The sequence below is a fragment of the Specibacter cremeus genome (assembly GCF_003946885.1).
Classification (GTDB): Bacteria; Actinomycetota; Actinomycetes; order Actinomycetales; family Micrococcaceae; genus Specibacter; species Specibacter cremeus.
Map to the genome: position 1 here is coordinate 1 of NZ_RWKQ01000038.1, position 47461 is coordinate 47461.

Consider the following 47461-nt stretch of genomic DNA (forward strand, 5'->3'; position numbering starts at 1 on the left):
TCTCTTCCATAGCACGAGACTACCGAAAATTCACGGCAAAACAGACCTAATTTCTATGCGAGCCCTTAACGAAGTAGTCGCTGCTGTTTGGTGCAGCCGCCTTCTGAAAGTGACGATTGACCGCCGCGACTGGCCCGGGGCAGCGTCGGTCAGCCGGTGGGGACGCGCAGGCTGAACCGGCACCCGCCGTCGACGTTGGCCACCTCCACGCTCCCCTGGTGCGCCCGCACGATCCCGGCCACCAGGCTCAGGCCGACGCCCGCCCCGCTGAATCGCGACCCGGTCCGGCCCGAGTCCTTTTGCCAGCCCGGCGTGAACATCCTGGCCCTGTCCGCCTCGGCGATGCCGCCGCAGCCGTCCTGCACATCCACCGTGGCCCACCCCGCACCCGACCGGACGGAGATGCCCACGGTGCTTCCGGGCGGGCTGTACAGGATGCCGTTGAGGATCACGTTGCGGATGGCGCGGCCCAGGGAGGCCCCGTCGACGGCAACAAGGGTGGACTGCACGCCGTCGCCGTTGATGCCGATGCCACGGCCGGCGGCCAGCGGGACAAGATCGGCTATGGCATCGCTGACCAGGTCGTTCAGGTCTAGCTGCTGGCGGTTGAGCACCATCGTCCCGGCCTGGATCCTGGACAGTTCCAACAGGTCATTGACCAGCACGGCCATCCGGTCCGCCTGGGCGATGATGCGCCGGTGGTAGCCGGAGACGTCATCGGCCACGCCGTCCTCCAGCGCCTCCGCCATGGCGCGCATGCTGGCCAGCGGGGTGCGCAGGTCGTGGGAGACCCAGGCCACCAGTTCGCGCCGCGCCTGCTCGACGGCCAACTCGCGCCGGCGGGATTCCTCAAGCTTCTCGCTGGTCGCCTTGAGCTCGGCGGCGAGCGCCGCCAGCTCCGAACTCATCGTCCCGGCCGGCGCCACCGTCTCGCCCCGCCCGATCCGTGCCGCCGCACCGACCAGCCGGTTCGTGTTCCGGGCCACGCCAATGCCCAGGGCCAGGGCCACCGCCACAGCCACCACGGAGGCGATGGCCAGGATGTACCACATGACCTGGACGTCATGGGCGGAGAGGAACATGGCGTTGAACGCGCCCACCATTCCGGCGACCAACACGCCCAGGGTGCCCACGACCACAAGGAGGATCTGCACCACGATGGACGTCCGGCGCAGCAGGCGCTGCAACACCACGGTCACCAGGCCGATGATCACGGCCCACATGAGCACCACCCGGATGATGGTGAAAAGGTCGCTAGCGCTCACCGGCACCCGCCTGCGTGCCGTCGTCGAACCTGTACCCCACGCCCCACACGGTTTTCAGCAGCACGGGTGCCGTGGGCACGTCCTCGATCTTCTCCCGCAGCCGGCGCACGTGCACGGTGACGGTGGACAGGTCCCCGAAATCCCACCCCCAGACGGCCTTGATGAGCACATCCCGGCTGAAAACCTGGTTGGGGCGGCGGAGAAAAAACGCGAGCAGATCAAATTCGCGGGCCGTCAGGGACAACGGCACGCCCCGGTGCCGCACCTCGCGGGACGCCGGGTTGAGCTCGAAGCCGGCCAGCTCCACGGGTTGCTCCGGGGCATAGTCCCTGAGACTGCGGCGCAGCACGGACTTCACCCGGAGCACCAGCTCGCGGGGCGAGAACGGCTTGGTCACATAGTCGTCCGCCCCCATTTCCAGGCCCAGGATCCGGTCCTCCTCGGTGCCCAGGGCGGTGAGCATGATGATGGGCATGGTCTGCGTCTGGCGGATGCGCCGGCACACCTCCGCCCCGTCCAGCCCGGGCAGCAGGCGATCAAGGATGATCAAGTCGGGGGTGCGGGTCAACGCCAGGTGCAGGGCCGTGAATCCGTCGGCCGCCAAGTCCACCTGCAGGCCGGCCTGGACCAGGTAGTCGCGCACCACATGGGCGATGGTTGCCTCGTCCTCGACCAGCAGGACGCGCCTGTTGCCGATCTCCCGGTCCTGGGCCGCCATGTTCACCCTCCCAGCATAGGTTTCAAGACCGGCGGGCGGCTGGGAATCCGGCCACCGGACGCATTTGTCCCGGTTCCGTAAGGATTTGGCCCGGCCAGGCGCCGGTGCAGACTCTACCGTCGAAGCATGAAGGAAACGACCGGCGGCACCGCCCCTCTGGTGGACGTGGTGCTGCCCTGCCTGGACGAGGCCGGCGCCCTCCCCCGAGTGCTGGCCGCCCTGCCTGCGGGCTTCCGCGCCATCGTGGTGGACAACGGCTCGACGGACGGATCGGGTGAGCTGGCCGCGCAACTCGGGGCCGTCGTCGTGCGTGAGCCCCGCCGCGGCTTCGGCGCCGCCGCCCATGCCGGCCTGCTCGCGGCGACCGCCGACTACGTGGCCTTCTGCGATTGCGACGGTTCGCTGGACCCGGCCGGGCTGGTGCCGATGCTGGCCTTGGTGGAATCCGGGCGGGCGGACCTGGTGCTCGGGGCCCGGAAGCCGCGGCGCGGGGCGTGGCCCGCCCATGCCCGTGTGGCGAACGCCTGGCTGGCCTGGCGGCTGCGCAGAATGACGGGGGTGCCGTTGACCGACCTGGGGCCGCTGCGGCTGGCCCGCCGCGGCGCACTGCTGTCCCTGGACCTGCGGGACAGGCGCAGCGGCTACCCGCTGGAAATGTTCCTGGCGGCACACCGGGCCGGCTGGCGGGTCACCGAAATCCCCGTCCCCTATCTGCCCCGGACGGGCCGGTCCAAGGTGACCGGAACGGTTCGCGGGACGCTGACCGCGGTGAAGGACATGTCGGCACAGCTGGCGGCCGCCCGGTCGCGCACGCCCGCCGGCTCCCCGCCGGCCGCGCCGGGGGCCGGGCCATGAACCTGAGCATCGCGGTGATTGCCAAGGAGTGCCGGCCGGGCAGGGTGAAGACGCGGCTCACCCCACCGCTCACCGCGGTCCAGGCGGCAACGCTGGCCCAGGCCAGCCTCAGCCAGACCCTGAGGACGGTGCGCGCCGTGGACGCCGACCGCCGACTGCTGGTGTTCGAGGGGATGCCGCGGCCGTGCGACGCGGAGGGTTTTGAGGTGTTCGCCCAGGCCGGCGGCGGGCTGGATGAACGGCTGGCCGCGGTGTGCCGGCTGACCGCGGGGCCGCTGCTCATCCTGGGCATGGACACCCCGCAGTTCACGCCCGGACTCCTGGCCGAGCTGGTCGCCGATTGGCGGCAACCCCGGCCACGGTTTCCCGCCTGGCTGGGCCCCGCGCGCGACGGCGGCTTCTGGGCCCTGGGCCTGCACCGCCCGGATGGCGCACTGATCCGCGGTGTCCCCATGTCCACGGCCGGCACCGGCGATGAGCAGGGGCGCCGGCTGGCCGCCGCCGGTCTTGCCGTGGGGAGGCTGCCGGCGCTGACCGATGTGGACACCTTCGACGACGCCCTCCGGGTGGCCGCCGCGTGTCCGGGCAGCGAGTTCGGCAGGGCGGTCCGGGCGTTGTCACTGCCCGCCCGCCGGGGCACGGCGGTGCCACTATGAGCGCCCCGGCAGTGTCAACCGTGGCGGTGTCAACCGTGGCCGGGTCCGGGGCGCACGGGCGCACGGGGTTTTTCGGCCAAGGCGGCCTGGAACCCTATGAGCGCACGCTGTTGCGGGGCCTGGGCCGCATCACCCTTCATGCCGTGGACGGCGGCATCGCCCCGGACTCCGACGCCACATATTTCAGCGTCCGGGACTGGTGCGCGCCCGCCACGGCGTGCGAATTCGACCTGCTCGCCACCCTGGCCGGGCCGCTGCTTGATGTGGGCTGCGGCCCGGGCCGGATGCTGGTCGCCGCCGCCCGGGCCGGGATCGCGGCGGTGGGTGTGGATCCAAGCGCGGTGGCCGTGGGGCTGGCCCGGGCCCGGGGCGCCAGGGCATTGCGGCAGTCGGTCTTTGCGCCCCTGCCCCATGAGGGCGGATGGGGTGCGGCATTGTTGCTGGACGGCAACATCGGCATCGGCGGCAACGCCACCGTGCTGCTGGCCAGGCTGGCCGCGCTGCTGGCACCTGCCGGCCGCGTCGTCGTGGAGGCCGATCCGCTGCCCACCCTCGACGTGAGCTTTTCCGCCGTGCTCGAGGACGCCCCCGGCCATGCCAGCGAGCCGTTCCCGTGGGCGCTGGTGGGCGCCGACGCCCTGGCCGGCCACGCGGGCAGGGCGGGTCTGGCGGTTGCCGGAACCAGGCACGTTCAGGGGCGCGTCTTCGTCACCTTGCGCCGGCCGTGAAGTCCGACGGCGGCCACCCCGGCGGCCGCCGCGAGCGCCAGTCCCAGCCACATCAGGAGCAGGGAGGCGCCATAGGCGCCCTGCAGGATGGTGCGGTTGACCGCGCTGGCCGGACCCTCCGGTTGCAGGACCGCCCGGGCGCCAAGCAGCGGTGCCACGATCAGGGTCATGACGCAACCGCACACAAGTGCCCCGCGAATGATGGCCTGTTGCAGCGCGCCGAGGCCATGGGTGATCCTCTTCAGTCCACGACCGGCGACGGTCGTCAACGGCACCAGCACGCCGTCGTGGAGCAGCAGCGCGACGCCGAGCCAGGCAATAAGGCCGGCCAACTGGTCCGCCGGAAGGTGGGTGACCAGCTCCCACAATCCGTAGCCGATGCCCACCGTGCCGAGCAGTCCCAGCGCCAGCCGGGCCGCCGTCGTCGTGCGGGGCGATCGTGTGGCGCGCATCAGCCCAGCACCTCGATCCGGCGAACCCATTTCGTCTGCAACACGCCCGGCCGGCCGGGCGCCATGACCCGGGCCGGATAGCCATGGTCCAGGTCCAGCGGGGCCCCGTTGAGTTCCAGTGCGAGCAGGGTCAGGTCGTCCCGGCTGTACGCGGCGGGCAGCGTGGACGCCGCATAGTTGCCGTGCTGTTCCAGGCTGTGGACCCGCGCGTCCGAGTCCGCCGGGGCACCCACGGTGGCCAGCAGGTCACGGATGCGAACACCACGCCAGAGAGCGTCCTGGCTCCAGCCCTCCACGCAGGCGATGGGCAGTTCGCTGGTGTGCTGGGGCAGGGCCCGGAGCCGGGCCAGGGAAAACGTCTCCTGCCGCTGCCGGTAGGTCACGGTCAGCGTCCAGCCGGTCGCGAGCGCCGTCGTGGCCACCCCGGCCTCGGCCGCCGTCCGGGTGACGGGGAGGCGTTGCGGGCCGGTGCCCTGGCGGCGGGGGGCAAACACGTTGAACCCGGCCAGCCCACCGAACGACTGCCCCGCGGTGGTCAGCACGGCGGCGCCGGTGGCGGCGGCCACCGCCGCCAACAGGGCGCGGCGGTTCCAGCCGGGGGACGCGGCACCCGCTGGCTCCGCCGGCATGCCGTTCGGCCGGCCGGCCGGTGCCGGGTCGGCGGATTCCGCCGGGCCCCGACGCCAGTGCGCGGCGATCACCGGTAGTTTGATGGCCACGTGCAATGCCAGTGAGGAGACGATCACCCAGGCCAGCCAGTAGTGGACGGTCTTGAAGGGGAAGGGCCACGGGTACCATTCGAAGGTGTTGACGAGCCCGATGCCCACCTCGACCAGCGACGACGCCACCAGTAGGGCGATCGAGGCCCGCTCCAGTGCGTGGAGGACCGAGCGGATGGGCGGCCAGCGCAGCAACTCGGGGAAAACGGACCACAGCTTGGCCAGCAGGAGCGGGATCGACCCGATTCCGGTGGCCACATGCACGCCCTGGGTGAGCCGGTACAGCCAGACCGGGCGCGGCAGGAGCACCATCCAGGCCGGCGGCTGCTGCAGAAGGTGGCTGTACAGCCCCGTGAGGAAGCAGATGACGAACGCCGCGCCGAGCCAGCGGCCCAGGATCACCGTGAGGCGTCTGCCGCGCAGGGGCGAGGCGGATGCCGCACCGAGCGCATCCATCCGGGCCTGCAGTTTCGTGGTCAATCGGTCCATGGATTCAGCACACCACCGGCAGCGGAACCGCGCCCGCCCCAGACCTTACGAAAGCCGAACGAATTGCGCCCCGGGGGTCCGCCCGGGCGCTGCGGGGGGCAGTATCGACGTGTGAGGAATGCGCCGCACGGCCCCGTGCCGTCCCCCCGTGGCCCGCTGGGGCGCGCACCCGTGACGGCCATCGTGACGACGTCCCTGTTGGTGGTGGGGTTGGCCGGCATCATTTACGTGACGGTCGCCGGGCAGGCACACGGCGGATGGGCGCCGCTGTCCGGCATGCTGGCGGCCTGGGCCGTCTTCGTGGCTGCCGCGCTTGCCGCCCGACGGCTGCCGGCACGGCATGCGGGCACGTTTGTCTTGCTCGGATCCCTGCTCCTGGGCGGCGTCGCGACATCCGCGCCGCCGGTGATCAGCAGCGACTCGGCCCGCTACGCGTGGGACGGGATGGTCCAAAAAGCGGGGATCTCGCCGTACGCGTACGTCCCCGCCGACCAGGCCCTGGAGTCCCTGCGGCCGGGCTGGCTGTTCCACGAACCGGCCCCCGGAGAGAATTGCTACACCCATCCGTTCCCCACGGGAACCGTGATAACCACCAACAGTCCCGACGGCAGTCCCCTGTGCACGGCCATCAACCGGCCGCACGTGCCGACGGTCTACCCGGCCGTGGCCGAATTGTATTTCCTGGCCGTGCGCCTGGCGCCGGGACCGGAGGTCGGGTTCATCGCGTTCCAACTGGCCGGGCTGGCGATCAGCCTGGGTGTCACGGCCATGCTGCTGCGCTTCCTGCGCCGGGCCGGCCGGCCGGCCCACCAGGCCGTCTGGTGGGCGTGGTGCCCGCTGGTGGCCTTTGAGGCGGTCAATGGCGCCCACGTGGATGTCCTGGGCGCCGCCCTGGCGGCCGCCTCGGCGCTGCTGCTGGCCGGGGGGCGCCCCCTGCGCTCCGGGGTGGCCTTCGGCGCCGCGGTGGCGGCCAAGCTCATTCCCGTCATCACCGCCCCGGGCCTGCTGTACCGCAAGCCCGGGCGCTTTGTCCTGGCCGCCGCCGGCACGTTTGCCGCAGCCTACGCCCCCTATGTGCTGGCCGGCGGTCCGGCGGTGCTCGGGTATCTGCCCGGCTACCTCCGGGAGGAGGGGTACGTCGGCGGCGGCACCACGTCCCGGTTCGCCCTGTTGCAGGTGGCATTGCCGGCGCCCTGGGACGTGGTTGCCGGCATCCTGCTGCTGGCCGGGCTGGCCCTGCATGTTTGGCGCCACACCGGCCCGGCCAACCCGTGGGACGGCCAGGTGCTGATGACCGGTGCCACATTGCTGGTGGCCAGCCCCGCCTACGAGTGGTACGCCCTGCTGCTGCTGCCGTTTGTGGTCCTCAGCCGCCGGTACGAATACCTGCTCATACCGCCGGTGCTGACGGTGATGTACCTGACCGGCGGCCAGCCCTACGCCACCTGGCTGGACCGGTTGTTGCTGGCGGCCGCCGCGCTGCTCATCGCGGCGGCCGCCGTGTGGCGGCGACGCAGGGCGCGCACCGACGTCGCCGGTCCGCCACTGGCGATCTAGACGGTGCCGCCCCGCGGACCTGCCAGGCCCGTGGCTGCAAAGACGGGCGGGACGACGGGCCGGCACCGTCGGGCCAGCTTTTCCCGGATCTGCCGGCGCCTTTGCACCGGCGGAGGACTAAAATGGCCCCGGGATCAATCGTGGCATTCGGAGGACGGGTATGTTCGCGAGAGTCAGCTCATTCAAGACCGGGCCCGCAACGGCGGCGAATTCGATCCGTAGTGACCCCAGCCGGGAGCAGGGACTGCAGATCAGCCCTGCCGGGGGATTCGAAGTCACGGCCGGCGCCGCCAAAGACTGACGGCGCGCTTCCGGCGGCGCGGAAGCTCCATTCATATTCCATACGTTCCAAGAGTGAAACCAGAGTGATCAGCATGGCCTGGGAACTAGCAGGCGAATACCTGGAAAACTGCAATTGCGACGTGCTCTGCCCGTGCGTCACATCGTCCCTGCAGGGACCGGCGGACAACGAGCGGTGCTATGTCCCGCTCGCCATTAACATCACCAGCGGCCAGAACGACGGCGTACGCCTCGACGGCCTCGGCGCCGTCCTGGTGGTGGACTCGCCGGCAGTCATGGGTTCGGGCGGCTGGCGGGTCGCCGTCTACGTGGACGAGCGGGCCGACGACGCCCAGCGCCAAGCCCTGGGCGGTATCCTTTCCGGTGCGCTCGGCGGCCCACCGGCCATGCTGGCGGGGCTGATCTCCGAGCAACTGGGGGTCAAGTTTGTCCCGATTGCCTTTGAGTCCCACGACGACACGCGCCGGGTGACGGTGCCGGGCATCATGGACTTCGAGGTCACGGGGATCCGTGCCACGGGGGCGGACACCGTCATGCGGCTGACAAACATCTTCCATCCGATGGGCGCCGATCTGCCGATTGCGCAAAGCAGCATCGGCACCTTCAATGACCCGGACTACGGCTGGTCCTTCGACAACACGGGCAAGAATGGCCACTACAGGGACTTCGCCTGGGCGGCGTAGCGCGCCGGCCGTCTGGTCCACGCTCCTGCTGGCCAGTGCCATGGCGTGGGCCTGGATCGTGGCCTACGCGGCGGCCATGCCGGCGCGCATGGGCGCCGGCATGGCCCCGCAGCCCGGCGTGGGTGCCTTTTTGGGCGTCTGGATGTGCATGATGGCCGCCATGATGCTGCCTGCGGTTGCTCCCGTCGCCACGATCTATGTCCGAACGATAGGTGCCGGTCCGCCCGGTTTGCCGGACGCCGGCCCCGCACCGGCCGGCTCCCGGCCGGCCGGCTCCCGGCCGGCGGGCGTCCGGCCGGGGGGCGTCCGGCCGGCGGGCGCCTTGCCGGCCGGACGGGCCGTCGGTCTGGTTGTGGGCTACCTGCTGGTGTGGGCGGCGTACGGGATCATTGCTTTTGCGGCCACCCGGGCCTTTGGCGTGCTCAGCGGACCGTCTGGGTCGGCCGCGCCCTGGATTGATGCCGCGGCCCTCGCGGTGGCCGGCGTCTACCAGTTCACACCGGCCAAGAACCGTTGCCTCTCGCACTGCCGCTCGCCCCTTGCCGTGCTCCTTCATGTCGGGAACTTCCGGGGCCCGCTCCGTGATGTCCGTGCGGGCTTCTGGCATGGCGGCTACTGTCTGGGCTGTTGTTGGAGCCTGATGCTGGTTCTGGTGGCCGTGGGCATGATGAACATCGTCTGGATGGTCCTGCTGGCCGGCGTCGTCTTTGTGGAAAAGACCTGGCGGTACGGCAGGCAATTCAGCTACGCCGTCGGCGGGCTGCTGCTCATCCTGGCGATCGCCGTGCCGCTGCAGCCTGCTCTCGTCGGGGTGGCCGGGATGTAGGGCCGGCCCCGGCCACCGCTATCCTGTCCCTTGGGTGCGTACCGCCAAGGATGCAATACCCCTAGGCTGGACCCCATGGCGCTCATCCACGATGCCGCATTGCGGCCCACCAAACTGGAACTGCTCGCAACCTGGCTGCCCGGCCAGCCCTGGTTTTCCGGGGACGCGTCCACGCTGGTCCGCGTGGCGTCGTTCCGCTACGACGACCCCGCCGGCGAGGTGGGCATCGAGACCCTGCTGGTGAGGGTCGACGGCGGCCCGGTGCTGCAGGTGCCGCTGACGTATCGCGCCGCGCCGCTGCCCGGTGCGGCCCTGATTGGGACCATGGACCACTCCGTCCTGGGTCAGCGGTGGGCGTACGACGCCTGCACCGATCCGGTCTATGTCGCCGCGCTGGCCGGCGCGCTCCTGGCCGGGGCGCCGCAGGCCGCGCAGGTCAGGGAGATCGACGGCGAGCTGGTCGCCCTTCCCGAATCCGTCGCCGTGACGGGATCCGGCGAACCGGGGACGCCTGTACCGGTCATCGATGCCGTATCCGCCTCGACGGTTGACGGCGTGACAACCGTCAGCGCGGGCGCACTGACCCTGTCCGTGCACCGGCTGCCGCAGGCCGCCGCCGTCGTCGTCCCCCACTCGCTCACCGCGACCACCGGGGAATCCGGCACGCCGCTGTTGCTGGCGACGGTGGGATAGGGCGCCCCGGCGATTAACAGCTGTGTCACAGAACGGCTTTCTATTGTCAAATGGTTGCCGTGGTGATTGGCTGACCGGTGTAGGCCTTGCTGGGGAGGCCGGAGCGGGCCGCTGACACCGGTGGAGCGTGCTTTCCTGTCCCCCGGAAAACTATCCGGCTGATGGAGGCATGACATGAGCGCAGTATCCTCGTCCCAGAATTTCGCCCACGGGTTCCCCACACCCGGACCCCAGGGACCCACGCCGCAGAAAGTGATGGACCACGTGTTCTTCCTGTCCGAAGGGGCGTGGAAAACGGCACGTGAGGAACAGCAATTCGACCACATCGTCATTGGCAGCGGGTTCTGCGCCCACGCCTTCGCCGAACGCACACTGTCGCGGAACCCGCACGCCCGGATCCTGATCATCGAGCGGGGCCCGTTCTTCCTGCCCCAGCACTTCCAGAACCTGCCACTGCCCTACCGGCAGACCTTGGGCGGGCTCTCCGAAACGTTCCCCTGGACCCTCGCGGCGGCCACGGCCAACCAGCCGGCCGGCAAGATTTCCTGGCAACACGGCATGGTCCCGTTTTACGGGGGCCGCAGCATCATGTGGAGCGCCTGGTGCCCCCGCCCCGAGGAGAACGAAATGCGGGGCTGGCCACGGCCCGTCATGGATGCCGCGCGCGCCCACTTCAAGTCGGCGGAGGATCTGCTGAACGTCATTGCCGCGGACCACATCGATGCCGGGCAATCCCCCGACGCGCTGGCATTGATCAGCCAGACCCGGCCGGTCTACGGGATCATGCAAAAAGCCCTGCAACAGCGCCTGGCGGACGGCCTGCACAAGATCGACTCCGCAACACGCACCATGCCGGCCCCGCTGGCCGCGGCGGCCGGCGCCAGCTCGGGCGTGGACTTTGCCAAGTTCTCCACACCGGCCGTGCTGCTGGAACTCGCGGACCGGCAGGCCGCCCTGGCCGCCCAGGGCAATGGTGCGCCGCTGCAGATTGTCACGGACTGCACGGTTGGACGGATCCTGGCGCAGGACGGCCGGGCCACGGCGCTGGAGACGACCCGCGGCGTGGTCAATGTGGGCCAGGCCAACCTGGTGCTGGCGATGGGCACCCTGCCGCCGACCACCCTGGTGCTGAACTCCTTCCCGGACACCCCCGGTGCCGGCGAGACGTTCAGCGCCCATTTCATCACCTCGGTGGTGGCCCGGGTGCCCCGGAAGGACTTCGACTTCGGCGAAAAGCTGGGCGACCTTGAGCTGGCGGCCATCTACCTGGCCGGCAAGAGCCCGGCGGGCATGCAGTACCACGTGCAGCTCTCCGTCCTCTCGGACCGGCATCCGGATGAGAACGCGCAAAAGTCCGAACGTTACGCCCCGGACGTGGTGGCCACCGCCTCCCTCGCCCAGCTGCGGTCCTCGGAGGAGTACTTGGTGTTTGTCTGTGCCGTCCTGGGCGAGCTGGATGAGGCCAACCCGGAGAACCACCTGTTGCCATCCGGGGGCGCGGATCCGACGTGCAATGTCACGCTGCAGGTCCTGGCCAACGGCACGGACGACGCCACGTGGGACACCATGGACGAGGGCACCTTCCAGATGCTGGAGCGCGTGCTATCCCCGGGCGGCGCGGGCCGTGTTGAATACTGGCACGGCGACCCGGACACCGGAAGTTGGGGCGCCGAGCGCCCGAGCATCCCGGAGCGGCGCGTCCCGGGCTTGGTCCATGAAAGTTCGTCGCTGCCGATCGGCGAGGGGGCGGACGCCACGGTCGGCGTGGACTACCGGCTCAACGGCGTCGGCAACGTCTTCGTCACCGGTGGCGGGCTCTGGCCCACCGGCGGCTCCTGGAACCCCACCATGACGATGGTGGCGCTGGCCCAGGACCTTGCCGACAACTTGACGGAGGACGGCTTCGGGTCAGGCGCCGGACCCGGTGATTGAGCCGAAGCCACCGGTGATTGAGCCTGCCGAAATCAGGTCTCGACAAGCTCGACCACCGGTGATTGAGCCTGCCGAAATCAGGTCTCGACAAGCTCGACCACCGGCGATTGAGCCTGCCGAAATCAGGTCTCGACAAGCTCGACCACCGGCGGCTAGATCCCGTTCAGCGCCTCCGCCGTGGCCAACGCAGTGTAACGGGCGGCGTCGGCCATGGCCGCCTCGGGCGACCGGGCCACGTCGGCGGCGCTGGCGGCCGCCACGACGCCGTGCCCGGCCAGCTGCTCGGCCGTCACGGCGATGCGCCCGGCAACGACGACGACGGGCAGTCCCCTCGCGTGCGCGGCGTCGGCCACGCCGATGGGCGCCTTCCCGGACAGTGACTGCTCGTCCATGGAACCCTCGCCGGTGATGACCAGGTCGGCGTCCGCGAGTGCGGCGTCCAGGTCCACGAGCTCGGCCACGAGGTCGAAGCCGCGCTCGATGGCCGCCTTCGCGTAGGCCGTGAACAGGGCGGGGAAGCCACCGGCCGCCCCGGCACCGGGCATGTTGATGTCGACGCCGGTGTCCGCCAACACCAGGGCGGCCAGGTGCTTGAGCCCGGCGTCCAGGCGCTGGACGGCGTCGTCGTCTGCCCCCTTCTGCGGCCCGAACACGTGGGCGGCCCCCGTGATTCCGTACAGCGGGTTGTCCACGTCGACGGCCATGCGGATGCGCACGGCCGCCAGCCGCGGATCCAGTCCGGAGGCGTCAATGGAGGCGACGTCCTGCAGGGACCCGCCGCCGAGCGGGACCAGGTTCCCGGCCGCGTCCAGCAGCTTCAGCCCGAGCGCGCGCAGCGCGCCGGTGCCGGCATCGGTCATGGCCGATCCGCCCAGCCCGATGATCAGCTCCGTGGCGCCGGCCTCCAGCGCCGCGGCGATCAGCTGGCCGGACCCGTACGAGTGGGCGCGCAGGGCGTTCTCCACCGTCGGCTCGCTGAGCAGGTAGCCGCTGGCCTGCGCCGTCTCGATGACGGCCGTGCGTTTGCCATGACGGTCACCCAGCGCCCAGGCGGCCCCGACCGGCTTCACGATCGGCCCGATGACCGAGTTCAACCGCTCCTCGAAGCCCGCCGCGACGGCCGCCTCCAGGGTGCCCTCGCCGCCGTCGGCCACGGGCAGGGCGGTGACGACGGCGTCAGGGTAGACGCGCAGGGCGCCCTCGCTCATGGCCGCCGCGGCCTCGACGCCGGTGAGCGTGCCCTTGAACTTGTCCGGTGCAATCAAGATTCGCATGGGTCCATCCTGCCAGCTGTCCGGGCGGGTCTCGCTCCCCAGCCGCTCCCCGCCCTCGCAAGCTCGGTCGGGGCCCCTCGCGGCCGTGGGCCCTGGCTCGAGCACCGGGGTCTCGACAGGCTCGACCACCGGGTCTCGACAGGCTCGACCACCGGGCGTGGCCGCCATCACCAATAGCCGCGCTCCCGCATGACGTCGGCGAGCAGGTCGGCGCGGTCGGTCATGACACCGTCCACGCCCAGGTCGAACAGCTCGCGCATCTCTTGCGGCACGTTGATGGTCCACACGTGCACGGCCAGCCCGTGCCGGTGCGCCCGGACCACGGAGCGCCGCGTCACCAAGGTGATGCCGAAGCGCCGGCGCGGGATCTGCAACGCGTCGGTGTCCCGCAGGAACCACCGCAGCAGCGGCCGCGGCAGCCACCCGCCGAGCACGAACGCGGCCATCGTGGCAGTCCCCGCGGAACTGGCCACCGGCCGGGACAGCCGGCGCAGCACCGCCCGGCGCCGCTTGTCGGAGAACGACGCCACGAGTACCCGGTCGTGCAGCCCGAACTCCTCGATCGCGGCGGCCAGCGTGGGCACCGAACCGGCGTCCTTCACGTCCAGGTTGAATTTCGTCGCCGGCATGGCCTGGACCAGTTCGGCCAGCGTGACGATCGGTTCGGTGCCGCCGATGCGGGCCTGAAGGACGACGGCGGCGGGCAGGTCCGCGATCCGGCCCGGAACGCCTGTGGTCCGGAGCAGGGTGTCGTCGTGGAACAGGATGGCGACGCCGTCGGCTGTCGTGTGCACGTCCGACTCGAGGTGCGTGTAGCCCAACGCCGCCGCGGCCCGGAACGCGGCCAGGGAGTTCTCCAACCCCTGCGGCGAGAAGCCCCGGTGCGCGAAGGCCAGCGGGATCGGCGAGTCGAGGAACGGCGTGCGGGGCCCGGCCATCCGGCGCTCTTTACCCCAGCGCCGCGAGCCGGGCCTCGATGACCTGGGCGACGCCGTCGTCCGCGAAATGCGGCGCCTGCCGGGCGGCGGCCGCGATCGCGTCCGGGTGGCCGCTGGCCATCGCATAGCCGGTGCCGGCCCACCGCAGCATCTCGATGTCGTTGGGCATGTCGCCGAACGCCACGACGTCCGCGGCGGCGATGCCCCGGGATGCGGCGAACTCGGCCAGCGTGACGGCCTTGTTCACGCCGAGCGGCCCCATCTCCAGCAGTGCGGCGGCCGGCGCGGAATGCGTGATGGACAGCAGGGGCGCCACCTGGGCGTACACCGTGGCGAGGAACTGGTCGGCCGTGCCGTCCCGGGTGACGGCCAGGAACTTCACGATCCCTCCGTCGCCCATGGCCGGCTCCAGCATGGGCGCGACGCGCGCCGCGAGGTCCGGGGCGGCCTGGCCGGGTTCCATGAAGCCCGATTCCAGGTGCAGCCCGTCCAGGCTCTCCAGGGCGAAGTACGGCGCCGGCACCAGCGACCGGATGATGTGCTGTACCCGGTCCACGGTCTCCCACCGCAGCAGGTGGGAGTTGACGACGGTTTCCGTGGCCAGGTCGTACGTGACGGCGCCGTTGGAGCAGATGACGGTGCCGGTGTGGCCCATCTGGGCCCGGATCGGTTCCAGCCAGCGCGGCGGCCGGCCCGTGACGAACACGATCTCCACCCCGGCGTCGGCGGCGCGGCGGAACGCGGCGACCGTGCGGTCGCTGATCTTCCCGTCGTGGCCGAGGATGGTCCCGTCGATGTCACTGGCAATCAAGCGCATCACTCAAGGCTACCCAACCGCGCTGTGCGCCCGGGACGTGCAATCTCCCTGACGGCGCTGGAAATCCCGTCCGCAATTCCGTGGTTGAAACTGGAAGAGCCGGCCATGGCCGGAAAAGTTGCATTTGCCGGACGCATTTCCAGGATGGCGCAACAATCACGGCGCTTTCCGAGAACCGGTTTCTATACGGCCGTGACCGCCTGATCCGAACCGCAATACTTGCATTTGCTCGCCGCCAACGGAAGGTCATCGGAGAGGCAGGCCGGGCAGGTCTTGGACGGCGCCGGGTCCCCGAAGGCGACTATGCCGCGGCGTGCCTGGACGGACTTGTACGGAACCACGATCAGGAAGTACACCACCGCCATGAAGATGATGAAGTAGATGATCGCGGAGATGAACGACCCAATGTCCAGGTAGGTCGTCTTGTTCCCGGCCGCACCGAGCTGCCAGCCCAAGCCGAGCGTTTGACCGCCCGCGATGGCCGCGATCAGCGGGTTGATGACGAAATCGGTGAATGCCTTCACCAAGGTGCTGAAGGCCAGCGCAACGACCAGCCCGACGGCGATCGTGATGACGTCGCCCCGCATCAGAAAGTTCTTGAATCCCCTAATCATCAGATCCTCCGATAATCACCATGCCGACGGCGATGTGCCGCCTATCGTCACGGTAGCCCTGCCCATTGGAAACGGTCAACGGTTGGAAATGAACATTCGGATGACGATAACCGGAATGCGCTTGAATGCGTTCGGTGGAAGAGGCAGCCCGGTTATTTGGCCTCGAAGACGCCGGTCAGCCGGGCCCGGGCCAGCCCATGGAAGTTCAGGTTGAAGCCGAGCACGGCCGGGGTCGCGTCCGCGCGCACGTCCAGGGCGGCCACGTCCACGGCGTGCACCACGACCATGTACCGGTGCGGGCCATCCCCGGCGGGCGGTGCCGAGCCCATGTAACCGGGGTACCCGGCGTCGTTCTTCAGCGTCAGCGCGCCAGCGGGCAGCCCCTTGGACCCCTTGGAATCGCCGGCGCCCTCGGCCAGCGACGTCACGGTCGCGGGGATGTTGGCGACGACCCAGTGCCAGAAGCCGCTCGCGGTGGGCGCGTCGGGGTCGAACATGGTCACGGCGAAGCTGCGTGTCCCGGCCGGGAAGCCGCTCCAGGACAGCTGCGGCGACAGGTCACGGCCGTGCCGGTGGGCGCCGGCGGCCACCTGCGCCGCCGGCATGGTGTCGCCGTCGGCCAGGGACTCGCTGGTGAGCGTGAAGCCGGGCTTCGGTGACAGCAGCGTGTAGGGGTCGTAGTCAAGCATGGGTCGTACCTTCCTGCAGTTCGGATCGGGTGGGCGGGTTGGCGCCGGCACGCGAGACCGTGATGGCGGCGGCGCGCGCGGCGTAGCGGATCATGGCCTCCAGCTTGCCGACGCCCATGGCGCGGAGCTCGGCCCGCCGGTGCGCCCCGTCCAGCTCGGCGTCGACCAGGGCGCCCAGCAGCGCCGCCATGAACGAGTCGCCGGCGCCCACGGTATCGACGACGGCGGTGCGCGGCACCGGGCAGGCGACCTCGCCGGCCGCGCAGACCGCCCACGGGCCGTCGCCGCCGCGGGTGACGACGACGACGGCGGGGCCGGCGTCCGTGGGGCCGGTCGCCAGCCAGCGGCGCGCCGATTCCAGCGGGTCGACGCCGGGGTACAGCCAGGCCAGGTCCTCGTCCGAGGCCTTGACCACGTCGGCGAGCGCCACGAACTTCTCGGCCTGGGCGCGGGCGTGGGCCACGTCGGTGATGATGGACGACCGACAGTTCGGGTCGTACGTGATGGTGGCGCCCGGGTGGGCGGCCAGGACGGCCTGGAACACCTGGTCGGCGCCCGGGGCCAGCATGGTGGCGATGGATCCGGTGTGCAGCAGCGTGGTGGCGGCCAGCATGAAATTGGGCCCGCCACTGGCGTCGGGGGCGATCGAGGGAAGCTGCCAGTCCAGGGCGAACTCATACGCGGCGGCGCCGGATCCGTCCAGCACGGCGCGGGCCACCGAGGTGGGCAGGTGGTCCGGGACGACGGGGACCAGGACGTCGTACTCGCGCAGGTGGGTGGCCACCATGGTCCCGTACGGGTCGGTGCCGTAGCGGCCGAGGAACTGGACGGGGTGGCCGAGCCGGGCCAGCCCGACCGCCACGTTCAGGGGGCTGCCGCCCACGTGCGGCTCCGGCGCCCGCCCCGGCCGGACCACCTCGTCGATGAGCGCCTCTCCAATGACTGTCAGCATTGCACCAGCCTACGACGCCGGCGGGCCCGGGCCCCTGGCATGACGCGGCGTGGCCGGCAAGTGGGTAGGCTCGAAGCCATGAGCAACTGGGACCTCCTGGACGAGTCGTTGCGCCCCGCCGTGGCCGCAAGCGTGGCCGAATACGAACGCATCCGCCCCGCGCTGGAGACAGTGACCGCGGAGATGGAGTCCCGGGTCCGGGCCGTGTTCGACGACGCCGAGGAGAAGCCGCTGTTCGTCACGAGCCGGACCAAGACGGTGGAGTCGTTCCGGGAGAAGGCCGCGCGCATGGTGGAGCAGACCCCGGGCGCGGTCCCGGCGTTGCAGTTCCCGGACCCGCTGCGGAACCTCATCGACCTGGTGGGCGTTCGCGTCATCACGACGCTGCTGGGCGAGAATGCGACCGCGGCCAACCTGATCAAGCGCCAGCGCGCCATCTTCGACTGCCGCGGCGACCGGGAGAAGGACATCGGCTCGATCGAGTCGGGCACGTACGGGTACTCCAGCCGGCACCTGATCCTGCGCAGCATCCAGAACGACGTCGTCAAGGCCTACCAGCAGGTCGTGGACCCGGCGGCGAAGCCGAACGGCAGCTACTTCTTCGAGGTGCAGATCCGCACCGTCTTCGCGCACGCGTGGAGCGAGATCGAGCACGACATCCGCTTCAAGGCGCAGGACCCGCGCGCGTGGAGCCCATACTTCGACCGGCAGTTCACCGCCACGGCCGCCATGCTCGAAACGGTGGAGGCGGCGTTCTCGGAGCTGCATGAGCGGTATGAGGAGGTGACGAGCTTCTGGGACGAGGACGGCGAGGGCGACGTGCCACTGACACCCAACCGCATCAAGGCGATCTGGCAGACCCTCCTGCCGCACGTGGACAGGAAGTCCGACGACGACTGGGGCTGGGCGGCCGAGCTGTTGGCGGCGCACGGACTCAAGCGGACCATCGAGCTGGCCGGCCTGCTGCAGCCGCAGGCCATCAGCAATGTCCGCAAGGCCCTCGACCACAGGTATTCCCCCGGCCCGGACCGGCTGCTCGACGACCTGCTGCTGTGGCGGTTCGGCCAGGCGCACATCGACCTGACCGCCGAGGACGCCGCGGACGAGAACACGCCCCGCCGGGACAGCCTGCACCGCCGGCTGGCCCAGATGCGCCGCTACCGGGAGGCCAACGGTGATTGAGCTTGTCGGTGATTGAGCCTGTCGAAATCCCGGCCTCGCCGAGCTCGACCGCCGGTGATTGAGCTTGTCGAAATCACTGGGCATGCCTGGTCTCGACAAGCTCGACCGCCGACGAGCTCGACCACCGGGTCTCGACGAGCTCGACCACCGGCAGGCTCAACCAGCCGGGGCGTCGTTCACGCGCTGCGGCACGCCCAGCGGGTTCGCGTCCTGCAGGGCGCCGGGCAGCAGGCCCCGCCAGTAGTCGGTGGGGGCATCGTCTTCGACGGCGTCGGGGTCACGGTTGCTCTCGGGATCGGGGATACCGAAGAAGGATCCGATTCGTCACTTACGCCAACGGCCGCTTCATGGACCTTCATGGCGACCCACCTATCACGAGCAGCCTTTTCCTCGTCGGTTTCCTTCGGTGAGCACGCATTGACGATCAGCCCGATGACGCCAAGAGGGACGGCTAAGAGTATCTAGCATCCGCATCCTGCACCTGAATTGTTGTTCGCCGTACATACGATCTCTGTCGTATCCAGCGTCACGGCGGAAGTCGCCCTGCAACCACTGTCGACGATCGGCGTCTGGCAGTCAGAAGTATGAGGCACTGATCCTCAACCTGACCCGGCGAATCAGGGAGCGGGGATCCAGTCGTAACATGGCCAGGACGAAAGCCGTGTTCTCCGTGTGGCACAACGTCTCCGGGGCGATCGTCGCCGCATGGCTGGCCCGCAAGCCGCTGCCGGCCGGGTAGGCATTGCCCGTCGGCCGGCTCGATCAGCGAGGTTTGTACACATCAGCGCGGTGGTCGATGCGGAGGACTTCGACGACCGCCGTCTCATCGTTGATGGAGTAGATGACCCGGTACGGCCCTCGATGAGCCGAATGGTATCCGGCCAGCTCCCGTCTGAGGGCTTTGCCTACACGCCGTGGATTCTTCGAAAGATCGCCGTACATGAACTCAACGATCGCCCGCACAATTCTTGGTGGGACGCGTTGCAGGTCCCGGCGAGCAGCCGGCGAAAGGATTATCCCATACGCCACCGGCGTCAGGAACGGCGTTTGGGAACGCCGAATTCGCGCCGGATTTCCGTCTCCGAGATCCCCCGACCCTCGGCAATGTCCCGGCGCGCTTCGCCCAGATCCTGCCGGATGTTCGGTTGTGAAAGCCAGAAAAGCGTCTCCTGCAAGGATTCCCATTCATCGGTCCCGATGATCACCGCCGCCGGGCGGCCGTTCTTGGTAATCACGACTTCCTCATGAGTCAAGGACGCGGCATCGACAAGCTCCGAGAGCTTGGCCTTCACGGTGGACAACGGAAGTGTCTGCATGCTTCATTCTAGGTCTGAATTATGGTCACACCTGGGTCTGTTGCTCACACCTCACCTGCTCAAACAGCGGATCTCGCTCCCCAGCCGCTCCCCACCCTCGCAAGCTCGGGCGGGGCCCCTCGCGGCCGTGGGCCCAGGCTCGACCACCGACAGGCTCGATCACCGCTGGGTCTCGACAAGCTCGACCACCGACGGGCTCGATCACCGCTGGGTCTCGACAAGCTCGACCACCGACGGGCTCGATCGCCGACAAGCTCAATCGGCGAGGGCGCCGTTCACGCGCTGCGGCACGCCCAGCGGGTTCGCGTCCTGCAGGGCGCCCGGCAGCAGGTGCGCGGGCAGGCCCTGGTAGGCTACCGGGCGCAGGAACCGGCCGATGCTGGCCGTGCCGACCGACGTGCTGGTGGGCGCCGTCGTGGCCGGGTACGGGCCGCCGTGCTGCTGCGCGTACGTGACCGAGACGCCCGTGGGCCACTGGTTCCACAGCACACGCCCGGCCTTGCGGGCCAGCAGCCGGATCAGCTCGGGTGCGATCGCGTCGTCGTCCTCGCCGTGGATGGTCGCCGTCAGCTGGCCGTCGATGACCCGGGCCACGGCGAGCAGCTCGTCCTCGTCGCGGTACGTGGCCACGAGCGCCGTCGGCCCGAAGCACTCCGTGACCAGGCCGTCCGGATCGGCCAGCAGCGCCTCGGCCGTGGTGGCGACGAGCGTCGGGGCGGGCGGGGCGTCCAGGCTGCCGTCCGTGGAGCCCAGCGGCGCCACCGCGTCATGGGCGAGCAGCCCCTGCAGGACCTCCACGTAGCCGGACTGGATCCGGTCGTTGAGCAGCCGGGCCGGGGCGGGTCGGTCACTGGAGGCGAGCGCGTCGACCATGCCGGATGCGGCCGGCACCAGCAGGATGCCCGGCTTGGTGCAGAACTGGCCGGCGCCCAGCGTGTAGGAGCCGATGAATTCATCCACGATCCGCGGGCCGCGGGCCGCGGCGGCCGCCTTCGTCACGAACGTCGGGTTCACGCTGCCGAGCTCGCCGTAGAACGGGATGGGTTCGGGCCGGGACACGGCCAGGTCGAACAGCGCCCGGCCGCCCGGGATGGAGCCGGTGAAGGACCCAGCCTTCACGCGCGGGTCCAGCAGCGCCTCGCGGCCGGCCTGGGTGCCGAACACGAGCTGCAGCAATCCGGCGGGTGCGCCAAAAGCGTCCAGCGCCCCGGCCGCGACCCGGCCCACCAGCGCGGACAGCCGCGGGTGCCCCGAGTGGACCTTCACGATCACGGAGCAGCCGGCGGCGAGCGCGGCGCACGTGTCGCCGCCGGCCACGGAAAACGCGAACGGGAAATTGCTGGCGGCGAAGTTGAGCACCGGGCCCAGCGGCTCCAGCACGCGGCGGATGTCCGGCCGGGCGCCCATGGGCCAGGCATCGTCGGCGTGGTCGATCCGGGCGTCCAGGTAGCCGCCGTCGTCGAGCATCTCGGCGAACAGGCGCAGCTGGAACGTGGTGCGCGTCAGCTCGCCGGCGAGCCGGCCGGGCAGCAGGTGGGACTCCTCGGCGGCGACCGGCAGCAGGTCGGAGGCCGCGGCGTCCAGGGCGTCGGCCACGCCGCGCAGTGCGGCCGCTCGGTCCGCGGCGGGCACCTGCGCCCACGCCGTGGCGGCGGCGTCGGCGCGGGCCAGGATGGCCTCGAGCTCTTCGGGGGTGGTGGGTTCGGTGGTGTTCATGCGGTTCTACCCTTCGTGTACGTCGTCAAAGTCAAGTGCGGCCAGCTGCCCCAGCGTCACGGGCGCCGCCAGCGAACGCTTCGCCATCGAGCGCAGGTCGTCGGCCGACGTCGGCCGGTTCGCGAAGCGCGCGGCGATCTCGGACACGGCGAAGCCGCAGACGCGGCCCTGGCACCAGCCCATGCCGGGGCGGCCGAACGACTTCAGGGTACGCGCGTCCGCCGCGCCGAGCTCCGTGTGCGCGTCGCACAGCGCGCCGTGCGTGACCTCCTCGCAGCGGCACACGAGCGTCTCCGGCGTGAGCCAGTCCTGCCAGTTCGCGGGGACCGGGTTGGCGCGGTGCATGGCGACGGCGAACCTGTGCAGACGCGCCCGGTCACGCTGCAGGGCCCGGATCCGGCCCTCGGAAGCCGGACCGCCCGGCGCCGCCGCGACGCCCAAGGCCTCTGACACGCACAGCGCGGCCAGCTCGCCCTCGAGCACCGCCATGGGCGCCCCGCCCACGCCGGTCGCCTCGCCGGCGACCGTGACGCCGGGCGCGGTGCTGGCCAGCCGGTCGTCGACCACGGCGATCAGCGACCCGTCCACGTCCACGGTGGTCTCGGCGCCGGCGGCGAGCACCAGCTCCAGTTGCGGCGTGAACCCCCAGCCGAGCGCGACGACGTCGCACGCCACGGTCCGCTGCGTGCCGGCGATCGCGGTGCCGTGCGCGTCCACCCTGGAGAGGGTCACGGACTCCACCCGGTCGGTGCCGTGGATGGCCGTCACGGCGGTGCGGATCTTGTACGGGATGCGGTGCCGGGCCAGCGCCGTGGCGTATTCGACGCCCTCGAGCGCCTTCGCCGGGGCACGCACCGCGCCCCCGGCGTTGCGCAGCCAGCCGGTGGGGCTGTTGGCCTCGCAGATCGCGGCGACCTTGACGCCGGCGTGCGCCAGCCCGGTGGCGACGGGCAGCAGGAACGGCCCGGTGCCGGCGACGACGGCGACGCGCCCGGCCGCGGTCCGGTTGCCCTTGAGCAGCGCCTGGACGCCGCCGGCGGCCATGACGCCGGGCAGGTCCCAGCCGGGGATGGGCAGTTGCCGGTCGTAGCCGCCCGGGCACAGGATGACGTGGCGCGCGGTCACGGTGCCGGCGGCCGGAGCCGGATCCGTTGCCGGGGCCAGTCGAAGCACGACGCCGGCGGGCCGGGCTGGTTCGATCAGCCAGACCTGGGTGCCGCGCAGGTATGTCAGGGTGCCGGTGGTCTCATGGGCGTACAGGCGGGAGCGCAGGTCGGTGAACTCGCGCCAGCCGTGGTGGCCCTCGCCCTCATCCGGCACCGGGTGGGATTCGTCCGGGTGCCGCCAGTACTGGCCGCCCGGCTGCGTGCCGGCGTCGACGAGCGCAACGTTCAATCCGGCGTCGGCGGCGTGCACGGCGGCGGACAGGCCCGCCGGCCCGGCCCCGACGATGGCGACGTCGCAGGCCAGCGTGGTCATTCGGGGGCCTCCGTTTCCCGGCCCGACCGCAACTCCATGCCGCCCCGCGCCGGGGTGAGGCAGGCGCGCTGGTTCGCGACGCCGTCGACCATTATCAGGCAGTCGAAGCACACGCCGATGCCGCAGAACAGCCCGCGCGGGCGGCCCGCGTTGCGGGTGGTGCGCCAGGCGACGACGCCGGCGTCGGTGAGCGCGGCGCCGACGGTCTGCCCGGGGCGGGCGGACAACGGCGCGCCGTCGAAGGTCAGGCTGAGCTCAGGCATGGAGGGGCTCCTCGAAACGCTCGGGGACAAACGGGGACAGGTCGAGGGCGGGCTGCGCGCCGGTCAGGGACGCCGCAATGAGCGCCCCGGTGCCGGCGGCCAGGCCGATGCCGGCGCCCTCGTGCCCGCAGGCGTGCCACAGTCCGGGAGCGCGCGGGTCCGGGCCGATGACGGGCAGGTGGTCCGGGCAGTACGGGCGGAAGCCGAAGTAGCTGCGCAGCGCCAACACGTCGGACAGGAATGGGAACAGCGCGATCGCCTTGCCCGCCATCTCGGCGAGTACCCGGGGCGAAAACGTCTTGTCGAAGCCCACGCGTTCGCGGCTGGAGCCGATCAGGATGGTGCCCGAGTCGGTGCCCTCCACGACCGGGGAGGTCTGCAGCCCGGCGTCGGAACTGGCCACGTTGTCCACGTATTCGGCCGCGTACACCTTGTGGTGGACGGTGACGGGCAGCGGTTCGGTGACCATGACGAAGCCGCGGCGCGGCAGCACCGGGACGGTGACCCGTGCGAGCGCGGCCACGGCGCCGCCCCACGTACCGGCGGCGTTGACGACGCGGGGCGCCGCGATGATGCCGCGGGTGGTCTGCACTCCCGTCACGGCGTCGCCGGAGCGGACGAAGCCGGTGACCTGGGTGTCCGGGTGGACGGTGGCGCCAAGCCCGCGGGCCAGCCGGAGCAGGTGCGCCACGACGAGCATGGGTTGCACCTGGGCGTCCTGCGGGTAAAAGGCGCCGCCGGCCATGGCCGGGAACAGGAGCGGCTCAAGACGCAGCAGGTCCGGCCCGTCCACGAGCTCCACGTCGATGCCGGCGGCGCGCTGGCGCTCGGCCAGGGCGGCCAGGTTCTCCTGCGTGCCGGGCCTGGCGGAAACCACCAGGCCGCCCTTGGATTCGAACTCCCACAGCGGCCCGAACTCGGCCAGGTCCGTCCGCCACAGATGCTGCGAGTACTGGGCCAGGGCGAGCTCCGGGCCGGCCTCCTTGTCGGAGACGAGGATGTTGCCCTCGCAGGCGCTGGACGTGCCGCCGGCGATGGCGCCGCGCTCCACGACCGCCACGCGCAACCCGGCCAGCGCGGCGAAGTACGCGCACGCGGCACCCGTGGCACCGGCACCGATGACGACGACGTCCGCGGTCGGGGGAAGACTCATGCTAGTAGTATGTCACATGCTACAGAGGGATGACAGGGGGCATGGGCGCCAGTCACCAGCGGACGTCGATGTGGAGTGGGGAACAGAACTCCGTGAGCCACGTCCGATCCGCCTCCAATTCGAACAGCCTGGCAAATTCCGGGTCGATGGCGAGGTCCTCCTCTGCAACCCGGTCGCCGAAGAACATGTAGGCCCTGTCCGTGTTGCACTTGCCACTCATCCAGGCAACGCCATCGAAGCCGGCTTCATGAGCGGCCACGGCCCATTTCACTGTTTCCGGGTACCGGGTCGCGGTTGTCGTGGTGATGTCGGAGGCCTCGACTCGCAGCGCTTTCAAACCGGTCCCCATGAAAGACGCCAGGACCAGGGCCCGGGAGACCCGGAGTCGTCCCATGACCTTGTCTTGGTAGTCGCGAGGGGTGAGCACGCCGCCATTGGCTGGAATGTCATGCAGCAGCGTCTCGCACACGGCCGCCTCGGGAGTGTCCGCGGCGTAGAGGGCCGGGACCACCGGGGTGCCGAAGAACGCGAACCGTGTCGGACGGCCCACTCCCGGATTGAAACTGTTCACAGCTCGACCCGAGGCGCCGCTCGCGACTCGGTAGATCAAGGCACCCTCCCGCAGGAGGAATTCCATCGGCGTGAAGTCGCCGCGGGGTCCGACTACCACTGCACCCCGTAGTGGTTTTCGGCCGCTTGGACGACGACGTCCTCCTCATCGAGCAGATCGACCGGACGCCGGTCGTCCAGTTGGCCCGTTGGCGCGCACAGCCACTGGGCCAGGTCGGCGCTGGGGACGTCCAGACGGTTGGCCATCCGCAAAAGACGGGGGACCACGGGGCGCACCGCACGGAGTTCGACGTTGAACTGGAATGCCGGGTACAGGTACGCATTGCGTCGCTTGATGCCCAACAACGTTCCGGCGCGACGTCGATCGGTGGCGAAGCTGGACACATTGCCGGACGTTGAGCCGAGCAGGTCACCAACCTCGCGGGCGGAGAGGAACGGGAATTCGGCCTCCATGGCACGCCATGCGTTCTCCGTTGACTGGACCCCACGGGCCATTTCCGGGGTCACGGGTACGGTCACGGCAGCGGCCGCCGCCCGCAGCGCGGCCAACCCCTGATGGAGGCGCACAACAGCGTTCTCCAGGTCGTGTTTGCGGGATGCCGCGACCATGGGATTCTCCTGTCTTTTCTTATGCACTAGCTTAGGCTAAGAACCGTCGGCGCTCCATGGCAGGGGTTTCGACAAGCTCAACCACCGGGGGTCTCGACAAGCTCAACCACCGGGACTCAGTGCTTGGCCCACTCGCCGCGCACGTGGCCGATGTGCCGGCGCATGAGGTCCTCGGCCTCGGCTGCCTTCCCGGCCTGGATCAGGTCCACCAGCTCCACGTGTTCCAGCGCCGTCTCGCGCAGCCGGCCGGTCTTGGCCAGCGGTGCCAGGCCCAGCAGCCGGGTATGCGCGCGCAGCTCGGAGATCAGGGCGACCAGCCGCCTGTTGCCGCTGTATTCGAGGACCGCGATGTGGAACTTCCGGTCGGCCTCCGTGTAGGGGATGAGATCGCCCGTGGCGGCGAAATCCACGATGTCCTGGGCCATCACGCGCAATCGGGCCAGGCCGTCGTCGTCAATCCTCCCGGTCACCTCGCGCACGGTGGGCGGCTCGATGAGCAGGCGCAGCGCGGTGATCTCGTCCAGGTCCTCGTCGGAGACCTCGGTGACGCGGAACCCCTTGTTCGGCAGCGACACGACCAGGCCCTCCTTCGCCAGGTCCAGCATGGCCTCGCGCACGGGCGTGGGCGAGACGCCGAACCGCTTGCCGAGCATGGGCGCCGAGTAAACCTCGCCCGGCTGCATCTCGCCGGAGATGACGGCGGCACGCAGCGCCTGGGTCACGGTCTCGCGCAGGCTGGCGCTCTTCTTGACCACCGTTAAGCTGGACCCGGTCAGGCTGGACCCTGCCAGATTGGACGCCGCCAGATTGGATGCCGCGTTCATTGTGTCTCCATTTCTTGCGGCCCGTGCCCGGCAGCACTGGATCAACCGATGCGTTTACAATATGACATTTTAGTCGTTGCCGGGTTTGCCGCGGAGAAAAAGTTCCCGGCCGGACAATTCATAGGCCCGTCCCGCCACCACGAGGTCCTCCCACGACATGCCCACGCCCGTGTACAGCAGCGGCGCACCGTCCTCGGGCGTGAACCGGCCGTTGACCAGGTCGGCGAGCGTCGCCAGCCCGCGCTCGCGCCACTGGTCCACGGAGCGTGCCGGGATCAGGTCGCCTGCCTCGCGCAGCGCGGATTCGCGGCCCTCGACGACCACGTCGGCGCGGCGGGCGAACCCGGGATCGATCTCCCGCGCGTCGAGCCCGTGCGAGCCGATGGCCGCCACGATCGCGTCGTCGCGGACCAGCGCGCCGTCGAACACCGGCTCGCCGGAGGACGTGGCGCAGACGACGACGTCGGCACCGGTCACGTCGCCCGGCCCACCGACGCGGGCCGCCAGTCCGCGGGCGGCCCAGCGGGCGGCGAACTCGGCGGCCGCCGCCGGCCGGCGGCCGATGACGATGAGGTCCTCGATGCCGCACACCTCGCTGATGGCCGCCACGTGACGCTCGGCCTGCAGGGACGTGCCGAACACGGCCAGCGTGCCGGCGTCGGGCCGGCCGCGCACGGCCAGCAGGTGCTTGAGCGCCAGCGTGGTCACGGCCGGGGTGCGGATCAACGTCAGCTCGGCCCCGTCCATCGCGGCCAGCGGCGTGAGTGTGTCCCCGTCGAACAGCAGATAGGTGCCCTGGATCTTGGGGTGGCCCTTGGCGGGGTTGCCGGGGGCGACCGTGGCGACCTTGATGCCGGCGTACCGGGCCGATTGCGCCGGCATGAGCAGGAATTCCCCCGCGGTGAGCGGGCTGAACAGGCGGGGCGGGTCGAGCTCCGGGTCGAGGCCGCCGCGCAGGGCGTCGTGCAGCGCCTGGACGGCGGCTCGCGGGGACAGCAGCGTGTTGAGGGCTTCCGCGTCGAGGTAGGGCAGGCTCATGGGGCTCCTTCCGTGCCGATGATGGCTGTGCAGATGATGGCTTCGTCCGCCGTCGCCTGGACCGTGGCTGTCGCCGGCGCGGCGGCCCGCAACCGCTCGAGGACCGGGCCGTCCGCGAGCACGATCGGCAGGCGGGTGCCGTACAGTTCGGCGGCGGCGAGTGCGCCCAGGACGATGATGGCGTCCCGGGCGCCCAGCACGATGGCCGCCGGCCCGACGCCGGCGCGCAGCTGCTCGGCCAGCACGGACGATGACGAGCTCGATCCCCGGGACGCGTCCATGACCAGGATGCGGCCCGCCAGCGAGGTGCCGTATTGGGGGTGGTGGGGGTCCGTGATGACGCCCGTCTGCAGGTCCGTGCCGCCCCAGAAGGAGAGCGGCTCGTCCAGCACCAGCAGCGGGCCCGTGCCGGTGCCCGGTGTCAGTGTCCGGGCGGCCAGTGCCTCGCCGCGGACGGTGTTAGGACCAGTGGGTGTCATCGCGGATCACCTCCCCCGCGCACGCGGAGGCCACGCATTCGCCCAGTGTCCCGAACACGACGTCGACGCCGAGGTTCGCCGGCGCATACCAGGCCCACTTGCCCGACGGCGTCATGACGGTGCGCGTGTCCGGGGCCAGGATGGGCGTGATGTAGGTGCACGTGTCGACCACGATCCGGGCGCCGCGCGCCTCGGCCACCTGGACGAAGCCGGCGTCGCGGGCCCGGGCCAGCACCTCACGGGAGGTGGAGATCCACACCGTGCAGTCCGGGTGGAACGCCGGCGCGTCGGCCAGCGCCTGGGCCAGTTTCTCGAACTCGGGCAGCGAGAAGTGCGGCGTGCCCAACGCGACGGCGTCGAGCGCGCGGGCACCGGCCGCCGTCGTCAATTCATCGCGGGCGGCGCGCAGCATCGCGGCGGTGACACGCTCCACCGGCAGCGACTCCGGCGCGGCCGGCGCGTCGGCGAGTGCCTCGGGCGTCACGCCGGCCACGTGGAACAGCGCGACCCCGCCGGCGGAGGCGGCCGTGGCGCCGAGCGCCTTGAGCTTGTCCTCGTCCACCAGGTCCGGGTCGATCCCGGTCAGCAGCGGGACGCCCGTGCCGGAGCGCCGGCCCACGACGTCGCCCAGGGCCGCCCAGGCGGCGTCGTGGGCCAGCAGGCTCGCGGACAGCCCCGAGCAGTCCAGCTCGAGGGTGGGCACCCGGTTGGCCGGCAGGTGCAGCCCGGCCTCGGGCACGCGGCCGGTGATGGCCGCGCAGATGTCGATGAAGTCGCCGTAGCGTTCGGTGCGCGCGCCCAGCACGGAGTTGGCGAACACGATCGCGTTCGACTCGGCCCAGGCGATGTGCTCGCCGGCGCCCGGGCGCTGCACGGACTGGTACGGCGCACAGGTCCAGGTGGGCTTCGCGCCGAGCGCCGTGTAGGCGTCCATGAGCGCGCGGGCGGGCACGGCCTCGGTGGGCGGCAGCCGGACCAGGCCCGGGTGCATCAGGTCCAGCGAACTGACGTTCAGCGTGGTGGGCACGGCCACCGTGGCGCCCAGGTCAACGAGCTTCCGCGCGAAGTCCAGGCCGGCGCGGCCGTGGTACAGGCAGCCGTCGATGTGCGCCCCGGTGATGGGGATGAGCCGGGTCGCGCCGAGCACGCCGGCCAGCCCCGTGACCAGCCGCATGGCCATGGCCGTCCCGGCGCCGCGCGTGCCGGCGAGCATGGCGCTCTCCTCGCCGGTGAGCGCCAGCGCCGGGGTGTTCACAGCAGGAACCCGGCCGGGAACGGGTCGTCCGGGTCCAGGTGGTACTGGGCGGTGCCGGTCACCCAGGCGCGCCCGGTGATGGTCGGTACGACGGCGGGCAGCCCGCCGACGGTGGTTTCCTCGACCAGCCGGCCGATGAACTGGGTGCCGATGTAGGACTCATTGACGAAGTCGGTGTCCAGTGCCAGTTCGCCGCGGGCGTGCAGTTGGGCCATGCGGGCGCTGGTGCCGGTGCCGCACGGGGAGCGGTCGAACCAGCCGGGGTGGATGGCCATGGCGTGGCGGGAATGCTGTGCCGTGGAACCGGGCGCTTTCAGGTAGACGTGGTGGCAGCCGGTGATGTCCGCCCGTTCCGGGTGCACGGGCAGGTTTTGGGCGTTGATGGCGTCCATGATCCTCAGCCCGGCATCCAGCAGCCGGTCCTTCGCGGCCCGCTCGAACGGCAGGCCCAGGTCCTCCAGCGCCACGATCGCGTAGAAGTTGCCACCGAATGCCATGTCGTACCCGACGTCGCCGAACCCGTCGACCCGGACTGTCTGGTCCAGGGCCAGCGCGAACGACGGCACGTTGCGGATGGTGACGGACTTTGCCGCCCCGTCCCGCACGGCGACGTCGGCCACCACCAGCCCGGCCGGGGTGTCCAGCCGGATGGTGGTGACGGGTTCGCGGACCTCCACCATGCCGGTCTCCACCAGCACGGTGGCCACGCCGATGGTGCCGTGCCCGCACATGGGCAGCAGCCCGGAGACCTCGATGAACAGCACGCCGTAGTCGGCGTCCGGCCGGGTGGGCGGTTGCAGGATGGCCCCGCTCATGGACGCGTGCCCGCGTGGTTCGTACATGAGCAGCGTGCGCACGTCGTCGCTGTTGTCTATGAACCACTGGCGCCGCTCGGCCATGGTGGCCCCGGGAATCGTCCCGACGCCGCCGGTGATCACCCGGGTGGGCATCCCCTCGGTATGGGACTCGACGGCATGAAACACACGCTTGGAGCGCATCGTTACTCCTGACCTTGTGTCTGCGAGCTTACTTGTAGCCCTTGGCGAGCACGGCCTCGGTGTCGGCCTTGATGCGCGCGGTCAGCTCCTCGGGCAGCGGCAGGCGCGGCTGGCGGCAGGCGCCGCCCTTGCGCCCGGCGAGGTCCATGGACAGCTTGATGGACTGCACGAACTCCGTCTTGGAGTCCCAGCGCAGCAGCGGGTGCAGGTCGCGGTAGATCGGCAGCGCCGTGGCGATGTCCTCGGCCTTGCCGCTGGTGGCCAGCTCGTACAGTGCCACGGTGCTTTGCGGGATGGCGTTCGGGTAGCCGGCGATCCAGCCGACGGCGCCGGCCAGGCCGAGCTCCAGGAGCACGTCGTCGGAGCCGATGAGGAGGTCAAGTCCCGGGGCCAGTTCGGCGATTTCGTAGGCGCGGCGCACATCGCCGGTGAATTCCTTCACGGCCACGATCAGGCCCTCGTTGTAGAGGCGGGCCAGCAGGGCCGGGCTGAGGTCAACCTTGGTGTCGTACGGGTTGTTGTAGGCGACGACGGGCAGCCCGGCCTTGGCGACCTCGCGGTAGTGGGCCACCACCGTCTCGTCGTCGGCCTTGAACGTGTTCGGCGGCAGCGCCAGCACCGACGCGGCGCCGGCGGCCTTGGCCTGCTCGGCCCAGCGGCGGGCCTCGTCGGCACCGTACGCCGCGACGCCGGGCATGACGGTGAAGCCCTCGGGCGAGGCGGCGACGGCCACCTCGACGACCTTGGCGCGCTCCTCGTCGGTGAGCGTCTGGTACTCGCCAAGGGAACCGTTCGGGCACACGCCGTCGCAGCCGTTGGCGGCCAGCCAGGCCACGTGCTCGGCGAACGCGTCGTAGTCAACGGTCAGGTCGTTGTTGAACGGCAGGGCGGTGGCGACGTGGACGCCGCGCCACGGCTGAGTGCGAGTGGTCATGTCATGCTCCTTTGGATGCGTGTGTGGCGGTCGGGACCGCGGGTATGGGGAAAGTCTACCAGTGCAATGTCACATGTTACTAGGGGTGATTTCGACAGGCTCAATCACCGGGATGCTCAATCACCGGGACGCCATCCAGCGCTCCACGCCGGCCGCATCGATGGGCAACGCGTCGGAGAGCACCTCGGAGCCGGTGGGCGTGACCAGGATGTCGTCCTCCAGTCGCACGCCGATGCCGCGCAGCTCCGGCGGCACCATGAGATCGTGTTCGTGGAAGTACAGGCCCGGCTCCACGGTCAGCACCATGCCGGCGGCCATCTGGGCCCCTTGGTAATGCTCATAGTGCGACTTCGCGCAGTCGTGCACGTCCAGGCCCAGGTGGTGGCCGATCCCGCACACGAGGAACCGGCGGTGGTGCTGTCCCTGCGGGGACAGCGCCTCGTCCACGGAGACCGGCAGCAGGCCCCAGTCGTGCAGCCCGGTGGCGATGACCTCCATGGCGGCTTGGTGGAAGTCGGTGAACGCGCGCCCGGGAGCGACGGCCGCCAGGCCGGCCCGGTGCGCCTTCTCGACGAGGTCGTGGACCTGGCGCTGGACCGGGGAGAACGTGCCCGACGCCGGAAACGTGCGCGTGACGTCGGCCGTGTAAAAGCTGTTCGTCTCCACGCCCATGTCGAGCAGCAGCAGCTCGTCGGCCAGCACGGGCCCGTCGCAGCGCACCCAGTGCAGCGTGGGCGCGTGCTTGCCGCTGCCGACGATCGTCGCGTAGCCCACACCGTTGCCGTGGCTGCGCGCGTGCCGGTCGAACGTGCCCTGCAGCCACCGCTCCCCCGGCCCGGCGATGGCGGTGGGGATCTCGCGGACGACGGCGGCGAAGCCCGCCACGGTGTGGTCCACGGCCTCGCGCAGCTGGGCGATCTCCCAGTCGTCCTTGATCATGCGCAGCGTCGACAGGGCGCTGGCCAACCCGCCGTCGGCGGCCAGCGCGTGCCGGCGGACAAGCTCGGCGTCGGGCCTGCCGGCGACCAGCGCGGGACCTCCGGCCGCGCGCGCGGCGTTCGTCACGCCGTCGTCCAAGCCGGCCAGCGGCTTGACCGCCAGGCCCAGCGCGCCGGCCCAGTCGTCGAAGCCTGGGGCCGAGCCCACCCACAGTTCGCCGTGGGCGGCGTCGGCGAAGAACGCCGGCTCGCCCGGGTAGGCCGGGGCGGGGATGTACAGGACGGCGTCGTGCCCGCCGGACGCCGGGGTCATGACGAGCACGGCACCCTCGATCGCGGCGCCGGTCAGCCAGTAGAAGTCCGAGTCGGGGCGGAAGTCGTAGTAGGTGTCGTTGGCGCGCACGGGCGCGGTGCCGGCGCCGATGACCAGCACCTGGCCGGCGAAGTCCGCCGACAGCCTCGCGCGGTGCGCGGCCGCGGCCGCGGCGGCACCGGCGACGACCGGCGGGGTCCGGTCCGGGATGCCCCAGCCCTGCCCCATGAACTCGTTGAACGCCGGCAGCTGGGCCAGCCGGGGCAGCCGTGGGTCAGGGTTCGCCGGCGCCGGCATGGACGGGGTGGCGGGCGTGAACGTTGTCTCAGTCATTGGTTTTTCCTCCGCCCAATTGGGCAATCGTGTTGTGCAGGCGGGCGAACACCTTGTCATCGCCGATGCCGTCGTGCTCGTATTCGTTGGTGACCCAGGCGTGGGCGTTGCCGACGGCGGCCGCCGTGTCCAGTTGCAGCCCCGCGTCGACGTACATGTCGTCGTAGTAGACGGCGGCGGCCAGCGGCACGTCGTTGGCGGCCAGCCTGTCCGTGTCGTACAGGGGGCTGGCGGTGCCGCGGCGGGCCAGTTCATGGACGGCGCCGGCGAACGGGCGCAGCCCGCGGATCTCCTCGAACATCCACGGGAACATCATCTCCCCGGTGAACAGCAGCGGCCGGGCCGTCTCGGCGAACTGCGGGTGGTTGGCGCGCTCGGCCTGGGCCGCCCAGGCCGTGGGCCCGTTGTCGCCGTGGGCGTAGATGCTCTCCTGCAGCGCGGCGAACAGCGGATTGTCCGCGAAGGAGCTGCGGGCCAGCACCTGGGCCAGGAACGTGTCGGTGGGCTCGTCGCCGGTCTCGTCGAAGGCCTCGTCGAGCAGCCAGTGCATCCGCTCAAAGCCCGGCTTCATGCCGAAGTCGATGCCGAGCGTCTGCAGCCGGCGCACGGTGAGGGTGTCGCCGTCGGGCAGCAGCACGTCCCCGGCGGCGAGCCGGTCCGCCAGCCGGCCAACCAGGTCGACGTCGGCCGGGTACCGGTCGTAGTACAGCTTGTTCTTGCCCTCGGTGCGAGGGAACGTGCGGCGGTACACCTCGGCCGCCTCGGGGCGGATGCTGGCCAGCCCACCGGTCACATAGCAGGCGGACAGCCCCTCCGGCGCCCGGGACAGGTACGTCAGGGTCAGGAACCCGCCGTAGCTTTGGCCCAGCGTGGACCAGCGGCGCCCGCCGTACAGGGTCTTGCGCAGGTGCTCGGCGTCGGCCACGATCGAGTCGGCCCGGAAGTGGGACAGGTAGTCGGCCCCGGCGGCCGCGTCGAAGCGGGAGATCGCGCGGGCGTCGACGCGCGTGCTGCGCCCGGTGCCGCGCTGGTCCAGCAATAGCACCCGGTACGTTTTCAGCGCCTGGCCGACCCAGCCGTCCGGGCCCACCGGGCGCGGGCCCTTGCCTCCCGGACCGCCCTGCAGGAAGACGAGCACCGGCAGGTCCTCGCCGCGCCGCGCCGGGTCCACGAGTTCCCGGGCGAACACGGAAATGGTCTCCGGGTTCGCGTCGTCGAACCAGTCCAGCGGCACCGTGACCCGGTGGTCGGTCACCGCCATCCCGGGAATGATGTATTGGCTCACAATCACGTCAGTGCTGCCCTCTCTCGCTGTTCATTCACGCGCCGGCGCGCTTCCCACTCCGGATTGATGGTGGGGATGGCCGCCAACAAGGACCGAGTATATGGCTGTGTTGGGTTGTCGAAGATCTCGTCCCGGGTGCCCGATTCCACCACGGCGCCACGGTTCATGACCACCACGTCGTGGGCGATCTGCCGGACCACCGCGAGGTCGTGCGCGATGAAGATGATCGAGTACCCGTCCTCGGCCTGCAGGCTCTTGAACAGGTTTATCACCTGCGCCTGAACGGAGACGTCGAGGGCTGACACGGCCTCATCGCAAATGAGCAGCTTCGGCTTGACGGCGAGCGCCCGGGCGATGCCGATGCGCTGCGCCTGGCCGCCGGAGAACTGGGACGGGTAGCGGCCGCTGTGGTCCGGGTTCAGTCCCACCCGTTCCATCAGCCCCTTGACGAGTTGCCGCTTGCCGCCCGGGACGCCCATGCCCTGGTAGTCCAGCGGTGCCGTGATGATGCGGTCCACGGTGTGCCGGGGGTTCAGCGAGGAGAACGGGTCTTGGAACACGACCTGCACCTGGCTGCGGAAGTGCTTGAGCGCCGCGCCGGTGCCGTGCGTGACATCCTCGCCGTCGAGCAGGACGCTGCCGCCGTCGGCGGGCATGAGCCGGGCCACCATGCGCGCGGTGGTCGACTTCCCGGACCCGGATTCGCCGACGACGGCGACGGTGCGGGCGCGCCCGACGGCGAAGCTGACGTCGTCCACGGCCCGGAACGCGCGCTTCTTGCCCGACAGGACACCACCGGTGTTGGTGGTGAATTCCTTGACCAGGTTCCGGGCCTCGAGCAGCGGTTCGCCCGCGCTCATCGGGTGGCCCCCGTCCGGAAGTCGCCGACCATCTTGAGTTCCTCCAGGTCGTCGTCGAGGCGCGGGATGGCGGCCAGTAGCGCCCGCGTGTAGTCGTGTTGTGGGGCCGAGAAGATCTGCTCGGTGCTGCCGGCCTCCACCTGCACGCCGCCGTTCATCACCACCACGTCCTGCGCCACCTGGCTGACCACGGCCAGGTCGTGGGTGATGAAGATCATGCCGGTGCCCGTCTCGGCCTGCAGGTCGGCCATGAGTTCGAGGATCTGCGCCTGGACGGTGACGTCAAGGGCCGTGGTGGGTTCGTCGGCGATGACCAGGTCCGGCTCGCAGCACAGCGCAATCGCAATCATGATGCGCTGGCGCATGCCGCCGGAGAACTGGTGCGGGTAGTGGTCGATCCGCAGGTGCGGGTCTTTGATGCGCACCCGGTCCAGGGCCTCGATCGCCACGGCCCGCGCGGCCTTGCGGCTGACGTTGTGGTGCGCCCGGTACGCCTCGGTGATCTGCAGGCCCACGGTGTAGTAGGGGTTCAGCGAGGACAGCGGGTCCTGGAAGACCATGGCCATGCTGTTGCCGCGCAACTTGCGCAGGGCGGCGTCGGACTTGCCCAGGATTTCCACGCCATCGAGCCGGATGCTGCCGGACGCAGTGGCACCCTTGGGCAGCAGCCCCATGACGGCCAGGCTGGTCATGGACTTGCCCGAGCCGGACTCCCCCACGATGCCCAGCGTCTGGCGCCGGTCCACCGTGAAGGACAGGTCCCTGACCACGTCCACGTCGCCGCGGGGCGTGCCGAACGTGACGGTGAGCCCGCGCACCTCAAGCAGCGCACCGCCGTCGTCCCTTGCTTTCGACTCTGTTCGGTTCATCAGGATTTCACCCTCACTCGCGGGTCGAGCACCGCGTACAACAGGTCGACGACGACGTTCGCCACGACCACGAAGAAGGCGGCCATCAGGGTCACGGCCATGATGACCGGCTGGTCGTTCTTGCCGATCGAATCGGCGGCCAGCTTGCCGACACCGTTGAGGCCGAACACCGTCTCGGTGATCAGCGCCCCGCCGAGCAGCCCGGCGAAGTCCATGCCGAACAGCGTCACGATGGGCGTCAGGGACGGGCGCAGGGCGTGCCGGCGCAGGACCAGCAAACTCGGCAGGCCCTTGGCTCGGGCCGTGCGCATGAAGTTCTCGCCCAGCGTGTCCAGCACATTCGCCCGGGTCAGCCGGGCGTACATGGACGCGTAGCCGAACGCGAGTACCGTCCACGGCATGATGTAGGACTGGAACCAGAAGAGCGGGTCCTCGCCGAAGTCCGGCGTGGACGGGAACGGCAGGACCTGCAGCTGGACCACCAGTACGTACTGCAGCACCAGGGCGATGAAGTAGTTGGGCAGCGAGATGCCGCCCAGGGCGAACATCATGGCGCCCTTGTCCCACCAGGTGCCCGCCTTGATGGCGCTGACCAGACCCGCGGAGATGCCTATCAACAACCACAGCACGGCGGCGCCTACGGCCACGGTGACGCTGACCGGGAGCCGGGCGGTGATCATGTCCACCACGGACTGGTTGGTCTGGAAGCTGAAGCCCAGGCACGGGGCGGCGCAGTGGATGGCGGCGGCACCCTCACCGTAGGTCCGGCCGGCGAAGATCCCGGACAGGAACTGCCAGAACTGGGCCAGGAAGGGCTGGTTCACGCCCAGCTGTTCGCGGATCTGGTCGATCCGTGCCGGGTTGCACGTCTTGCCGCAGATCATCACGGCCGGGTCCGGGGAGAGCAGGAAGAAGATGCAGAACGTCAGGAAGCTGACAAGGAACAGGATGACGGCGACGCCGAGCAGCCGCCGGAGAATGTAGCCGGGCATCAGCGCGCCTCACCGGTGTCAATGGCCTTGCTCAGGTGATCCCCGAACACGGTGAACGAGAGCACCGTGAGGAACAGGAACAGGCCGGGTACGAAGAAATACATGGGATCGGTGGCGTACCAGGGCACGGCCGAGGCGATCATCTGGCCCCACGAGGCCGTGGGCGGGGTGACGCCGACGCCCAGGAAAGACAGCCCCGCCTCCGTGCCGATGTAGCCGGGCACCGACAGCGTGGCCATGACGATGATGGTGCCGGTCAGGTTGGGCAGCACCTCGCGGAACACGATGCGCACCCTGGAGGCCCCTGACGCGTAGGCGGCCTCGACGAACTCACGGTTCTTGAGGGACATCGTTTGGCCGCGCACCACGCGGGCCATGTACGGCCAGCCGAAGACGCTCAACACCACGACCAGCAGGAACGGACGGTTCCCGGCCGGCAGTGCGGAGAGCAGGGCGATCATGAAGATCAGTGACGGGAAGGCCATGAGGAAATCCATCAGGCGTGAGATCACCTGGTCCACCCAGCCACCGTAGAACCCGGCCAGCGTGCCCAGGACGACGCCGATGAAGGTGGTCAGCAGCGTGGCGCTGACGGAGATCAGCAAGGAGACCTGGGCGCCGAAGGCGATGCGGGCAAAAATGTCGCGCCCGCTTTGCGGCTCCACCCCGAACCAGTGGGTGGGGCCGATGCCGCCGAGCGGGCCGTTGGGAATGCCGCCCAGGTCCGCGTTGACTGCGGAGGGGTCGTATTCGTACGGTCCCCAGCCGGAGAGGTGCGTCAGCAGGGGCGCGGCGATCGCCATGATCGTGATCAGGGCGATGAAGCCGGCGCTGAACAGCACCGCCGGTGATTTCCGCATGGTTCGGATGACGCGGCGGGCCGAGGAAGGGCCGCCGCCAGAGAACGGCGACCCCTTTTCCTCGGTCTCGACGGCCAATTGTGTTGGCATCGTGGTCATGTGGGGAACTACTTGGCCGCGTTGGCCAGTCCGACGGTGACAAGGTCGACGCCGCCGTTGAAACCGATAACGCTCTTGCCGATGTTGCTACCGGTCAGCTGCAGGCCGTTTTGGTAGACCAGCGGGACCAAGGGGGCGAGCTTCATAATCTGTTCGTCCAAGTCGCCGTACGCCTTGTTGGCGGCGTCGACGTCAGTCATGGCGGCGATGGTGGCCATCTGCTTGTTGACGGCCGGGTCGTTGAGCTGGGCCAGGTTGGAGTTGCCCTTGTCGGTGATGTTTTTGCCCTCGAGAATTGGCGGCAGGAACGTGGCTCCCGAGGCCCAGTCCGGGCACCAACCCGTGATGGCGGCGTCATGTTGCTGCGAGCGGGTGCCGATGACCTCGTAGAACGTGGACGAGTCGATGACGTTCAGCTTCACGGTGATGCCGATCTTGGCCAGCGACTGCTGGATGGCCTGGGACTGTGCCTGGATCATCGGCGTCCCGCGCGTATCCAGGGTCATGTCGAAGCCGTTGGACAGACCGGCCTCCGCCAAGAGGGCCTTGGCCTTTTCAATGTCGCCCTTGTTGCCGGTGCTCGGGTACAGGTCGAAGTCCTTGCGGCCCAGCAGCGACGGCACCATGATGGTGTTCGCGATCGTGGCCAGCTGGCTGCCGCCGCTGGCGGTCTGCACGGAGGACTTGTCGATGGCGTAGTTGATGGCCTGGCGGACCCGGACGTCGGACATGTGCGGCTTGGTGGTGTTCATGCCCATGTACGTGGTGCAGATGGCCGTGGTCTTCACGGCCCGGTCCTGGATCTGCGGGGTCTGCACGCGGGAGACGTTGGCCGGTTGCAGCGAGCCGCCGGAGATGGCGTCCTTGTCGCCGGACTGGTCGGCCAGCATGCGCTCGTCGATCGTGGCCCCGTCCAGGCCGAACGTGAAATCAAGGTTGTCCGGGTAGGCCTTGCGGACGGTGTCAGTAGCGGCGCTCCAGTTCGTGTTCCTGGCGAGCTTCAGCTCGCTGCCCCGGTTGTAGCTGACCACCTTGTACGGGCCGGAGGCGATCGGCTTGGCGTCGAAGGCGGTCCCGGCGCCACTGCCCACGGGGAACGGCACAAAGGAGTTCTGCCCCACCACGGAGCCGAAGTCGGCGAACGGCTGGTTCAGGTGGAAGACGATCGTCTTGTCGTCGGGTGTCTGGATCGGGGCAAAGTCCTTGCCCTTGTCCGCGTACGGGCCCTTGTAGCCGGACCCGTCATCGAGCAGCGTGCGGGCGTACGGGGAGCCGATGCCCAGGGCCGGGTCGAAGGAACGCTCAACACCGAACTTCACGTCCTTGCTGGTGATGGGCGTGCCGTCCTCGAACTTCACGCCGTCCTTGAGCGTGAACGTCCACGTCTTGCCGCCGTCGGAGGATTTCCCCATGTCGGTGGCGAGGTCGGGCACCATCTCGGAGGTTTTGCCGGCCACCGTGGAGTTGGTGGTGAGCGTGCGATAGATCAGGCGGTAGAAGTTGTTCACGCCGCCGTCAAAGCCCATGGCCGGGTCCAGGTGGGAGTAGTCGGCGTTCAGCAGGACGCTGACGGTGCCGCCCTTCTGCGGTTCACCGGTTTTGGCGCCGGCGCCGACCTTGGCCCCGCCGCCACAGGCGGTGAGTGCAAGCGACGCGGACAGCACCACGCCAAGAACAATGTGTTTCGTCTTCATCTGCATTCGCTTTCGTTGCTGGAACTTCACGGATCTGGCGGGAAATTCGGTTTAGGCCGTGCGCAGCCACACGCGCATGGTTTCGGCCCGGCGGTTGCCCCACAGGAAGTAGGGCACAAGCGTTGCCGTTTGGGCCTCGGTCACCTCCCGGACGGTCTCGGTCCACAGCGGGTACAGCTCGGCGGCCGGTGCGGCGGCCGCGCGCACCGGCAGGGAGAGGACGACGACGTCGCCCGTCCCGGGCACGATGCCCCGGGTTTGTTCGTGGGCCAGCGCCGGCGCCCCGGGCTCGAGGATGAGGTCGTCGACGCCGGCGGCGTTGTCCTGCTGCTCGGCACAGTAGACCAGCGGGCCGCGGGCGATTGCGACGCTGCCGCGCGTCGCATCCAGGTGCGGATGAGAGATGTGAGCGCGCACAACCATGGGCAGCACCAGATCGACCGTGTCGCCTGCCTGCCAGATCCGGCGCAGTTCCGCCCAGCCCGGTGCGGCGCGTACGGCCGGGGCGCCGTTGATGCTGACCGTGGCCCCGGCCGCCCAGGCCGGGACACGGAAGGCCAGCGTGAACTCCTCGTGCGGGGCGTCGCGGACCACGGCGCGCACGTTTCCGTCCCACGGGTAATCGGCCCGCAGGTCCACGGCGAACGGTCCGGCCGTAATGGACGCCGCCGCGTAGTTGGCGACGTGCAGCGAGTCGGCGGTTGTGGCGGCGACGTAGTCCTGCAGTTCGGACATCCAGCGGATCACGTTCGGCGGGCAGCACGGGCAGCCGAACCAGGACCGGCGCAGCGCCTCGCCCCCGGTCTCGGCCCCGCTGCGCTGTTCGTGGTCGGGGCGGCGCTGCAGCGGGTTGTCGTAGAAGAACTTCGTGCCATCCACCGAGAGGCCGACGGCGTAGGCGTTGTAGAGGACGTTCTCGAACACGTCCACGTATTTGGCCTCGCCGGTGGCCAGGAACATGCGCCAACCCCACTGCATGATGGAGATGGCCGCGCACGTTTCGCTGTAGGAGCGGTCGGACGGCAGCTCGAAGCGGTCGCCGATGGCCTCGTCCGAGTGCCGGCTTCCGAGCCCGCCGGTGATGTAGAGCTTGCTGGCCACCATGTCGTCCCACAGCCGAACGAGTGCGGCGAGCAGGCCGGCGTCGTTGGTTTCCACGGCGACGTCGGTGGCACCGGCGGCCAGGTAGCCCATCCGCACGGCGTGTCCGGTCACGGACGGCAGCTCGCGCAGCGGCTGGCCGTCCTGGAAGTACTCCGCCGGGAACAGGGTCAACGCGACCAGGCCCCGGCCGCGGCGGTCCACGAACAGTTTCGCCAGCGTCAGGTGGTCCCGGTTGCCGGTTTCGCGGTACAGCTCCACGAGCGCCATCTCGACTTCGGGGTGTCCGCACACCTGGTCGCGGCCGGCGGGGCCGAATTCGCGGTAGGCGTTGTCGGCGAACGCGCTCGCGACCTTGAGGAGACGGTCGTCGCCGAGCTGGCGGTTGGCGGCGACGGCGGCCTGGATGAGGTGGCCCAGGTTGTACAGCTCGTGGCCCCAGGACAGGTCGCTCCAGGCGTCCTTCCCGTTGCGCATGTTCTGGTAGTACGAGTTCAGGTAACCGTCGCCGGCCTGGGCGGCGGCGATGAGTTCGACCGATTCCTCGTAGAATGCCCGGACCTCGGGTTGCTCGCCGCGGGCCAGCTCATAGGCCAGGCCCTCGAGGGTCTTGTAGATGTCGGTGTCGAGGAACGGGTAGCGGCCCCGGTACTCCTCGTCGGTGCCGTCTCTTGCGATGCGGAAGTTCTCCAGGTTGCCGGCCCCGCGCAGTTCGGTGAGCGAATGCGGGATGGTGGCCGTCCGGTTGCGCTCCTGCCAGCGGGCCAGCAGGCCGCCGGTCAGCCGGACGTCCGAGGCGCCGAGGGACCGCAGCGCGCCGGCCCCCGGGACGACGGCGTTGGCGCGAAGCGCGGAACCGTGCGGCTGGTGGACGGTGGTGTTCCCAGAAGTCATGTTAACGATCACAATCTCTTGTACGGTGTGACATTGCACAGAAGTTTATGGCACATTCGCCCCCGGCACAAGGGGTTCGTGTTGCCTGCGCCACTCCCGCCCCCGCCTCCCCAACTGTGACGCGGTAACTGCAGCGGGCAAGCGCGTTCCAGTGCAGTTACCGCGTCATGGTTTCGACAAGCTCAACCACCGGTGACGTCAGCGCAGGACGAAGCCCAGGCCCAGTTCGTCACCGGGGTCGAGGGAGAACGTGCACTCCCCCACCGGGTAAGCGGTGCCCACCACATCGACCACCATGCCGTCGGGGCCGCGTTCGGCCACCCGGGCCGTGAAGTGCGAGTCGATGATGGAGAAGTGGTCCAGCACGGCGCCGTCGGCCAGCACGCCGGCGTCGTCCAGGGCGGCCACCCGGGCCGCGGTGCCGGAGCCGCAGGGCGACCTGTCCACCTGGCCGTCGGCAAAGATGGTCACGTTGCGCTGCGCCAACGCGCCGTCCATTCCGGGGCGCGCTTCGACGTCCTCGTGGAAGATGGTGCCGTAGATGCCGTCCAGCCGGGGCTCGCTCGGGTGCCTGGCCGCCGGGTGCCCGGCCAGCGCGGCCTTCACCTGCCGGCCGGCGGCGATCAGCGCGTTCAGGTCCGCAACGTCCACGCGCAGGCCCACGGAGGCGGCCGGCACGGAGGCGTACAGCGCCCCGCCCCACAGCACGTCCACCACCAGCTCACCGAAGGACGGCGTGGAAACCGGAACGGACCGGGCGGTCACGTACGAGGGCACGTTCCGGAACGTGACCGCTGAGACCTCCCCGGCCGTCGTCATCACCCTGGCCGTCACCCGGCCCGACGGGACGTCGATCACCACGTCCGTCACGCCGTCGTCTGGGGCCCGCACCAGGCCGCTGCGCACCGCCCACGCGCCCAGCGCGATGGTGCCATGCCCGCACGCCGAGGAGAAGCCGTCCTTGTGCCAGAACAGCACGCCGAAATGGGCGCCGGGATCGTCCGGGGGAACGATGAACCCGCCGTACATGTCGGCGTGCCCGCGCGGTTCGTTCACGAGCAGCCGGCGCAACACGTCGGCGTCCCCGCCCGGCGCGCGCGTGCGCCGCTCCAGCACCGTGTCCCCCGGGATCTCCACCGGTGGCGCCGGCACGATCCGGAACGGCTCGCCGGCCGTGTGGTAATCGACCGTGTGCACGGTCCAGTCAGCAACACCCATTTACGCTCCCAGGTAGGCTTCGACGATGCGGGAATCGGACATCAGCTCGGGCATTCGAAAATTCATTGTCAACATTTCCTTTGACGGGACCGGTTTGACAGGACAAATGTGGCGGGACAACCCACCGGATCTGCACGCCCGGCCCCACGTGGTGTTGGCCGGATCGCATTCCCGTCTCAGTAAAATATGACATATCACCTGAATTCGTCAACCATTCCGGGGCCGTCTCAGCCCAATCGAGGCCGACACGGGAACTGCGGTGTGTCCGCCCGGTCACAGCACGGTTAGTGTGGTGTCATCACATGTGGCGCGCCCTTCCCGGAGGGGTCGGGTCATCATTTGTATGGGGGGATCCTTGGGGAGAAGACTGTTCGGCGAGATCTCGCCGCTGACGTACAAGATCGCGGTGCAGCGGCAGATCGCGCTGCGCACGGTACGGGATCTGGTGGCCGGGACCCGGTTCGCCACCTCCCGCGGCCATGATCGGCTGCCGGTCACCGTGTACCGGCACAAATCGCTCATCCGCCGCAAGCTCGGCAACGTGGACGCGGAGTTGCAGGAGAACAAGGCCGTCAGCCTGGCCATCGCGGCACCCCACATCGACGGCGTGCTGGTCCGTCCGGGCGAGACGTTCTCCTTCTGGCACCTGGTCGGCAGATGCACGGCCCGCAAGGGGTATCGGATGGGCCTGACGATCAACCACAGCGGCCCGGACTCCGGGATTGGCGGCGGCATGTGCCAGTTCACCAACCTGTTGCACTGGATGGTGCTGCACAGCCCGCTGGAGATCGTGGAACACCACCACCATGGCGAGATCGACCTGTTCCCCGACTTCAACCGGCAGATCCCGTTCGGCACCGGCACCTCGATCGTGTACAACTACCTGGACTACCGGGTCCGCAACACCACGGAGAACACCTTCCAGTTCTCCGTCCATCTCACCGATGAGCACCTGTGCGGGGAACTGCGCGCCGCCGAGCCGCTGCCGGTGAAATACCATGTGAAGGAACAGGACGCCCACTTCCAGGCGGTGGGGCCCGACGTCTACCGGCGCAACCGGATCTACCGCAGCGTGCGGGACAGGCGCACGGGCAACGAACTGGGCCGTGAACTCGTCGTGGAAAACAATGCCCGCGTACTGTATGACCACGGCCTCATCAAGACCCCGATACGGCCGGCGGCCGACACCACGCTCGTGGCCGAGTCAGACCGAACGCTGCCCGTCGGACCGTACGCTCGGGCTGACATGCACGGTTCGGTCTGACTCGCGGGTTCCCCCGGCAAAGTCCGCCCGGTCTAGACTGCGGCCATGGCGCACGCACTGATGAAGGCCGCGTACATCCGGCGGCTCGGCGGACCGGAGACGATCGAGTACAGCGGGCTGCCCACCCCGGGACCACCCGGTCCGGACACGGTCCTGGTCCGGGTCGCCGCGACGGCCGTCAACCACGTGGACACGTACGTGCGCGGCGGGCGCTTCGCCACCGAATTGCACTTCCCGCAGGTGGTGGGCCGGGACCTGGTGGGCGTCGTGGAACAGGCCGGCGCCGGCTTTCGTGTGGGCGATGCCGTGTGGTCCAACTCGATGGGCTACGCCGGGCGGCCGGGCGCGGCGGCGGAATTCGTCGCCGTCCCGGCGGACAGGTTGTACCCGCTGCCCGCCGGCGTCGACCCGGTGCAGGCCGTGGCGGTCCTGCACCCGGGCGCCACCGCCCACCTGGCCCTGCACGGGCACGCCCACATCCAACCCGGCGAGACGGTGTTCGTCGGCGGCGCGGCCGGCCAGGTCGGTTCGGCCCTCGTGGTGCAGGCCGTGCGGGCCGGGGCCCGGGTCATCGCCTCGGCCAGCGCCGCGGACGGCGACTATTGCCGCTCGCTGGGTGCCGCCGTCGTCCTTGACTACCGCTCCGAAACGTACGACGACGAGCTGGCCGCCGTGCGCGACGTCACCGGCGGCTCCGGCGTGGACGTGCACATCGAGACGTCGGGCCGGCACCGGCTGGACCTGGCCGTGGAGCTGCTGGCGCTGCGCGGGCGCATCATCGTGCTGGCCGGTGTCGCCACCGATGCCGCGCTGCCGGTCGGCAAGCTGTACACGCGCGACGGCGGCATCCTCGGCTTCGCCATCAGCAACGCCACCGTGGCGGAGCTGGCCGGGGCGGCGTCCGCCGTCAACGCATTGCTGGCGGCCGGGGCGCTGCGGGCCCGGCGCATCGAGCAGCTGCCGCTGCACGCCATGGCCGACGCGCACCGGCGGCTGGAATCCGGTCGGGTGCACGGTGTCCGGCTGGTGCTGCGCCCCTGACCGCTTGCGACGGGTGGACCGCGACCCCCCCCGAGGTCAGCACACGGTCAAGTGCCCCCATGCGGAGCGGACACGACTTTCCGGCTCAGTGCTTTGGTCTGCACCAATCTGCGCGCCCAACAGATCAGGGTTACCGTTTGGGTTTCTGTATGAGTATCATCAACACATGAATGAGCATGAAGTCTATCCCAATGCTCCGCTGGTGTCAGTGTCATTTGAGCTGCGCCATCCCGAGTCCGATACCTTGACCGCCACACAACGAGCTGCGTTCAGAGACATGTTGCGGGAGCACCTGCCCATGATGCGCTCCCGCCAGGCCACTCAACACACGATCGAAGTCGGGCCGTCCGCCGCAATCCCACAGGTCCGTACTGAAGAGTTTCCAAAGTACTTCAATCGAAAGAACACAATAGCCGCATCATTTCTGAACGGATCGGTAGTTGTTGAGACTAGTCAATATCCTGGTTGGAATGAGTTCAGCGACCTCATAGCCCTCGTATGCAACGCACGCCACGAAATCTCTCCGCTTGATGGAGTGGAGCGAGTTGGACTGCGCTATGTTGACGAGATTCGCATACCTACCGAAGACTCTCCAGAATGGCAAAAATATCTAACGCCATCGGTCCTTGGTCCAGGGCCGGCCGACGTAGACGGCCTTTCCCTTAAAGAGTGGCAAGGCGTCGCTGCCTACGGTCCCGAGTCGGGAAGGTCTCTGGTCGTCAGATACGGAACCGGCCAAGGCTTCGCCACCGACCCCAACGCCGAGCTCCGAAGAAAAACAACGCCTTTGCCAGGTCCATTCTTCCTGCTGGACATAGACAGTTTCTGGATTCCCGAACTTGAGGTCCCCGTGTACTCTGATTCAGCGATCAGAGATATTGCGGAATTGCTCCACAAGCCCGTCCGAGAAAAGTTTGAGCAGTCAATTACTGAACATTTACGAAACGAGGTGCTCCGCAAGTGACACAAACAACACAAACGCCAACGCAATCTCAAGTAACAGTCGATCCAACACTAATTTCGGCCGCGGCACCAACTTACATGGCTGCCTTGCTTAATACCGCCACCTCCAGCAACTTAGTCACCCGCGCGACATTACTCGGCGAGGATGTTCGTAGACACCACATTAACAGCCTTGTCCATGAGTGGCAGGTCCGGACTCAACTACGTGGTGTGAGTGGAGCTCGTGAGTTGTTGATGCTCATTGCAGACCAAGGCTTCGCATGGAGGGACATTGCCCGAATGATTGGCGTCAGCGTTCCGGCGGTCCAGAAGTGGCGAAAAGGCGAAAGAGTTTCCGGGGAGAACCGCCGCAAACTGGCTAGCCTTGTGGCCGCCCAAGACCTGATCGCATCGCAATTCAAAGTCCAAGACATCGAATCGTGGTTTGAGATGCCTATTCTGGACGGTGCCCCCATCACCCCAATTGACTTGTGGGCAGCAAACCAGTCGTTTGTGGTGCTTGAATACGCCAGCGGACGCTTGGAACCCGAAGCAGCACTGAACAGTTTCGATCCGACATGGCGCGACGCGTACGATACGGCCTTTGAGACTGTTCGCGGCGAGGATGGCCACCTGTCCATTCGAATGAAGGACTGACCCTTCATGACTTTCCACGACCTTGAGGCGCCTGGATCTGGCAAGGCACCAAACTGGGGTGCACTTTACCGAGCGAGGGGCGACGAGGTTTCTGCATCTAGACCCATCTTCACTGGGGATATATTTGAGGATGCATCCTGCATCGGCCCCCAGGGGACAGTCAAGAAGACGATCCTCATATTGCAGCACCCGTGTGCGCTGCGCACTAATGGTGTAGATCTAGTTTCCCGACTATTGGTGGCCGAGGTGGTTGCCTCTGATTCTCTAGTTCCTGCCAGCGAGTGGAAGGGACGCTTCAAACAAATGCCGCTACCTGAACTTTACGCACAGCCGGAAGGTCATTTCGTCGCCCACCTGCATGAACCGCAACTAGTTTTGCCAGAATCGTTGCGCCTAGAGACGAGAATCGCGTGCATGTCCCAAATGGGCGTCAATATCTTACTTCAGCGATGGGTTCATCATAATAGTCGGGTAATCGTTCCAACATTTGAATATCAGAAAGTCACAAGCGAGCAATTTGAAGAGGCTGACTTAGTGGAAGAATGGTGCGATGAACTCGCCGCCGATGAGGCTGAAATTCTCATTGAAACTAGGGCAGCACACGACTGGCTTAGAAGTCCCTCGAATATCGGGGATATGAGTTGGCAGGATCTACTCAAGGATCCACAAAGTCGAAGTACGGTTCGAGTCGCCTTGCGGAAGCAAGTCAAAGAACGACTCAAGAACTGATAACCCTCGACGCCTAGGTCATTCACTAAGTCGTTTCGCATGGTTCGTTGATTCCTTCAAGAGGGCGCGTGGTGGCCTCATCGGAAAATGAGATCGGGACGATGGAGAATTGATCCGAGCGATTGGAACGTCTATTTACGTCTGAACATCAATGTGGGCATAAAAGAAATAATCTGGCTAATCGACTGGCCTTCAGCGCATTAGCATAAGCCGCACGCAGATCACCTTTCAATTTATAGAAGCACTCGAAACGGCTGTCGGCCCAGCCAGGACGAACCTGTCAGTCGTGACGACCGAAGTCTTTAACCAAAAACGAACGTAACTGGTCAGGTGGTGGTGGGGATCCAGGGTTGGCCGGTGGCGAGTCGGGTGAGTGCGTCGAGTGCCTTGATGCCGTGT

At 69.1% G+C, this 47461-nt stretch carries 47 protein-coding genes; 14 read left to right on the forward strand and 33 right to left on the reverse strand.

The features are described 5' to 3' along the window. Positions 1-149 precede the first annotated feature (149 nt). Both EJC77_RS14340 and EJC77_RS14345 read right to left on the reverse strand, forming a co-directional pair. A complete protein-coding gene (locus tag EJC77_RS14340; protein ID WP_125613967.1) occupies positions 150-1265 on the reverse strand; it encodes a sensor histidine kinase in 1116 nt (371 codons plus the stop codon). Then, a complete protein-coding gene (locus tag EJC77_RS14345; protein WP_125614082.1) occupies positions 1255-1983 on the reverse strand; it encodes a response regulator transcription factor in 729 nt (242 codons plus the stop codon). The genes EJC77_RS14340 and EJC77_RS14345 overlap by 11 nt, the downstream gene beginning before the upstream one ends. A gap of 126 nt (positions 1984-2109) precedes the next feature. Here EJC77_RS14345 and EJC77_RS14350 point away from each other — a divergent pair, with 126 nt between their 5' ends. From EJC77_RS14350 to EJC77_RS14360, 3 genes are read left to right on the forward strand one after another with little or no spacing between them, the layout of a single operon-like run. Beyond that, entirely contained in the window at positions 2110-2838 is a 729-nt protein-coding gene (locus EJC77_RS14350; protein WP_125613970.1) for a glycosyltransferase family 2 protein, read from the forward strand. Continuing rightward, positions 2835-3494 (forward strand): TIGR04282 family arsenosugar biosynthesis glycosyltransferase, encoded by a 660-nt coding sequence (locus EJC77_RS14355; RefSeq protein ID WP_125613973.1) that lies wholly within the window; start codon positions 2835-2837, stop codon positions 3492-3494. Before EJC77_RS14350 ends, EJC77_RS14355 begins: the two co-directional genes overlap by 4 nt. Continuing rightward, positions 3491-4222, forward strand: coding sequence for a methyltransferase domain-containing protein (locus EJC77_RS14360; protein ID WP_125613976.1), 732 nt, complete (start codon positions 3491-3493; stop codon positions 4220-4222). The genes EJC77_RS14355 and EJC77_RS14360 overlap by 4 nt, the downstream gene beginning before the upstream one ends. Here EJC77_RS14360 and EJC77_RS14365 read toward each other — a convergent pair. Together EJC77_RS14365 and EJC77_RS14370 are read right to left on the reverse strand one after the other, a co-directional pair. Next, positions 4186-4674 carry a hypothetical protein gene (locus tag EJC77_RS14365; RefSeq protein ID WP_125613979.1) on the reverse strand — a complete coding sequence of 163 codons (489 nt, stop codon included), beginning with the start codon at positions 4672-4674 and terminating at the stop codon, positions 4186-4188. The two genes, EJC77_RS14360 and EJC77_RS14365, sit on opposite strands and share 37 nt — an antisense overlap. Continuing rightward, complete coding sequence (locus EJC77_RS14370; protein ID WP_240630268.1) at positions 4674-5882, reverse strand: molybdopterin-dependent oxidoreductase; 1209 nt, start codon at positions 5880-5882, stop codon at positions 4674-4676. The genes EJC77_RS14365 and EJC77_RS14370 overlap by 1 nt, the downstream gene beginning before the upstream one ends. A 111-nt stretch (positions 5883-5993) precedes the next feature. Here EJC77_RS14370 and EJC77_RS14375 point away from each other — a divergent pair, with 111 nt between their 5' ends. The 5 genes from EJC77_RS14375 (at position 5994) to EJC77_RS14395 (ending at position 11873) form a co-directional block, all read left to right on the forward strand. Then, the gene (locus tag EJC77_RS14375) at positions 5994-7439 is read left to right on the forward strand and encodes a glycosyltransferase 87 family protein (RefSeq protein WP_125613982.1); all 1446 of its coding nucleotides are present in this window, start codon (positions 5994-5996) and stop codon (positions 7437-7439) included. 374 nt (positions 7440-7813) lie between these two features. After that, positions 7814-8422, forward strand: a complete 609-nt coding sequence (locus EJC77_RS14380) for a DUF1326 domain-containing protein (RefSeq protein WP_125614088.1) — start codon at positions 7814-7816, stop codon at positions 8420-8422. Next, positions 8388-9248, forward strand: a complete 861-nt coding sequence (locus EJC77_RS14385) for a DUF2182 domain-containing protein (protein WP_205787369.1) — start codon at positions 8388-8390, stop codon at positions 9246-9248. The genes EJC77_RS14380 and EJC77_RS14385 overlap by 35 nt, the downstream gene beginning before the upstream one ends. A 75-nt stretch (positions 9249-9323) precedes the next feature. After that, entirely contained in the window at positions 9324-9941 is a 618-nt protein-coding gene (locus EJC77_RS14390; RefSeq protein WP_125613988.1) for a CG0192-related protein, read from the forward strand. Between the two features lie 174 nt (positions 9942-10115). Beyond that, complete coding sequence (locus EJC77_RS14395) at positions 10116-11873, forward strand: GMC oxidoreductase (RefSeq protein ID WP_125613990.1); 1758 nt, start codon at positions 10116-10118, stop codon at positions 11871-11873. Between the two features lie 152 nt (positions 11874-12025). On the opposite strand, the gene EJC77_RS14400 is transcribed toward EJC77_RS14395, so the two are convergent. From EJC77_RS14400 to EJC77_RS14425, 6 genes are all read right to left on the reverse strand, one after another. Then, a complete protein-coding gene (locus EJC77_RS14400) occupies positions 12026-13147 on the reverse strand; it encodes a glycerate kinase (protein WP_125613993.1) in 1122 nt (373 codons plus the stop codon). A gap of 167 nt (positions 13148-13314) precedes the next feature. Further along, complete coding sequence (locus EJC77_RS14405; RefSeq protein WP_125613996.1) at positions 13315-14085, reverse strand: glycerophosphodiester phosphodiesterase family protein; 771 nt, start codon at positions 14083-14085, stop codon at positions 13315-13317. A 10-nt stretch (positions 14086-14095) separates the two neighbouring features. Beyond that, on the reverse strand, positions 14096-14902 hold the full coding sequence (locus EJC77_RS14410; protein ID WP_205787371.1) for an HAD family hydrolase: 807 nt from the start codon (positions 14900-14902) through the stop codon (positions 14096-14098). 182 nt (positions 14903-15084) lie between these two features. Then, a complete protein-coding gene (locus tag EJC77_RS14415) occupies positions 15085-15516 on the reverse strand; it encodes a large conductance mechanosensitive channel protein MscL (RefSeq protein WP_125614002.1) in 432 nt (143 codons plus the stop codon). 152 nt (positions 15517-15668) lie between these two features. Continuing rightward, positions 15669-16205, reverse strand: a complete 537-nt coding sequence (locus EJC77_RS14420; RefSeq protein ID WP_125614005.1) for a YbhB/YbcL family Raf kinase inhibitor-like protein — start codon at positions 16203-16205, stop codon at positions 15669-15671. After that, complete coding sequence (locus EJC77_RS14425; protein ID WP_125614008.1) at positions 16198-17157, reverse strand: carbohydrate kinase family protein; 960 nt, start codon at positions 17155-17157, stop codon at positions 16198-16200. The genes EJC77_RS14420 and EJC77_RS14425 overlap by 8 nt, the downstream gene beginning before the upstream one ends. Before the next feature lie 78 nt (positions 17158-17235). Here EJC77_RS14425 and EJC77_RS14430 point away from each other — a divergent pair, with 78 nt between their 5' ends. After that, positions 17236-18339 carry a GTP pyrophosphokinase gene (locus EJC77_RS14430; protein ID WP_125614010.1) on the forward strand — a complete coding sequence of 368 codons (1104 nt, stop codon included), beginning with the start codon at positions 17236-17238 and terminating at the stop codon, positions 18337-18339. Between the two features lie 762 nt (positions 18340-19101). Here EJC77_RS14430 and EJC77_RS14435 read toward each other — a convergent pair. From EJC77_RS14435 to EJC77_RS14545, 23 genes are all read right to left on the reverse strand, one after another. Beyond that, on the reverse strand, positions 19102-19368 hold the full coding sequence (locus EJC77_RS14435; protein WP_125614013.1) for a type II toxin-antitoxin system RelE family toxin: 267 nt from the start codon (positions 19366-19368) through the stop codon (positions 19102-19104). Positions 19369-19373: 5 nt separating this feature from the next. Continuing rightward, on the reverse strand, positions 19374-19655 hold the full coding sequence (locus EJC77_RS14440; protein ID WP_125614015.1) for a type II toxin-antitoxin system Phd/YefM family antitoxin: 282 nt from the start codon (positions 19653-19655) through the stop codon (positions 19374-19376). 255 nt (positions 19656-19910) lie between these two features. Continuing rightward, positions 19911-21371, reverse strand: a complete 1461-nt coding sequence (locus tag EJC77_RS14445) for an aldehyde dehydrogenase (NADP(+)) (protein WP_125614018.1) — start codon at positions 21369-21371, stop codon at positions 19911-19913. Between the two features lie 6 nt (positions 21372-21377). Beyond that, positions 21378-22850 (reverse strand): FAD-dependent oxidoreductase, encoded by a 1473-nt coding sequence (locus tag EJC77_RS14450; RefSeq protein ID WP_125614020.1) that lies wholly within the window; start codon positions 22848-22850, stop codon positions 21378-21380. Beyond that, a complete protein-coding gene (locus tag EJC77_RS14455) occupies positions 22847-23113 on the reverse strand; it encodes a (2Fe-2S)-binding protein (RefSeq protein WP_205787373.1) in 267 nt (88 codons plus the stop codon). Before EJC77_RS14455 ends, EJC77_RS14450 begins: the two co-directional genes overlap by 4 nt. Further along, positions 23106-24266: an NAD(P)/FAD-dependent oxidoreductase gene (locus EJC77_RS14460; RefSeq protein WP_125614023.1), complete on the reverse strand. Its 1161-nt coding sequence runs from the start codon at positions 24264-24266 to the stop codon at positions 23106-23108. Before EJC77_RS14460 ends, EJC77_RS14455 begins: the two co-directional genes overlap by 8 nt. Positions 24267-24318: 52 nt before the next feature. Beyond that, positions 24319-24903, reverse strand: coding sequence for an RES family NAD+ phosphorylase (locus EJC77_RS14465; protein WP_276309080.1), 585 nt, complete (start codon positions 24901-24903; stop codon positions 24319-24321). Between the two features lie 26 nt (positions 24904-24929). Continuing rightward, positions 24930-25445, reverse strand: a complete 516-nt coding sequence (locus EJC77_RS14470; RefSeq protein WP_125614028.1) for a hypothetical protein — start codon at positions 25443-25445, stop codon at positions 24930-24932. 116 nt (positions 25446-25561) lie between these two features. Next, entirely contained in the window at positions 25562-26269 is a 708-nt protein-coding gene (locus EJC77_RS14475; RefSeq protein WP_125614030.1) for a GntR family transcriptional regulator, read from the reverse strand. Positions 26270-26338: 69 nt separating this feature from the next. Then, positions 26339-27307 (reverse strand): ornithine cyclodeaminase family protein, encoded by a 969-nt coding sequence (locus EJC77_RS14480; RefSeq protein ID WP_125614032.1) that lies wholly within the window; start codon positions 27305-27307, stop codon positions 26339-26341. Continuing rightward, positions 27304-27786, reverse strand: a complete 483-nt coding sequence (locus EJC77_RS14485; protein WP_125614035.1) for an aconitase X swivel domain-containing protein — start codon at positions 27784-27786, stop codon at positions 27304-27306. Before EJC77_RS14485 ends, EJC77_RS14480 begins: the two co-directional genes overlap by 4 nt. After that, positions 27767-29041 (reverse strand): aconitase X, encoded by a 1275-nt coding sequence (locus EJC77_RS14490; protein WP_125614037.1) that lies wholly within the window; start codon positions 29039-29041, stop codon positions 27767-27769. The genes EJC77_RS14485 and EJC77_RS14490 overlap by 20 nt, the downstream gene beginning before the upstream one ends. After that, positions 29038-30039 (reverse strand): proline racemase family protein, encoded by a 1002-nt coding sequence (locus tag EJC77_RS14495; RefSeq protein WP_125614040.1) that lies wholly within the window; start codon positions 30037-30039, stop codon positions 29038-29040. The genes EJC77_RS14490 and EJC77_RS14495 overlap by 4 nt, the downstream gene beginning before the upstream one ends. A gap of 28 nt (positions 30040-30067) precedes the next feature. Then, positions 30068-30973, reverse strand: coding sequence for a dihydrodipicolinate synthase family protein (locus tag EJC77_RS14500; RefSeq protein ID WP_125614043.1), 906 nt, complete (start codon positions 30971-30973; stop codon positions 30068-30070). Between the two features lie 120 nt (positions 30974-31093). Then, a complete protein-coding gene (locus tag EJC77_RS14505) occupies positions 31094-32557 on the reverse strand; it encodes an aminopeptidase P family protein (RefSeq protein ID WP_125614045.1) in 1464 nt (487 codons plus the stop codon). Then, positions 32550-33818, reverse strand: coding sequence for an alpha/beta fold hydrolase (locus tag EJC77_RS14510; RefSeq protein ID WP_125614048.1), 1269 nt, complete (start codon positions 33816-33818; stop codon positions 32550-32552). The genes EJC77_RS14505 and EJC77_RS14510 overlap by 8 nt, the downstream gene beginning before the upstream one ends. A gap of 26 nt (positions 33819-33844) precedes the next feature. Further along, positions 33845-34702: an ATP-binding cassette domain-containing protein gene (locus EJC77_RS14515; RefSeq protein WP_125614051.1), complete on the reverse strand. Its 858-nt coding sequence runs from the start codon at positions 34700-34702 to the stop codon at positions 33845-33847. Next, a complete protein-coding gene (locus EJC77_RS14520) occupies positions 34699-35571 on the reverse strand; it encodes an ABC transporter ATP-binding protein (protein ID WP_125614054.1) in 873 nt (290 codons plus the stop codon). Before EJC77_RS14520 ends, EJC77_RS14515 begins: the two co-directional genes overlap by 4 nt. Further along, a complete protein-coding gene (locus EJC77_RS14525; protein ID WP_125614058.1) occupies positions 35571-36563 on the reverse strand; it encodes an ABC transporter permease in 993 nt (330 codons plus the stop codon). Before EJC77_RS14525 ends, EJC77_RS14520 begins: the two co-directional genes overlap by 1 nt. Continuing rightward, on the reverse strand, positions 36563-37522 hold the full coding sequence (locus EJC77_RS14530; RefSeq protein ID WP_125614061.1) for an ABC transporter permease: 960 nt from the start codon (positions 37520-37522) through the stop codon (positions 36563-36565). The genes EJC77_RS14525 and EJC77_RS14530 overlap by 1 nt, the downstream gene beginning before the upstream one ends. 8 nt (positions 37523-37530) lie before the next feature. After that, positions 37531-39216 (reverse strand): ABC transporter substrate-binding protein, encoded by a 1686-nt coding sequence (locus tag EJC77_RS14535; protein ID WP_125614064.1) that lies wholly within the window; start codon positions 39214-39216, stop codon positions 37531-37533. A gap of 51 nt (positions 39217-39267) precedes the next feature. Beyond that, a complete protein-coding gene (locus EJC77_RS14540; RefSeq protein ID WP_125614067.1) occupies positions 39268-41211 on the reverse strand; it encodes a glycoside hydrolase family 127 protein in 1944 nt (647 codons plus the stop codon). Positions 41212-41409: 198 nt separating this feature from the next. After that, positions 41410-42429, reverse strand: a complete 1020-nt coding sequence (locus EJC77_RS14545) for a proline racemase family protein (RefSeq protein WP_125614070.1) — start codon at positions 42427-42429, stop codon at positions 41410-41412. Positions 42430-42784: 355 nt separating this feature from the next. On the opposite strand from EJC77_RS14545, the gene EJC77_RS14550 reads away from it, so the two are divergent. The 5 genes from EJC77_RS14550 (at position 42785) to EJC77_RS14570 (ending at position 47062) form a co-directional block, all read left to right on the forward strand. Next, positions 42785-43693 (forward strand): VanW family protein, encoded by a 909-nt coding sequence (locus EJC77_RS14550; protein WP_125614073.1) that lies wholly within the window; start codon positions 42785-42787, stop codon positions 43691-43693. A 45-nt stretch (positions 43694-43738) separates the two neighbouring features. Next, positions 43739-44734: an NADPH:quinone reductase gene (locus EJC77_RS14555; protein WP_240630269.1), complete on the forward strand. Its 996-nt coding sequence runs from the start codon at positions 43739-43741 to the stop codon at positions 44732-44734. Positions 44735-44900: 166 nt separating this feature from the next. After that, the gene (locus EJC77_RS14560) at positions 44901-45698 is read left to right on the forward strand and encodes a TIGR04255 family protein (RefSeq protein WP_125614075.1); all 798 of its coding nucleotides are present in this window, start codon (positions 44901-44903) and stop codon (positions 45696-45698) included. After that, a complete protein-coding gene (locus EJC77_RS14565) occupies positions 45695-46333 on the forward strand; it encodes a hypothetical protein (protein ID WP_125614078.1) in 639 nt (212 codons plus the stop codon). Before EJC77_RS14560 ends, EJC77_RS14565 begins: the two co-directional genes overlap by 4 nt. A 6-nt stretch (positions 46334-46339) precedes the next feature. Next, positions 46340-47062: a hypothetical protein gene (locus EJC77_RS14570; protein WP_125614080.1), complete on the forward strand. Its 723-nt coding sequence runs from the start codon at positions 46340-46342 to the stop codon at positions 47060-47062. Positions 47063-47461 lie beyond the last annotated feature (399 nt).

Excerpts from the sequence above, each read along its gene's own strand:
- EJC77_RS14570 (WP_125614080.1), top strand. The coding sequence starts at position 46,340 with ATGACTTTCCACGACCTTGAGGCGCCTGGATCTGGCAAGGCACCAAAC.
- EJC77_RS14455 (WP_205787373.1), bottom strand. The coding sequence starts at position 23,113 with ATGCCTGAGCTCAGCCTGACCTTCGACGGCGCGCCGTTGTCCGCCCGC.
- EJC77_RS14400 (WP_125613993.1), bottom strand. The coding sequence starts at position 13,147 with ATGCGAATCTTGATTGCACCGGACAAGTTCAAGGGCACGCTCACCGGC.
- EJC77_RS14500 (WP_125614043.1), bottom strand. The coding sequence starts at position 30,973 with ATGACCACTCGCACTCAGCCGTGGCGCGGCGTCCACGTCGCCACCGCC.
- EJC77_RS14370 (WP_240630268.1), bottom strand. The coding sequence starts at position 5,882 with ATGGACCGATTGACCACGAAACTGCAGGCCCGGATGGATGCGCTCGGT.
- EJC77_RS14365 (WP_125613979.1), bottom strand. The coding sequence starts at position 4,674 with ATGCGCGCCACACGATCGCCCCGCACGACGACGGCGGCCCGGCTGGCG.
- EJC77_RS14445 (WP_125614018.1), bottom strand. The coding sequence starts at position 21,371 with ATGAACACCACCGAACCCACCACCCCCGAAGAGCTCGAGGCCATCCTG.
- EJC77_RS14355 (WP_125613973.1), top strand. The coding sequence starts at position 2,835 with ATGAACCTGAGCATCGCGGTGATTGCCAAGGAGTGCCGGCCGGGCAGG.
- EJC77_RS14545 (WP_125614070.1), bottom strand. The coding sequence starts at position 42,429 with ATGGGTGTTGCTGACTGGACCGTGCACACGGTCGATTACCACACGGCC.
- EJC77_RS14525 (WP_125614058.1), bottom strand. The coding sequence starts at position 36,563 with ATGCCCGGCTACATTCTCCGGCGGCTGCTCGGCGTCGCCGTCATCCTG.
- EJC77_RS14555 (WP_240630269.1), top strand. The coding sequence starts at position 43,739 with ATGGCGCACGCACTGATGAAGGCCGCGTACATCCGGCGGCTCGGCGGA.
- EJC77_RS14345 (WP_125614082.1), bottom strand. The coding sequence starts at position 1,983 with ATGGCGGCCCAGGACCGGGAGATCGGCAACAGGCGCGTCCTGCTGGTC.
- EJC77_RS14560 (WP_125614075.1), top strand. The coding sequence starts at position 44,901 with ATGAATGAGCATGAAGTCTATCCCAATGCTCCGCTGGTGTCAGTGTCA.
- EJC77_RS14485 (WP_125614035.1), bottom strand. The coding sequence starts at position 27,786 with ATGACACCCACTGGTCCTAACACCGTCCGCGGCGAGGCACTGGCCGCC.
- EJC77_RS14480 (WP_125614032.1), bottom strand. The coding sequence starts at position 27,307 with ATGAGCCTGCCCTACCTCGACGCGGAAGCCCTCAACACGCTGCTGTCC.
- EJC77_RS14495 (WP_125614040.1), bottom strand. The coding sequence starts at position 30,039 with ATGCGCTCCAAGCGTGTGTTTCATGCCGTCGAGTCCCATACCGAGGGG.
- EJC77_RS14475 (WP_125614030.1), bottom strand. The coding sequence starts at position 26,269 with ATGAACGCGGCATCCAATCTGGCGGCGTCCAATCTGGCAGGGTCCAGC.
- EJC77_RS14515 (WP_125614051.1), bottom strand. The coding sequence starts at position 34,702 with ATGAGCGCGGGCGAACCGCTGCTCGAGGCCCGGAACCTGGTCAAGGAA.
- EJC77_RS14450 (WP_125614020.1), bottom strand. The coding sequence starts at position 22,850 with ATGACCACGCTGGCCTGCGACGTCGCCATCGTCGGGGCCGGGCCGGCG.
- EJC77_RS14510 (WP_125614048.1), bottom strand. The coding sequence starts at position 33,818 with ATGGCGGTGACCGACCACCGGGTCACGGTGCCGCTGGACTGGTTCGAC.
- EJC77_RS14415 (WP_125614002.1), bottom strand. The coding sequence starts at position 15,516 with ATGATTAGGGGATTCAAGAACTTTCTGATGCGGGGCGACGTCATCACG.
- EJC77_RS14540 (WP_125614067.1), bottom strand. The coding sequence starts at position 41,211 with ATGACTTCTGGGAACACCACCGTCCACCAGCCGCACGGTTCCGCGCTT.
- EJC77_RS14440 (WP_125614015.1), bottom strand. The coding sequence starts at position 19,655 with ATGCAGACACTTCCGTTGTCCACCGTGAAGGCCAAGCTCTCGGAGCTT.
- EJC77_RS14380 (WP_125614088.1), top strand. The coding sequence starts at position 7,814 with ATGGCCTGGGAACTAGCAGGCGAATACCTGGAAAACTGCAATTGCGAC.
- EJC77_RS14385 (WP_205787369.1), top strand. The coding sequence starts at position 8,388 with ATGGCCACTACAGGGACTTCGCCTGGGCGGCGTAGCGCGCCGGCCGTC.
- EJC77_RS14390 (WP_125613988.1), top strand. The coding sequence starts at position 9,324 with ATGGCGCTCATCCACGATGCCGCATTGCGGCCCACCAAACTGGAACTG.
- EJC77_RS14420 (WP_125614005.1), bottom strand. The coding sequence starts at position 16,205 with ATGCTTGACTACGACCCCTACACGCTGCTGTCACCGAAGCCCGGCTTC.
- EJC77_RS14465 (WP_276309080.1), bottom strand. The coding sequence starts at position 24,903 with ATGGAATTCCTCCTGCGGGAGGGTGCCTTGATCTACCGAGTCGCGAGC.
- EJC77_RS14405 (WP_125613996.1), bottom strand. The coding sequence starts at position 14,085 with ATGGCCGGGCCCCGCACGCCGTTCCTCGACTCGCCGATCCCGCTGGCC.
- EJC77_RS14520 (WP_125614054.1), bottom strand. The coding sequence starts at position 35,571 with ATGAACCGAACAGAGTCGAAAGCAAGGGACGACGGCGGTGCGCTGCTT.
- EJC77_RS14360 (WP_125613976.1), top strand. The coding sequence starts at position 3,491 with ATGAGCGCCCCGGCAGTGTCAACCGTGGCGGTGTCAACCGTGGCCGGG.
- EJC77_RS14530 (WP_125614061.1), bottom strand. The coding sequence starts at position 37,522 with ATGACCACGATGCCAACACAATTGGCCGTCGAGACCGAGGAAAAGGGG.
- EJC77_RS14410 (WP_205787371.1), bottom strand. The coding sequence starts at position 14,902 with ATGCGCTTGATTGCCAGTGACATCGACGGGACCATCCTCGGCCACGAC.
- EJC77_RS14395 (WP_125613990.1), top strand. The coding sequence starts at position 10,116 with ATGAGCGCAGTATCCTCGTCCCAGAATTTCGCCCACGGGTTCCCCACA.
- EJC77_RS14425 (WP_125614008.1), bottom strand. The coding sequence starts at position 17,157 with ATGCTGACAGTCATTGGAGAGGCGCTCATCGACGAGGTGGTCCGGCCG.
- EJC77_RS14460 (WP_125614023.1), bottom strand. The coding sequence starts at position 24,266 with ATGAGTCTTCCCCCGACCGCGGACGTCGTCGTCATCGGTGCCGGTGCC.
- EJC77_RS14505 (WP_125614045.1), bottom strand. The coding sequence starts at position 32,557 with ATGACTGAGACAACGTTCACGCCCGCCACCCCGTCCATGCCGGCGCCG.
- EJC77_RS14350 (WP_125613970.1), top strand. The coding sequence starts at position 2,110 with ATGAAGGAAACGACCGGCGGCACCGCCCCTCTGGTGGACGTGGTGCTG.
- EJC77_RS14430 (WP_125614010.1), top strand. The coding sequence starts at position 17,236 with ATGAGCAACTGGGACCTCCTGGACGAGTCGTTGCGCCCCGCCGTGGCC.
- EJC77_RS14470 (WP_125614028.1), bottom strand. The coding sequence starts at position 25,445 with ATGGTCGCGGCATCCCGCAAACACGACCTGGAGAACGCTGTTGTGCGC.
- EJC77_RS14535 (WP_125614064.1), bottom strand. The coding sequence starts at position 39,216 with ATGAAGACGAAACACATTGTTCTTGGCGTGGTGCTGTCCGCGTCGCTT.